The organism is Streptomyces sp. NPDC001373 (assembly GCF_042895815.1).
GTDB lineage: Bacteria > Actinomycetota > Actinomycetes > Streptomycetales > Streptomycetaceae > Streptomyces.
In genome coordinates this window covers 158,163-213,627 of record NZ_JBIAWQ010000012.1, presented here as the reverse complement: position 1 = coordinate 213,627, position 55,465 = coordinate 158,163, and the positions used below count along the sequence as shown (strand labels likewise).

Genomic DNA, 55,465 nt, shown 5'->3' with positions numbered 1-55,465 from the left:
CGCACCCGCGGCGATGGCGATACCGACGATCATGGCGACCTCCAGGTCCCGTTCCGTACGCGCGTCCGTCGCGGTACGGGAATAAGAGGCACGGGCCGACCGAAAGGATTCAGCACCGGTCGGCCGAGTCTGGACAGGATCGACAACCCGCCGGTAACTTAGCCATGAGCAAGCGCTTAGACATAAGCGGCGGACCGCCGCGACGAAGGGAGCCGGCCGTGCGCCGTACGGTGTTCAACGAGGACCACGAGGCGTTCCGCGAGACCCTCCGCGCCTTCATCGAGGCCGAGGTCGTCCCCGTCTACGACGAGTGGTTCCAGGCCGGCCAGGCGCCGCGCGACTTCTACTACAAGCTCGGCGAGCTGGGCATCTTCGGCATCAACGTCCCCGAGGAGTTCGGCGGCGCGGGCCTGGACACCCACAAGTTCGAGGCCGTCCTGTACGAGGAGACCTCCCGCGCGGGCGTCAACTTCGGCGGCTCCGGCGTGCACGTGCTGCTCGCCCTGCCCTACATCAAGATGCTCGCCACCGACGAGCAGAAGAAGCGCTTCCTGCCGAAGTTCGTCTCCGGTGAGGAGATGTGGGCCCTCGCGATGACCGAGCCGGGCACCGGCTCCGACGTCGCGGGCATGAAGACCACCGCCAAGCTCTCCGAGGACGGCACGCACTACGTCCTCAACGGCTCCAAGACCTTCATCACCGGTGGCGTCCACGCCGACCGCGTGATCGTCTGCGCCCGCACCTCCGCCCCGAGCGAGGACGACCGCCGCTTCGGCATCTCCCTGTTCGCCGTGGACACCACGTCCGAGGGCTACTCGATCGGCCGCAAGCTCGACAAGCTGGGCCTGAAGACCTCCGACACCGCCGAGCTGGCCTTCGTCGACGTCAAGGTGCCGGTCGAGGACCTGCTCGGCGAGGAGGGCAAGGGCTTCTACTACCTCGGCCACAACCTGGCCTCCGAGCGCTGGGGCATCGCCTTCGGCGCCTACGCCCAGGCCGCCGCGGCCGTCCGGTTCGCCCAGCAGTACGTCACCGACCGCACGGTCTTCGGCAAGCCGGTCGCGCACTTCCAGAACACCAAGTTCGAGCTGGCCGCCTGCCAGGCCGAGGTGGACGCCGCCCAGGCCGTCGCCGACCGCGCGCTGGAGGCCCTGGACGCGGGCGAGCTGACGCCGGCCGAGGCCGCTTCCGCGAAGCTCTTCTGCACCGAGGTCGCGCACCGCGTCATCGACCGCTGCCTCCAGCTGCACGGCGGCTACGGCTACATGAACGAGTACCCGATCGCCCGCCTGTACGCGGACAACCGCGTCAACCGCATCTACGGCGGCACCAGCGAGATCATGAAGTCGATCATCGCCAAGTCGATGGGTCTGTAAGTCCCCTTGAACGAAGCGCTCTCCGTTCTCCTCGACCTGCTCGACCTGGAGCAGATCGAGGAGAACATCTTCCGCGGGACCAGCCGCCCGTCACTGATCCCGCGCGTCTTCGGCGGACAGGTCGCGGCCCAGGCGCTGGTCGCGGCCGGCCGCACGGTGCCCGGGGACCGCACGGCGCACTCGCTGCACTCGTACTTCCTGCGCACGGGTGACCCGGGCGCGCCCATCGTCTACACGGTCGACCGGATCCGCGACGGGCGCTCCTTCACCACGCGGCGGGTCGTCGCCGTGCAGCACGGGCAGCCGATCTTCCACCTGTCGGCCTCCTTCCAGGTGTACGAGGAGGGGCTGGACCACCAGGTCACGATGCCCTCCGCGCCCGACCCGGAGACCCTGCCGACGGCCGCCGAGGCCCTGCCCGCCTACCGGGACCTGTTCCGGGACCCGGGCACGGTGGAGCGGCTGCTGGAGGCGCGCGGCGCGGTGGACCTGCGGTACGCGACGACGCCGCCGTGGGGGTCGATCGGCGAACCGGTGGAGCCCCGCTCGCAGGTGTGGTTCCGCACGGCCGGCAAGCTGGACAGCGCCGACCCGCTGCTGCACACGTGCCTGGCCACGTACGTCTCGGACATGACCCTGCTGGACTCGGTGCTGCTCGCCCACGGGCGCGGCGGCTGGGCGGTGGGGGACGTGGTCGGGGCCTCGCTGGACCACGCGATGTGGTTCCACCGGCCGCTGCGGGCGGACGAGTGGCTCCTGTACGACCAGGACTCGCCGACGTCGCACGGCGGGCGGGGCCTGGGCCAGGCCCGCATCTGGACGCAGGACGGCCGGCTGGCCGTCACCGTCATCCAGGAGGGCGTGGTCCGCGTGCCGCGCACCTGAGCCGTGTCCTGCCCGAAGGCCCCCGGATCCCGTCCGGGGGCCTTCGGCGTTCCCTACTCCTCGCCCTTGGGGCGGGCCTTGAGCTTGGCCCAGACCGTCTCCAGCGCGGCGATGTCCCCGTCGTCCAGCAGGTCGTCGAAGACCTCGGCGAGGGCCTCGCGGCGGGTGGCGTCGGCCTCCGCGAAGAGGCGGCGGCCCGCCCCGGTGAGGGCGATGCCGACCGAGCGGGCGTCGGTCGGGGAGGGTATCCGCTCGACGAGCCCGCGGGCCCGGAGCGAGTCGGCGACACGGGAGACCTGGCTGCGGCTGAGCAGGGTCCTGGCGCCCAGCTCGGAGGGGGCGACCGGCTCCCGCTGCATGCTCAGCCACAGCATCACCTCGAACCACGACAGCGGCAGGTCGTGGTGGCGGGTGAGCGCCTGGTCGACCCGGGCGGTGAGGGTGGTGCCGGCCCAGACCAGGCCGTAGAAGGCGTGGTCACGGGGGGTGAGCCCGTCCAGGTGGAGGTTCGCGTGCGCCATGGGGAAAGGGTACCGGGTTGCGTGCACGCGCACACATCATTAATGTGCGTGTGCACGCACAAACCTAGGGAGCCTTTTCCATGAGCAACGAGACCACCGCCAAGACCGTCCTCATCACCGGCACCTCCTCCGGCATCGGCCTCGCCGCCGCGGTCGCCGCCGCACGGGCCGGCTGGCACACCGTCGCCACGATGCGCGACACCACCCGCTCCGACGCCCTGGTCAAGGCCGCCGCCGAGGCCGGCGTCAGCGACCTCATCCAGGTCAAGCGGCTGGACGTGACCGACGCGGACTCCGTGGCCTCCTGCGTGGCCGAGGTGGTCGCCGAGCACGGCCACCTGGACGCCGTCGTGAACAACGCGGGCGCCGGCTTCGTCGGGACCGTCGAGCAGCACGGCATGGAGCAGGTGCGCTCCGTGATGGAGGTCAACTTCTTCGGCGTCGTCGAGCTCACCCGGGCCGCGCTCCCCCACCTGCGCGCCTCGGGCGGCCGGGTGATCACCGTGACGAGCGTCGGCGGCGTGGTCGGCCAGCCGTTCAACGAGTCCTACTGCGCGGCCAAGTTCGCCGTCGAGGGGTTCATGGAGTCCCTGGCTCCGGTGGCCGCGGCCGCGGGGGTCCAGGTCTCCGTCGTCGAACCGGGCGCCGTCTCCAGCGAGTTCGTGAACAACGTCGGGCTCGACATCCCGGCACTGCTCGCCCAGGCGGGCCCCTACGCCCCGCAGCTCCGGGGCTACATCGATCACGCGATGCAGTCCTTCGGCAGCAACACCGCGCAGACCCCGGAGCAGGCGGCGGCGCCGGTCGTCGAGGCCCTGACCGCCGAGAAGATGCCGTTCCGGATCCAGACCTCCGACTGGGCGCGCACCTTCGTGGGCATGAAGCTCGCGGACCTCGACGGCTCCGCCGTCCAGACGGAGATGAGCTCCTGGCTCCGCTAGCCGGACGGGCTACCGCAGGCCCGCCGCGGTGAGGAGGTACGCGACCATCGGGTCGTAGAAGCGCGGGTCGCGGACGTGGTCGTCCAGGGGGACGGCCACCTGGAGGGTGCCCTCCGCCTCCCCGAGGAACAGCGCCGGGTCGTTGCAGTCCGCGTAGCCCACCGCGTCCAGCCCCCGCTGCGCCGCGCAGCCCGCCCAGCCGTGGTCGGCGACGACCAGGTCCGGCTGGGGGCGGCCGTCGTTGGCGAGGGCGTCGAGGATGGCGGCCATCGGGTTCGGCGAGTGGGTGTGCCACAGGGTCGCGCCCCGCTCCAGGACCGCCACGTCGGCGAACTGCCACACGGAGCCCTCGTCCGCGACGAGCCCGGCGGGGATACGGACGATCTCGCAGCCCGCGGCGCGCAGCGCGTCGGCCGTGGCCCGGTGGACGTCCAGGAGGCCGCCCGGGTGCCCGGTGGCGAACAGCACGCTCTGCCGGTCGAGGGCGGCCTTGCGCAGGCGGGCCGCCATCCGGTCGAGGCCCGCGACCGTCAGCTCGGGGTCGATGGTGTCCTGCCCGGTCCGGTGTGCCGGGTCGTCGACGACGCCGACGCGCTCCGCCATCACGGCCAGGACGTCCTGCTCGTCCGCCCAGCGGTCGCCGAGCTCCAGACCGAGCCAGTAGTGCCGGTCGCCGTTGGCGAGCTTGCGGTAGTGGGAGAGGTTGTTCTCGCGCGGGGTGGCCACCTGCCCGGCGATGCGGGTGCTCACCAGGTGGTCGACGAGTTCCTCTCGGCTGGGGGCGGCAGGGGTCTGTATGGGCTCTGTCGGCATCGGCATGCGGTCCATTCTGCCGCCGCCCGCCCGTTCCGCCGAGCCGCCCTCGAGCCCGCGCCCCCGCCCGGCTTCAGCCCGACAGCGCCCCGAAGGCCCCGTGCGCGAGCCGGCGCAGCAGCGACTCCGTCGCCTCCCGGCCGAGCGCGCCCAGGTGCGGGGTGGAGTTCAGCAGGCCGAACACCGCGTGGACGGCGACGCGCACCTCCGCCTCCCCGACCTCCGGATGCAGCTCCCGCACGACGGTCACCCACAGCTCCACGTACTGGCGCTGGAGCTGCCGCACGAGCTTGCGGTCCTCGTCCCGGAGCCGGTCGAGCTCCCGGTCGTGCAGGGTGATCAGCGCCCGGTCGTCCAGCGCGAAGTCGATGTGCCCCTCGACCAGGGAGGCGAGCAGCGCCCGCGGGTCGCCCGCGGCCTCCTCGACCCGGCGCCGCCCGCCGGTCAGCAGGCGCTCGCTGATCCCGACGAGCAGTTCGGCGAGCATCGCGTCCTTGCCGGCGAAGTGGCGGTAGAGACCCGGGCCGCTGATGCCGACCGCGGCCCCTATCTCGTCCACGCCCACGCCGTGGAAGCCGCGCTCCGCGAAAAGACGAGCGGCCTCTCGGAGGATCTGCTCGCGGCGGGTCGGGGTGGCAGCTCTGGTGCTCATGGGAATCCATTCTAGACAGGGCGGTTAGCGCTCGTTAACCTGTGACCCACACGCGTTAACGGTCATTAACACAGCAGGTACCGAGCAAGGGAGCTCGACCGATGCAGCAGGCACCAGTGCTGACGAGCGCCGCGGACCCGGCGTCCGAGGCCTGGCGGACCAATGAGGCCGCCCACCGCGAGCTCGCCGAGGGCCTGCGCGCCCGGCTGGACGCGGCCCGCCTCGGCGGCGGTGAGAAGGCCCGCGCCCGCCACACGGCGCGCGGCAAGCTCCTGCCCCGCGACCGCGTGGACACCCTCCTCGACCCCGGGTCCCCCTTCCTGGAGCTGGCCCCGCTGGCCGCCGAGGGGATGTACGGGGGCGCGGCTCCGGCGGCAGGCGTGATCGCGGGCATCGGCCGGGTCAGCGGCCGGGAGTGCGTGATCGTCGCCAACGACGCCACCGTCAAGGGCGGCACGTACTACCCGATGACGGTGAAGAAGCACCTGCGGGCGCAGGAGGTGGCGCTGGAGAACCGGCTCCCCTGCCTGTACCTGGTCGACTCCGGCGGCGCCTTCCTGCCCATGCAGGACGAGGTCTTCCCCGACCGGGAGCACTTCGGCCGGATCTTCTACAACCAGGCCCGCATGTCCGGCGCCGGCATCCCGCAGATCGCGGCCGTCCTCGGCTCCTGCACGGCGGGCGGGGCGTACGTCCCGGCGATGAGCGACGAGGCCGTCATCGTCCGCGGCCAGGGCACGATCTTCCTCGGCGGCCCGCCGCTGGTGAAGGCCGCCACCGGCGAGGTGGTCACGGCCGAGGAGCTCGGCGGCGGCGAGGTGCACTCGCGTACCTCCGGCGTGACCGACCACCTCGCGGAGGACGACGCGCACGCGCTGCGGATCGTCCGCAACATCGTGGCGACCCTGCCCGAGCGCGGGGCCCTGCCCTGGTCGGTCGAGGCGCCCGAGGAGCCCAAGGTCGACCCGTACGGCCTCTACGGCGCGGTCCCCGTCGACTCCCGCACCCCCTACGACGCCCGCGAGATCATCGCCCGGGTCGTGGACGGCTCCCGCTTCCAGGAGTTCAAGGCGGAGTTCGGGCAGACCCTGGTCACCGGCTTCGCCCGGATCCACGGCCACCCGGTCGGCATCATCGCCAACAACGGCATCCTCTTCTCCGAGTCCGCCCAGAAGGGTGCCCACTTCATCGAGCTGTGCGACCAGCGCGGCATCCCGCTCCTCTTCCTCCAGAACATCTCCGGCTTCATGGTCGGCCGCGACTACGAGGCCGGCGGCATCGCCAAGCACGGCGCGAAGATGGTCACGGCCGTGGCCTGCGCCCGGGTCCCGAAGCTGACGGTGGTGGTCGGCGGCTCGTACGGCGCGGGCAACTACTCGATGTGCGGCCGGGCGTACTCGCCGCGCTTCCTGTGGATGTGGCCCAACGCCAAGATCTCCGTGATGGGCGGCGAGCAGGCCGCCTCCGTCCTGGCCACGGTCAAGCGCGACCAGATCGAGGGAGCGGGCCAGGAGTGGCCCGCCGAGGACGAGGAAGCCTTCAAGGCCCCGGTCCGCGCGCAGTACGAGGAGCAGGGCAACGCCTACTACGCCACCGCGCGCCTGTGGGACGACGGGGTCATCGACCCCCTGGAGACCCGGCAGGTGCTGGGGCTGGCCCTGACCGCGTGCGCGAACGCCCCGCTCGGCGAGCGCGGCTACGGCATCTTCCGCATGTGATCCGTGACTTGTGACGTGAGGACCTCACTGATGTTCAGCACTGTTCTGGTGGCGAACCGGGGCGAGATCGCCGTACGGGTCATCCGCACCCTGCGGGAGCTCGGGATCCGCTCCGTGGCCGTCTTCAGCGACGCCGACGCGGACGCGCGGCACGTACGGGAGGCCGACACGGCCGTCCGGATCGGCCCGGCGGCGGCCGCCGAGAGCTACCTGTCGGTCGAGAAGCTGCTCGACGCCGCCCGGCGCACGGGGGCCGAGGCGGTCCACCCCGGGTACGGCTTCCTCGCGGAGAACGCCGCCTTCGCGCAGGCCTGCGCGGAGGCCGGGCTGGCCTTCATCGGGCCGCCCGCCTCGGCGATCTCCCTGATGGGCGACAAGATCCGGGCCAAGGAGACCGTGAAGGCCGCCGGGGTGCCGGTCGTGCCCGGTTCCTCGGGCAGCGGGCTGTCCGACGCCGAACTGGTCGAGGCCGCCGAGAAGATCGGCATGCCGGTGCTGCTGAAGCCCTCCGCGGGCGGCGGCGGCAAGGGCATGCGGCTGGTCCGGGACGGGGCCCTGCTCGCGGACGAGATCGCGGCGGCCCGGCGCGAGGCGCGCTCCTCCTTCGGCGACGACACCCTCCTGGTGGAGCGCTGGGTGGACCGGCCGCGGCACATCGAGATCCAGGTGATGGCCGACGCACACGGCAACGTGGTGCACCTGGGCGAGCGCGAGTGCTCGCTCCAGCGGCGCCACCAGAAGGTCATCGAGGAGGCCCCGTCGGTCCTGCTGACGCCGGAGATCCGGGCCGCGATGGGCGCGGCGGCGGTCGAGGCGGCGCGGGCCTGCGGGTACGTCGGCGCGGGCACGGTGGAGTTCATCGTGCCGGGCGGGGACCCGTCCTCGTACTACTTCATGGAGATGAACACCCGCCTCCAGGTGGAGCACCCGGTGACCGAGCTGATCACCGGCCTGGACCTGGTGGAGCTCCAGCTGCGGGTGGCCGCGGGTGCGGAGCTGGGCTTCGGGCAGGACGACGTCACCCTGACCGGGCACGCGATCGAGGCCCGCGTCTGCGCGGAGGACCCGGCGCGCGGGTTCCTGCCCTCCGGGGGGACGGTGCTGGCGCTGTCCGAGCCCTCGGGCGGTGCGGTGCGGACGGACTCCGGGCTGGCGGCCGGGGTGGACACGGGGTCCACCTACGACCCGATGCTCTCGAAGGTCATCGTCCACGGCCCCGACCGCCCGACGGCCCTGCGCATGCTGCGGGCCGCCCTCGCGGACACCGTGATCCTGGGCGTCCAGACCAACGCGGGCTTCCTGCGGAGGCTGCTGGCCCACGAGGACGTGGTGTCCGGGAACCTGGACACGGGGCTCGTGGAGCGGGACCTGCCGTCCCTCCTGCCGGAGGGGGTCCCGGCCGGGGTGTACGCCGCCGCGGCGCTCCTGGCCCAGGCCGCTCTCCCCCACCCCGCCCCTTCCCGCGACCAGGGGCTCCTCCCCCGGACCCCCGCGCCGCAGTCGCCGGCGGGTCTGGATGTGGCCGGCCCCGGTGCGGACAGCGCCAGCGCGTGGGCGGACCCGTTCTCCGCTGCCGACGGCTGGCGCCTGGGCGGCACCCCGGCCTGGACCGTCCACCACTTCCGCCTCCCGGGCCAGGACCCGGTCACCGTCCGCACCCGGCAGCGGGGCACGGAGCAGGAGATCCTGCTCGACGGTCCGACAGGCGACGGCGGCGCCGCACCGGACTCAGCCTGGCCGGCGATCGAGGCGCGGGGTCCGGGGCAGAGCCACAGGACGCCGGCCCGCGGCCGCATCATCAAGCTCAGCCACGACCGCCTCACGGTCGAACTCGACGGCGTCACCCACCACTTCGCCCACGCCAGCTCCCCGGAGGGGACCTGGCTGGGCCGCGACGGCGACTCCTGGCACCTCCAGCGGCACGACCCCGTCACCGCGGCCCTCAGCGGCCGCGGCCATGCCGGGGCCGACACGCTCGCCGCCCCGATGCCCGGCACCGTCACCGTGGTCAAGGTGGCCGTCGGCGACAAGGTGGCGGCCGGGCAGAGCCTGCTGGTGGTCGAGGCGATGAAGATGGAGCACGTCATCTCCGCCCCGCACGCCGGCACCGTCACGGAACTCGACGTCACCCCCGGTACGACGGTGACCATGGACCAGGTCCTGGCCGTCATCACCCCCGACGAGGACGCGGAGGTCGACGCGTGAACGGGCTGCCCATGACCGTCCCGGCGCCCGCCGGGCTCCCGCCTCGGGTGCGGATCCACGAGGTCGGCGCCCGCGACGGGCTCCAGAACGAGAAGACGGCCGTCCCCACCGAGGTGAAGGCCGAGTTCATCCACCGGCTGGCCGCCGCAGGCCTGACCACGATCGAGGCCACCAGCTTCGTCCACCCCAAGTGGGTGCCGCAGCTGGCGGACGCCGAGCAGCTCTTCCCCCTGCTCTCCGACGTCCCGGCGGACCTGCCCGTCCTGGTGCCCAACGAGCGCGGCCTCGACCGCGCCCTGGCCCTCGGGGCCACCCGCATCGCGGTGTTCGGCTCGGCCACCGAGACCTTCGCCGCGCGCAACCTGAACCGTACGGTCGCCGAGTCCCTCGCCATGTTCGAGCCCGTCGTGGCCCGGGCCAAGGACGCCGGGGCACATGTGCGCGGCTATCTGTCGATGTGCTTCGGCGACCCCTGGGAGGGCGCGGTCCCGGTCCACCAGGTGGTCCGCGTCGCCAAGGCCCTGCTGGACCTGGGCTGTGACGAGCTGAGCCTCGGCGACACGATCGGCGTCGCCACCCCCGGCCACGTCCAGGCGCTGCTGGGCGAGCTGAACACGGCCGGCGTGGGCACCGACCGGATCGGCGTGCACTTCCACGACACCTACGGCCAGGCCCTCTCCAACACCCTCGCCGCGCTCCAGCACGGCGTGACCACGGTCGACGCCTCCGCCGGCGGCCTCGGCGGCTGCCCGTACGCGAAGAGCGCCACCGGCAACCTGGCCACCGAGGACCTGGTGTGGATGCTCGACGGCCTCGGCATCGAGACCGGGGTCGACCTGGCCGCCCTCACCGCCACGAGCGTGTGGATGGCCGAACGGCTGGGCCGTCCCAGCCCCTCCCGTACCGTCCGCGCCCTCTCCCACAAGGAGTAACGAAGCCATGCCCCTCGACCACCGGCTCACCCCCGAGCACGAGGAACTCCGCCGCACCGTCGAGGCGTTCGCGCACGACGTGGTGGCACCCAAGATCGGCGACCTGTACGAGCGCCACGAGTTCCCGTACGAGATCGTCCGCGAGATGGGCCGCATGGGCCTGTTCGGCCTGCCCTTCCCCGAGGAGTACGGCGGCATGGGCGGCGACTACCTCGCGCTCGGCATCGCCCTGGAGGAGCTGGCCCGCGTCGACTCCTCGGTGGCCATCACCCTGGAGGCGGGCGTCTCCCTGGGCGCCATGCCGCTCTACCTCTTCGGCACGGAGGAGCAGAAGCGGGAGTGGCTGCCGAAGCTGTGCTCCGGCGAGGTGCTCGGCGCGTTCGGCCTGACCGAGCCCGGCGCCGGCAGCGACGCGGGCGGCACCCGCACCACCGCCGTCCGCGACGGCGACGAGTGGGTGATCAACGGCTCCAAGTGCTTCATCACCAACTCCGGTACGGACATCACCGGTCTGGTCACGGTCACCGCGGTCACCGGCCGCAAGGCGGACGGCCGTCCGGAGATCTCCTCGATCATCGTCCCGTCGGGCACCCCCGGCTTCACGGTCGCGGCCCCGTACTCCAAGGTCGGCTGGAACTCCTCGGACACCCGCGAGCTGTCCTTCGACGAGGTCCGGGTGCCGGTCGCCAACCTCGTGGGCCAGGAGGGCCGCGGCTACGCCCAGTTCCTGCGGATCCTCGACGAGGGACGCATCGCCATCGCGGCGCTGGCCACCGGCCTGGCGCAGGGCTGTGTGGACGAGTCGGTGAAGTACGCCAAGGAGCGGCAGGCCTTCGGCAAGGCGATCGGCGACAACCAGGCCATCCAGTTCAAGCTGGCCGACATGGAGACGCGCGCGCACATGGCCCGCCTCGGCTGGCGCGACGCGGCCTCGCGGCTGGTGGCGGGCGAGCCGTTCAAGAAGGAGGCGGCGATCGCCAAGCTGTACTCCTCCACGGTCGCCGTCGACAACGCGCGGGACGCCACGCAGATCCACGGCGGCTACGGGTTCATGAACGAGTACCCCGTGGCCCGCATGTGGCGGGACTCCAAGATCCTGGAGATCGGCGAGGGCACGAGCGAGGTCCAGCGCATGCTCATCGCCCGTGAACTGGGCTTCGCCGGCTGATTCCGACCCCGCCCCCGCACCACCCCGACGAACGGCCCGCGCCCCCGGCGCGGGCCGTTCCGCGTCCGTGCGTCCGTGCGCCCCCGGAGAAAGTTAGGGCCGCCTTACCGCTTCCGGCAAAGGTTAGGCTAACCTTCCTCCCGAACGCCCCACCCTCGCAGCCGCCCTGCACGCACGAAAGCGGACACCGACATGCCCAAGCCCAACTCCCCCTTCCTCTCCCGCCGCGGCCTCGTCGCGGCCGGCGGTGCCCTCGGCCTCGTCGCGGCGCTCACCGCGTGCGGCGGCACCGACAGGGCGAAGGACGGTGCGGGCGACAAGGGCACCACCGCCGCGTCAGGCCCCTGGAGCTTCAAGGACGACCTGGGCAAGGAGGCCACCGCCAGGTCCACGCCCAGGAACATCGTGGCCTACACCGGCACCGCCGCCGCGCTCTCCGACTACGGCGTGCAGGTCAAGGGCGTTTTCGGCCCGACCAGGCTGGCGGACGGCAAGCCCGACCCGATGGCCGGCACGATGGACATCTCCAAGGTCGAGGTCCTCGGCAACGTCTACGACGAGTTCAACGTCGAGAAGTACGCGGCCCTCAAGCCGGACCTCCTCGCCACCAACACCTGGGACGGCACGTACTGGTACGTCCCCGAGGCCTCCAAGGACAAGATCCTGAAGCTGGCCCCGGCCGCGGCGATCGGCGTCGGCGACAAGGTCTCCATGGACAAGGCCCTGGAGCGCACCGCCGACCTCGCCAAGTCCCTCGGCGCCGACCTCGGCACCAGGAGGAGCGCCGACGCGAAGGCCCGTTTCGACGCCGCCTCCGCCAAGGTCCGCGAGGCCGTCAAGGCCAACCCGGGCGTCAAGGTACTCGTCGGTTCCGGCTCCGACCAGATGTTCTACGTCTCCACCCCGAAGACCTCCGCGGACCTCAAGTACTTCGAGTCCCTCGGCGTCGAGTTCATCACCCCCGAACAGGACAAGCTGGACCCGCAGGGCTTCTTCGAGAGCCTCAGCTGGGAGAACGCCGGCAAGTACAAGGCCGACGTCATCCTCCTCGACAACCGCACCCAGGCCCTCCAGCCCGAGGCCCTGAAGGCCAAGCCGACCTGGAACGAGCTCCCCGCGGCCAAGGCCGGCCAGGTCGCCCCGCGCGTGACCGAGCCGATCTACTCGTACGAGAAGTGCGCGCAGATCCTCGAGGACCTCGCGAAGACCATCCAGAACGCCAAGAAGCTCGGCTGACCCGGTAAGCCCAGGGGGACCTCCGCATGACCGCCACCACCGCTTCCGACTCCGCCGCTCCCGCCGGCGACGCGGCTCCGGCCGCCGCGCACTTCCGTTTCTTCACCCTCGAAGTCCTGCGCACCCGCCGCCTCGGCCACTCCTTCCTGCGCGTGACCTTCGGCGGCGAGTCCCTCGCGGACTTCCGCTCGGGCGGCTACGACCAGAGCCTCTCGCTGTTCCTGCCGTGCGGGGACCAGGAGCACACCGAACTCCCCTCCACCGAAGAGGACACCTGGTTCGGGGCCTGGCGCGCGATGCCGGACGAGGAGCGTCCGGTGATGCGCTCGTACACCGTGCGCGAGCAGCGGCGCACGGACGGCGGGGCACACGAGGTGGACATCGACTTCGTCCTCCACGGGGACTCCTCCCCGGCCTCCCGCTGGGCGGGGCGGGCCGTCACCGGCCGCCGGATCATGGCGATCGGGCCGGCCGTGGCGGAGAACAAGTCGGTCCGCTTCCAGCGGCCGGCCGGCGCCGGCGCGGTGCTGATGTACGCGGACGAGACGGCCCTGCCGGCGGCCGCGGCGATCCTGGACCGACTGCCCGCCGGGACCCGGGTGAAGGCCTGGTTCGAGGTCCCGCACGCGGACGACCGGCTCGGCCTGCACACCCTCGCGGACACGGACATCACCTGGATCGTGCGCGAGAAGGGCGCGGGTGCCGCGGAGCGCGTGGAAAGGGTCCTGTCCGCGCTGCGCACGGCGGAACTCCCCGCCTCCGAGGCCCCCTACGTCTGGCTCGCGGGCGAGGCGGGGACGGTCAGGGCGGTACGGCGCCATCTGGTGCAGGAACGTTCCGTCGACCGGCGGGCGGTGCGCTTCACCGGCTACTGGCGGCTCGGCGCGAGCGAGGAGCAGCTGCTCGCCGAGGCGTACGCGGGACAGGCCCCGAGCGAGGACCCCACGTCCGAGCTGTAGTCGACTCGCGCCGCCCGCAAGGCATTTGGGGAAGGGCCCCGGCACCTGCCGGGGCCCTTCCCCGTTTGTGATCTTATTTAGGTTAGGCTAACCTAAGTTCTGCACGCCACCCCCCGCATCCCTGCCCGGAGGAAAGTTGATGCGCTCGCATCTGCTGAACGAGACGACCGCGGACCTGTACCGGCGCACCGTCACCGAGGGCGTCGACCGCGTCGCCGCCAAACTCGCGACGACGCAGCGCCCCCACACCGGCATCTCCGTGGACGAACTCGCCCCGGTCATCGCGGGCATCGACCTCGACCGCCCGCTGGGCGACGCCGCCGCCGCCCTCGACGAGCTGGAGGACGTCTACCTGCGGGACGCCGTCTACTTCCACCACCCGCGCTACCTGGGCCACCTCAACTGCCCGGTCGTCATCCCGGCGGTGGTCGGCGAGGCCGTCCTGTCGGCCGTCAACTCCTCCCTCGACACCTGGGACCAGTCCATCGGCGGCACGCTCATCGAGCGCCGCCTCATCGACTGGACCGCCCGCCGCATCGGCCTCGGCGAGGGCGCGGACGGCATCTTCACCTCCGGCGGCAGCCAGTCGAACTTCCACGCGCTGCTCCTGGCCCGCGACGAGGCCTGCCGGATCGTCATGAAGCGGGCCCTGGACCGGGGAACCGAGCTCACCAAGGCAGAACTCCTGCCGAAACTGCGGATCTTCACCTCCGAGGCCAGCCACTTCAGCGTGCAGAAGTCGGCCGCCATGCTCGGCCTCGGCTACGAGGCGGTCGTCGCGGTCCCCGTCGACCGGGGCCGCCGCATGGACACCTCCCTGCTCGCCCTGGAGCTGGAGAACTGCGCCGCCGAGGGCCTCTTCCCGATGGCCGTCGTCGCCACCGCCGGCACCACCGACTTCGGGTCCATCGACCCGCTCCCCGAGATCGCCCGCCTGGCCTCCGAGCACTCCGCGTGGATGCACGTGGACGCCGCCTACGGCTGCGGACTGCTGGTCTCCCCCACCCGCCGGCACCTCCTCGACGGCATCGAGCACGCCGACTCGGTGACCGTGGACTACCACAAGTCCTTCTTCCAGCCCGTGAGTTCCAGCGCGATGCTGGTCCGCGACCGCGACACCCTCAAGCACGCCACCTACCACGCGGACTACCTCAACCCGCGCCGGATGGCGGAGGAGCGCATCCCGAACCAGGTCGACAAGTCCATCCAGACCACGCGCCGCTTCGACGCCCTCAAGCTCTGGATGACCCTGCGCGTCATGGGTGCCGACGGGGTCGGTTCTCTCTTCGACGAGGTCGTCGGCCTTGCCGCCGCCGGCTGGGAGATCCTCGACGCCGACCCCCGCTTCGAGGTGGTCGTCAAGCCGCAGATCTCCACCCTGGTCTTCCGCTACGTCCCCGCCGCCGACGGCGACGGCGACGGCCCGCGCCCCGAGCTCCTCGACGAGGCCCAGCTGCACGCCCGCAAGGCCCTGTTCGCCTCCGGCGAGGCCGTCGTCGCCGGAACCAGGGTCGACGGGAAGCAATACCTGAAGTTCACCCTCCTCAACCCGCAGACCACGACGGCCGACATCACCGCCGTCCTCGACCTCGTCGCCGCACACGCCGAGCAGTTCCTGGGAGAGTCCCTTGCCGTCCACCACTGAGCCCTACGACTTCATCGGCATCGGCCTGGGCCCCTTCAACCTGGGACTCGCCTGCCTCACCGCGCCGATCGGCGAACTGAACGGCCTGTTCATCGAGTCGAAACCGCACTTCGAGTGGCACGCCGGGATGTTCCTCGACGGCGCGCACCTGCAGACGCCGTTCATGTCGGACCTGGTCACCCTCGCCGACCCGACCTCGCCCTTCTCCTTCCTGAACTACCTGAAGGACAAGGACCGGCTGTACTCCTTCTACATCCGCGAGAACTTCTACCCGCTGCGCGCCGAGTACAACGACTACTGCCGCTGGGCCGCCGACCGGCTCGACAACGTCCGGTACTCCACCTCCGTCACCGAGGTGGCCCACGACGAGGCGGCCGGCCTCTACGCGGTGCACACGGACGGCGGCGAAACGTTCCTGGCCCGCCGCCTGGTCCTCGGCACCGGCACCCCGCCGCACGTCCCCGCGTCCTGCGAGGGACTCGGCGGCGACTTCCTCCACAACTCCTCCTACATGGAGCACAAGGAAGCCCTGCAGAAGAAGAAGTCGATCACCCTGATCGGCTCGGGCCAGAGCGCGGCCGAGATCTACCACGACCTGCTCGCCGAGATCGACGTCCACGGCTACCAGCTCAACTGGGTGACCCGCTCCCCGCGCTTCTTCCCGCTGGAATACACCAAGCTCACCCTGGAAATGACCTCCCCGGAGTACGTGGACTACTTCCACGCCCTCCCCGAGGAGACCCGATACCGGCTGGAGACCCAGCAGAAGAACCTCTTCAAGGGAATCGACGGCGAGCTGATCAACGCCATCTTCGACCTGCTCTACCAGAAGAAGATCACCATGCCGGGCCCGGTCCCCACGACCCTGCTCACCAACACCTCCCTGAACAGCACGGCGTACGACACCACCACCGGCACGTACACCCTCGGTCTGCGCCAGGAGGAGCAGGAGCGGGACTTCTCCCTCGCCACCGAGGGCCTGGTCCTCGCCACGGGCTACAAGTACCGCGTCCCGGAGTTCCTGGCCCCCGTCCGCGACCGCCTGAACTTCGACGGCCACGGCCGCCTCGACGCCGGCCGCAACTACGCCGTCGACGTCACGGGCCGCGGGATCTACCTCCAGAACGGCACCACCCACAACCACTCGATCACCTCGCCCGACCTGGGCATGGCCGCGTACCGCAACGCGTACCTCGTCGGAGAGCTGCTCGGCCGCGAGTACTACAAGGTCGAGAAGTCCATCGCGTTCCAGCAGTTCGCGGCCCCGGAAGGCATGCACGCATGAGCACCACCGAGACCCTCTTCACCCGCACCGACCCCGCCCTCGGCACCTTCTCGATCCGGCCGCTGGACCCGTTCAGGGACGCCGAGCTGCTGCACGGCTGGGTCACGCACCCGAAGGCCTCGTTCTGGATGATGCAGGACGCCACCCTCCCGGACGTCGAGCGCGAGTACGTGCGCATCACCACGCACGCGCACCACCACGCCTTCCTCGGCTTCCACGAGAGCCGCCCGGCCTTCCTGATGGAGAGCTACGACCCGGCGCGGCTGGAACTCGTCGGCCTCTACGACGCGCAGCCGGGCGACGTGGGCATGCACTTCCTCGTCGCCCCCACCGACACCCCGCTCCCCGGATTCACCCGCGCGGTCATCACCACGGTCATGGCCGCCCTCTTCGCGGACCCGGCCACCGAGCGCGTCGTCGTCGAACCGGACGTCCGCAACACGGCGGTCCACGCCCTCAACGAGGCGGTCGGCTTCGTCGCCGAAGGCCCCGTCACCAAACCGGAGAAGGAAGCCCTCCTCAGCTTCTGCACCCGCGCCCGCTTCGAGGCGGCCACCGCCCTCGCCACCGGGGGCTCGATATGAACCTCTCCGCCGACACCGCCCACCTCACCCCGGAGCTGTGGACCCGCGCCAACCGCGCCCTGGTCCGCAAGGCCCTGGCGGAGTTCTCCCACGAACGCCTGCTGACCCCCGAGGCCCTGGGCGGGGACCGCTACGCGGTCCGCAGCGACGACGGCACGGTCGAGTACCGCTTCCGTGCCGTCCGCCACGCACTGGACCACTGGTCGGTGGACGAGGCCTCCGTCACCCGCCACCGCGGCGGCGAAGAGGCCGAGCTCGACGCCCTGGACTTCCACATCGAGCTCCGGGAGACCCTGGGCCTGAGCGCGGAGGTCCTCCCGGTCTACCTGGAGGAGATCTCCTCCACCCTGGCCGGTACGGGCTACAAGTACACCAAGCCCCAGGTCTCCTCCGCCGTCCTCGCGAAGTCCTCCTTCCAGGACATCGAGACGGGCATGACGGAGGGCCACCCCTGCTTCGTGGCCAACAACGGCCGCCTGGGCTTCGGGGTGCACGAGTACCGCGCGTACGCCCCCGAGACCGCGAACCCGGTCCACCTGGTCTGGGTCGCCGCCCGCAAGGACGTCTCCACCTTCACGGCGGGCGCGGGCCTGGACCACGACACGTTCCTGCGCGAGGAACTGGGCGAAGCCGCCGTCGCCGGCTTCTCGGCGAAGCTCACGGCCCTCGGCCTCGACCCGGCGGACTACCACTTCCTGCCCGTCCACCCCTGGCAGTGGTGGAACAAGACCACGGTCACCTTCGCCGCCGAGATCGCCAACCGCCGCCTGGTCCTCCTGGGCGAGGGCGAGGACGCCTACCTCGCCCAGCAGTCCATCCGCACCTTCTTCAACACCACCACGCCCACGAAGCACTACGTGAAGACGGCCATCTCGGTCCTCAACATGGGCTTCATGCGTGGGCTGTCGGCCGCCTACATGGAGGCCACCCCCGCCATCAACGACTGGCTCCACGAGCTGATCGAAGGGGACGAGGTCCTCCGGTCGGTCGACTTCTCGATCATCCGCGAGCGCGCGGCGATCGGCTACCACCACCGCCAGTACGAGCGCGCGACGGACCGCTGGTCCCCGTACCGCAAGATGCTGGCCGCCCTGTGGCGCGAGTCCCCCGTGAACTCCCTGCGCGACGGGGAGCGCCTGGCCACGATGGCCTCCCTCCTCCACGTGGACGAGGACGGGAAATCCCTGGTCGGCGCCCTGATCGCGGAGTCGGGCCGCACCCCCGCCGAGTGGCTGAAGCCCTACCTGCGCGCGTACCTCCTGCCCCTGCTGCACTGCTTCTACCAGTACGGCCTCGCCTACATGCCGCACGGCGAGAACACGATCCTGGTGATCAAGGACGGCGTGGTCCAGCGGGCGATCTTCAAGGACATCGCCGAGGAGATCGTCGTCATGGACCCGGACGCGGTCCTCCCGCCGGCGGTCGAACGCATCCGGGCCGACGTCCCGGAGGACATGAAGCTCCTGTCGATCTTCACGGACGTCTTCGACTGCTTCTTCCGCTTCCTGAACGCGATCCTGGTGACGGAGGGCATCTGCACCGAGGAGGTCTTCTGGCGCGCGGTGGCGGACTGCGCCCACGACTACCAGGACTCCGTCCCCGCCCTGGCGGACCGCTTCGCCCGCTACGACCTCTTCGCACCCGAGTTCCAGCTCTCCTGCCTGAACCGCCTCCAGTTGCGCAACAACAAGCAGATGGTCGACCTGACCGACCCGTCGGCGGCCCTCCAGCTGATCGGCACCCTCGAGAACCCCGTCGCGCCCTTCGCCGCGCGACGGTGACCAAGGGAGGGGCGCGGCTTCGACACGGTCCCTCGAAGCCGCGCCCCTTCGGCGCGCCCGGCCCCCGTGGGGACGAGCCCGCCGGCTACGGCCACGGCACCTCCGGCGCGCGGTAGTAGGCGATGTCCTGGGCGTCCAGGCGGGGACCCTGGGCGGCCAGGCGCAGGCGGTGGGCGCTCCAGTCGTGCGCGGAGGCCGGGGACCAGGCGATCTCCGCCAGGCTGAGGAGGCGGGGGAAGGCCATCAGCTCCCAGTCGGAGCGGGTGGAGATGGTCTCCGTCCAGAGCGGGGCCTCCACCCCCAGGACCGCGGATTCGGGGACGCCGGGGAGGTGGGTGCCCGGGTTCCAGGCGTAGGCGCGCGGGGCGGGGACGTAGCCGGCCCAGGCCAAACCCGGCTTGGTCTGCTTGTCGTACTTCATGTCGAGGTAGGCGTGGTCCGCCGGGGAGAGGACCACGGGGTGGCCGGACTTCGCCGCCGCGGCGACCGCGGACTTCTCCGCCGCGGACGTCCTGTCGTGGCCCCAGTACTGGAGGACCGCGCCCGGGGCCGGGCGGGCGGAGGCCAGCTGGTGCCAGGCCATCACCCTCTTGCCGTGCCTGGCCACCACCGCCTGGGCCCGGTCCATGAAGGCCGCGTAGTCCGCCGCCGGGGTGGAGTGGGCCTCGTCGCCGCCGATGTGGAGGTAGGGGCCGGGGGTGAGGGCGGCGAGTTCGCCGAGGACGTCGTCGATGAACTCGTAGGTGCGCTCCTTGCCCACGCACAGGGAGCTGAAGCCGACCTTGACGCCGGTGTAGCGCTCGGGCGCCCTGCCGTCGCAGGTCAGCTCGCCGTACGAGGCCTGGGCGGCGTTGACGTGGCCCGGCATGTCGATCTCCGGGACGACGGTGACGTAGCGGTCCGCCGCGTAGCCGACCAGGTCCCGGTAGTCGGCCTTGGACCAGGAGCCGCCGGGGCCCCCGCCGACCTCGCTCGCGCCGCCGTACTCGGCGAGGCGGGGCCAGGAGTCGACGGCGATCCGCCAGCCCTGGTCGTCGGTGAGGTGCACGTGCAGGGTGTTCATCTTGTACTGGGCGAGCTGGTCGACGTAGCGCTTGGCCTGCTCCACGGGGAAGTGGTGGCGCGCGACGTCGATCATCGCCCCCCGGTAGGCGAAGCGGGGGGTGTCCGTCACCGTCCCGCCCGGGACCGTCCCCGCACCCCGCGCCGGCAGCAGCTGGCGCAGCGTCTGGCCCGCGTGGAAGAGGCCCGCCGGGGTGCGGGCGGTGAGGGTCACGCCGGTGGGGGTGGTCCGGAGCCGGTAGCCCTCCTCGCCCAGCTCCCCGGCCCCGCCGTCGAGCCGCAGCCGGACCCCGTCGCCGCCCTCGCCGCCCTCGCCGTCCACCACCGGCAGCGGCAGCCCGGTCGGCCCGCGCAGTTGCTCCGCGAGGAGCTCGCCGACCCGCCGGACCTCCTCCGGTGCGCCCGGGCCGCCGGTGCGGACGACGGTGCCCGCCCCGAAGGCGTACCCGGGGCCCTCGGGCCGCACGGAGGCCGGGGCCGGCAGGAGCCGCTCGAACGGGGAGAGGGGGGCGGAGGCGGCGGCCGGTTTGGCGTCGTCGCCGTGCGCCGCGGTGCAGGAGACGGGGGCGGTGAGGAGCAGGAGGGCGCAGAGGGCGCCGGGCGTGCGGCGCGGTACTCGCAGGACTCTCATGCGCCCAGGTATAGGCCCAACGGCCGCCCCGCGGGGCTCACATACCGGTGGGAGAATCCACGGATGGCGGAAATCATCCAGAAGGACGGTACGTGGACCTTCGACGGGGACGCGGTGCGCATCGTGCCGGGCCGCGACAAGGGGGTGGGGCTGCTGCGGCAGCAGCTCGGTGAGGTGGTCGTGCCGCTGCGCGCGATCGGGGGGATCAGTTACGAGCCCGGGCGCAAGGCGGGCCGGCTGCGGCTGCGGCTGCGCGACGGCGCGGACCCGCTGCTCCAGGTGACGGGCGGGCGGCTGCCGGAGCAGTCCGACCCGTACCGGCTGACCGTGGAGCCGGACCGGACGGGGGTGGCGGAGTACTTCGTGGACGAGGTGCGCAACGCGCTGCTGCTGGACGGGGTGGACCCGGGCCCGTCGGACACGTACCTGCTGCCGGGACCGTCGGTACCGGTCTCGGTCGCGGCGGGCGGCGGGAGCGCGGCCTTCGACGGCGACCGGGTGGTGCTGGACTGGAACTGGACCACCGAGGAGGCGAAGGCGTCCGGGGGGCCGCGCGAGTTCCGGGTCGGGGACGTGCGGACCGTGGAGTGGGCCCCGTCGAAGGGGCTGGAGAACGGCTGGCTGCGCTTCACCCTGGCGGGCGCCCCGCCGGCCCCGGCGCCCAAGTACGACCCGTGCACCGTGGAGCTCTTCGGGTTCAAGAAGGACCCCCTGATGGCGTTGGTCGCGGCGGCGGTGGCGGTACGGATGCCCCACCCCGCGGCCCCGGTCCCCGCTCCGGAGGCCCCCGCCGCCCTCCCCCTCGCGGAGGCGGCCCCGGCCCTGGCGGGCGAGCCGGCGGACCACGACACCCTGCTGCGGCGCCTGCGCGAGCTGGGGGAACTGCACCGGAACGGGATCCTCACGGCCGAGGAGTTCTCGGCGGCGAAGGCCGCCATTTTGGGTGGTTTCTAACCAAACGAGACCGGAATCACCCATTCCTTGGTCCAGACCAGCATGATCCTGCCCGATTCCGGGCAGGATCTTTGCGTTTCTGCCCCTGGGCCGTCAATATCTACTGGTGCTCGACCGCCGACCGTCGCATGACGAACTCGTCGACCACCTGGTTCGCACCACCGCGCTGCAGCGCGGCGAGGCCGCCCGGGTGGTGCTCGACGTGCTCGCGTACTTCGACGAGACGACCGAGGAGTTCGTCCGTCGCCGCCACCGCGAACTGCAGTCCGGTGGAGCGGTCAACGCGGAGATCTTCGAGCGGATCGCGGCGGAACTGCCGCACCGCGCCGTGGCGCCCCCGGAGCTCTCGCTCCGGCAGCTGCGCCGCATCGTCTACGGCTGAGACGCCGCATCGTCTCCAGCCGGGACGGGGCCCCACACGGGGCCGGTACGCGTCCGGGCACGGACACCGAACTTCAGGAGGGGCAACACCGTATGTGCGGAATCGTCGGTTACATCGGCAAGCGTGACGTGGCACCACTGCTGCTGGAAGGCCTCCAGCGGCTCGAGTACCGCGGCTACGACTCGGCGGGCATCGTCGTCAACAGCCCCAAGTCGGCGGCCCTGAAGGTCGTCAAGGCCAAGGGCCGGGTCCGCGACCTGGAGTCCCGCGTCCCCAAGCGCTTCGCCGGCACCACCGGCATCGCCCACACCCGCTGGGCCACCCACGGCGCGCCGAGCGACATCAACTCGCACCCGCACCTCGACGCCGAGAACAAGGTCGCGGTCGTCCACAACGGCATCGTCGACAACGCCGCCGAGCTCCGTGCCAAGCTGGAGGCCGACGGCGTGGTCTTCCTCTCCGAGACCGACACCGAGGTGCTCGTCCACCTGATCGCCCGCTCCCAGGCCGTCACCCTGGAGGAGAAGGTCCGCGAGGCGCTCAAGGTCGTCGAGGGCACCTACGGCATCGCCGTCATGCACGCCGACTTCGCCGACCGCATCGTCGTCGCCCGCAACGGCTCCCCCGTGGTCCTCGGCATCGGCGAGAAGGAGATGTTCGTCGCCTCGGACGTCGCCGCGCTCGTCGCCCACACCCGCCAGGTCGTCACCCTCGACGACGGCGAGATGGCCACCCTGAAGGCCGACGACTTCCGCACCTACACCACCGGCGGTACGACGACCACCGCCACGCCCGAGACCGTGGAGTGGGAGGCCGCCTCCTACGACATGGGCGGCCACGACACGTACATGCACAAGGAGATCTCCGAGCAGCCCGACGCGGTCGACCGCGTGCTGCGCGGCCGGATCGACGACCGCTTCTCCACCGTGCACCTGGGCGGCCTGAACCTGGACCCGCGCGAGGCGCGCGGCATCCGCCGGGTCAAGATCCTCGGCTGCGGCACCTCGTACCACGCGGGCATGATCGGCGCGGGCCTCATCGAGAGCCTGGCCCGGATCCCCGCCGACGCCGAGCCGGCCTCCGAGTTCCGCTACCGCAACCCGGTCGTGGACCCCGACACCCTGTACATCGCCGTCTCCCAGTCCGGTGAGACCTACGACGTGCTCGCGGCGGTCCAGGAGCTCAAGCGCAAGGGCGCCCGCGTCCTCGGCGTGGTCAACGTCGTCGGCTCCGCCATCGCCCGCGAGGCCGACGGCGGCGTGTACGTGCACGCCGGCCCCGAGGTCTGCGTCGTGTCCACCAAGTGCTTCACGAACACCGTCACCGCCTTCGCCCTGCTCGCCCTGCACCTGGGCCGCATCCGCGACCTGTCCGTCGCCGACGGCAAGCGGATCATCGAGGGCCTGCGCAGGCTCCCCGGCCAGATCCAGGAGATCCTGGAGGGCGAGGAGGACATCAGGAAGCTGGCGGCCGAGTACGCCGAGGCCAAGTCGATGATGTTCATCGGCCGGGTGCGCGGCTACCCGGTGGCCCTGGAGGCCTCCCTCAAGCTGAAGGAGATCTCCTACATCCACGCCGAGGCCTACCCGGCCTCCGAGCTCAAGCACGGCCCGCTCGCGCTCATCGAGCCGGCGATGCCGACGGTCGCGATCGTCCCGGACGACGACCTGCTGGAGAAGAACCGCGCGGCGCTGGAGGAGATCAAGGCCCGCAGCGGCCGGATCCTGGCGGTCGCCCACCGGGTGCAGGAGAAGGCCGACCACACGATCCTCGTCCCCAAGAACGAGGACGAGCTCGACCCGATCCTGATGGGCATCCCGCTCCAGCTGCTGGCGTACCACACCGCCCTGGCCCTGGGCCGGGACATCGACAAGCCGCGCAACCTGGCCAAGTCGGTCACGGTCGAGTAGCAGCCGCACCCTCGCGCCGCGCCCACGGCACACGACAGGGGCGCCACCGGAACTCCGGTGGCGCCCCTGCCCGTTGTGCCCGCGGTCCGGGCGGCCGCTCAGCCCGCCGCGACCGCTCCGCGGCCGGCCGGCCTGCCGAAGGCCATCGGCCAGTGGGCCAGCGCGGCGGTGGCCCCGTACCAGGCCAGGAGCCCGGAGACGGCCGCGACCCAGCCGCCCGCCTTGGCCAGGCCCGCGCTGTCCGCGAATGAGGCTATGGCCAGCAGGACGAGGGAGAGGGTGAGCAGACCGTGGACGCCCTGGCCGAACAGGCCGCCGGTGGCGGCGAGGGTGAGGGTCAGCGCGAGCATCGCGAAGAGGACCAGAAACGTTCCGGCCGCCTCGTCGGACACCGCGGCGCCCGCGCCCCTGGCCCAGGTGAACCAGAAGACGCCCAGGCCCGCGAAGGCGGTGCCGTTGAACCCGTTGCCGCCCCGGTACTCCAGGAGGCCGAGGAGGAAGAGGGCCGCGCCGCCGACGTAGGTCGCGAGCGACACGGAGTCGGCGGCGGTGACACCGGAGAGGACGCCGGTGTGGCCGATACCGAACGCGAGAAGGGTGAGTCCCAGGGCGATGTTCCCCAGGGTCGAAGTCGAGGCCGTGCTTCCCGCAGAGACACCGTTGTCCACGGCGGGCTCCCTTCGATCTGCAGTTGTTGCTGCGTCCCAGCAGCACTTATCTACCCTTTACACGGGTTCACAACCGCACAACCGGAATGCAGGGGATCACGGAATGACAACGACCGGTCGCTGTGCGCGCTTGGCCAGACGCCCCGCGACCGAGCCGAAGATCCGGCCGACGATGCCGTGGGTGGAGCCCACCACGATGGCGTCCGCCGAGTACTCCCGGCCGACCTCCTCCAGTTCGTGGCAGATGTCCCCGCCCCGCTCGACCAGGATCCACGGCACCTCGGACAGGTAGTCCGCGCAGGCCAGCTCCAGCCCCAGCACCTCGGTGCGGTGGTCCGGCACGTCCACGAAGACCGGCGGCTCGCAGCCCGCCCACACCGTGGTCGGGAGCCGGTTCGCCACGTGCACGAGGATCAGGCCGGAGCCGGAGCGCCGGGCCATGCCGATCGCGTAGGCGAGGGCGCGCTCACTGGACGTGGAGCCGTCGAAGCCGACCACCACTCCGTGCCGGAAGGCCGGGTCGCAGGGCAGGCGTGTCTGTTCCACCGCGCGCAGGTCGCTCGATACGGAATCGGCGAGGTGCTTGCGCTTGCGGTCCGCGGGTTCGAAGAATTCGTGACCGGCCATGGATGTCTCGGCGAAAAGTCCTCGGGGGAAGCGACAGGGGCGGTTGCGGCGGCTCGGGCTTTCTGACGGCGACGCGGGCGTTTCGACGACGCTGCGTGACGGAGTTCTGTCCTGGAAGCATCTTTCCAAGCCCTTACCCACCAGGGTACGGCGACACTCCCGTCCTGCACAGGGCATGCCGCCCTTGGAGAGCGTCCAAGGGAGCATGCCGGAGAGGAGCCCCCTTGGCAATGGCCGCTGTCCCCTACAGCCAGTGACGGAAGACCCGCGCGCCACCCGTGCGCGCAGTGACCGGCGCCTGTGCGCGGGCGTTGGACAGGCGTCCGACCGTCCAGGAAGAGCCCGCAGGGAGTACGCCGTGCCCGGCCATCCGGTTCACCCCGTCCAGCCCGTCCAGCCCGCTCCGCCGACGCAGTACACCCCGTCCGCCCGGTCCCCCCGCCTCTCGCCGGGCCGCTCCCGGCTTCACCCGTCCGGGGGGTCCGCCGCGGCACGTCCGCATGACGACCCCGCGGGTGACGTGGTGCGCTGGGCGGCCTTCAGCTGCCTGCTCGTGCCCGTGGTCCTGGTGGTCTACGGGACCTCGTACGGCGGGGCCGCGGTGGCGACCCTGGGGCTGGCGGCCGTCACGGCGGCCTGCCGGGTGCTGCTGCGACACTCGGAGAAGGCCGGGCGGGCCGCCGCCCGGGTGCGGCCGGAGGAGCCGCCTCCGCACGGGCACCGGGGCCGGCACTCCCGCAGCGGGTCCGGAGCGCACCGCGGCTGCCACGGCTCCCCGGGCCTCTCCCCTCACGACTGACCGATTCGCACGTACACACCCGGTTGTTTTCAGCCAACTTCCGGACTGGGCGCTTCCCTTGCCGGAATGTCCCCTCAACTTCCCCACCACCAGCGACGACAGAGCGAAGGGGGCGAAAACACCCCATGGGGACTGGCCACGACCGGATCGCGAGGTTCCCGTACGGGTAGCGGAGTGGAACGCTTCCTGATCGAATGCTTTTCGCCAAGTTGCCAAGTCGACATAGCGGTGCGTGCTGAACTTGTCACGCCGACACCACGGGACGCAGTAGATTCGATCATGTATTTACGGCGGGGGATCCACGTGCAAGGCCGAGGGGAAACGTGCAGGTGCGACCAGACCAAGGAGTCGCGACACCCAAGGGGGGCTTAGCGCCATGAGCCAGGATTCCACCGCAGTCATCGCCGACGCGGGCAGGAAGCTCGCGGGGCGTCGCCGCAGAGAGATCGTCGCCGTGCTGCTGTTCAGCGGCGGGCCGATCTTCGAAAGTTCCATTCCGCTGTCCGTGTTCGGCATCGACCGCCAGGACGCCGGAGTTCCGCGCTACCGACTGCTCGTGTGCGCCGGGGAGGACGGTCCGCTGCGGACCACCGGCGGACTCGAACTGACCGCGCCCTACGGGCTGGAGGCCATCGCCCGGGCGGGCACGGTCGTGGTCCCCGCCTGGCGCTCCATCACCTCCCCGCCGCCGCCGGAGGCGCTCGACGCCCTGCGGCTGGCGCACGAGGAGGGCGCCCGGATCGTCGGCCTGTGCACGGGAGCGTTCGTGCTCGCCGCCGCCGGGCTGCTGGACGGCCGGCCCGCGACGACGCACTGGATGTACGCGCCGACGCTGGCCAAGCGCTACCCGTCCGTCCACGTCGACCCGCGCGAGCTCTTCGTCGACGACGGCGACGTGCTGACGTCCGCCGGCACCGCGGCCGGAATCGACCTGTGCCTGCACATCGTGCGAACGGACCACGGCAGCGAGGCGGCCGGGGCACTGGCCCGCCGGCTCGTCGTCCCGCCGCGCCGCACCGGCGGCCAGGAGCGCTACCTCGACCGGTCGCTGCCCGAGGAGATCGGCGCCGACCCGCTCGCCGAGGTCGTGGCATGGGCCCTGGAGCACCTCCACGAGCAGTTCGACGTGGAGACACTGGCCGCCCGCGCCTACATGAGCCGGCGCACCTTCGACCGGCGGTTCCGCTCGCTCACCGGCAGCGCGCCGCTCCAGTGGCTGATCACCCAGCGGGTGCTCCAGGCGCAGCGGCTGCTGGAGACCTCCGACTACTCGGTCGACGAGGTCGCCGGACGCTGCGGCTTCCGCTCCCCGGTCGCCCTGCGCGGCCACTTCCGGCGGCAGCTGGGGTCCTCCCCGGCCGCCTACCGCTCCGCCTACCGGGCGCGCCGGCCGCAGGCCGACGGGGCCCCCGTGTCGGAGATCTCGGGGACCCCGCTGCCGCACCAGCGCACCCCGCAGCCCCAGCGGGCCGCGGCGGCCCTGGCCGCCTCCGGTCCGAGCGTGACGGAGCTGTACGCCCCGGGCCGGGTGCTGCGCGAGCACGCGTAGCCGCCGCCCGGACGTCCGCGAGACGCACGACGAAGGCCCCCCGCAAGGGCAGGACACCACGGCGGGGGGCCTTCGGCATAAGGTGGGACGCATGAACGATCGCATGGTGTGGATCGACTGCGAGATGACCGGGCTCTCGTTGACGGACGACGCACTTATCGAGGTGGCCGCGCTGGTCACCGACTCGGAGCTCAACGTGCTCGGCGAAGGCGTGGACATCGTGATCCGCCCGCCGGACGCGGCCCTGGAGAACATGCCGGACGTGGTGCGCGAGATGCACACCGCCTCCGGCCTGCTCGACGAGCTGGCCGCCGGCACGACCCTGGCCGACGCGGAGGCGCAGGTCCTGGCGTACGTGCGCGAGCACGTCAAGGAGCCTCGCAAGGCCCCGCTGTGCGGGAACTCCGTCGGCACCGACCGCGGCTTCCTGTCGCGCGACATGCCGGCGCTGGAGGCCCACCTGCACTACCGGATCGTGGACGTGTCCTCGGTCAAGGAGCTGGCGCGCCGCTGGTACCCGCGGGCCTACTTCAACAGCCCGCCCAAGAACGGCAACCACCGGGCGCTCGCGGACATCAAGGAGTCCATCGCCGAGCTGCGGTACTACCGCGAGGCGGTCTTCGTGCCGCAGCCGGGACCCGACTCGGACACGGCCCGGGCCATCGCCGCCAAGCACGTGGTCGCCGGCGAGTAGGACCGCCGCGGGAGCCGCCGGATGGGTACGGGGAAAGGGGGGAGCGAGCACCCTCCCGGACCCTGTACCCTTTTCTTCGGCCGGTCGTTCCACGACCGGGCATGGTGGGTGTAGCTCAGTTGGTAGAGCACCTGGTTGTGGTCCAGGTGGCCGCGGGTTCGAGTCCCGTCACTCACCCTGTGGGAAGGCCCCGGTTCGCGTGAGCGAGCCGGGGCCTTCCGCGTTCTCCGGGGCCGGGTCGATCCCGATCTCGGCGTGGGGCCGGCTGCGCGCCCCGTCCGGGCGGGGTCAGGAGGAGGGGCGGGCCGTCTGGACGTGGAAGTTGAACTCCGCGTGCCCCAGGGAGCCCATCAGGCGCAGCCACAGCGGCAGGAGCATCTCCGTGCCCCGTGCGGTCTCGATGCCGCCGAGGTCGATGATCGACGCGTCGGGCCAGCCGAAGGAGCTCAGCAGGCCGTGGACGGCCTTCTTCGCGTCGGCGTCGTCGCCGGAGAGGAAGACGGAGTGCTCGCCGGGGACCCGGGCGGGATCGACCATGATCTGGCAGTTCATGGTGTTGAGCGTCTTGACCACCCGCAGTTGCGGGAAGGTGCGCTGGATCAGCTCGCCGAGGCTGTCGTCGTCGACCGGGTCCAGGCGGGGCGGGAAGCCGTGGGAGAAGTCCAGCGGGTTGGCGATGTCGATGAGGATCTTGCCGTCGAGGTGGGCGGCGTCCGCCTCCCTCAGGGCCTCGACGCTGACCCGCCCGCCGGTGGCGTTGACCAGTGTCTCGCCGCGCCGCGCGGCCTCCGGGAAGGGGGCCAGGCCGATCGAGGGGTGGGCCTCCTGCCATTCGGCGTACTCCGCCCGGTCGAGGGTGGCCCGCGGGTCGCGGGTGCCGATGACCACCTCGTGGCCCAGCGAGGCCAGGCGGTCGGCCACGGTGCGGCCGACGATGCCGGTGCCGAGAACTGCGTAACGCATGCGGATGTCCAATCGGGAGGGATGTGGCACGTGCCGTGCGCGGGGTGCCGCCGGGCGGGTCGGCCGGTGCCCGACGGCCCCCGACCGGCGCGGACCGTACGCTATTCCACGAGCGCGGCTTCCGGCTCGCTCCCTCACCCGGTCGGGTCGTTGCGCTCTCCCCGGCGCCTGCTGCGGGTGCGGCGGGCGCGGCGGCGGCCCGGGCCGCGCCCGCCGCGCCGGCCCCGGCCGTCCAGGGCGAGCCACACCCGTACCTCGCTGCCCCCGAGCACCGAACGCCCCAGGCGTACGTCGCCGCCCGTCGACTCCGCGACCCGGCGCACGATGTCCAGGCCGAGCCCCGTGGAGCCGTCGCGGGCGCCGTCGTTGCCGCGCCTGAGGGCCGCGTCCGGGTCGGCGATGCCGGGGCCCGCGTCCGAGACGAGGACGATGACGGCGTCCCCCGCGTCGTGCACGTCGACCGCGAAGGGAGTGCCCTCGGGGGTGTGCCGGAAGACGTTGCCGAGCAGGGCGTCGAGGGCGGCCGCCAGCTCGGGCCGGGCCACCGGGACCCGTACGGTGCGGTCCACGCCCGCGAGCCTGACCTCACGGCCCTCGTCCTCCGCGAGCGCCGACCAGAAGGCCATCCGGTCGCGGATCACCTCGGAGGCGTCGCAGCCGGCGGTGGCCGCGACGGCGGGCGGGCGCTGCTCGCGGGCCGTACGGATGATCGTGTCGACCTCCCGCTCCAGCTGCTCCACCGCCGCCCGGGTGTGCTCGGCGGCCGGGCCGTCGCCGAGCGAGGCCGCGTTGAGCCGCAGCACGGTCAGCGGGGTGCGCAGCCGGTGCGAGAGGTCGGCGGCGAGCTCCCGCTCGTTGGCGAGGAGTTCGACCACCTGGTCGGCCATCGAGTTGAACGCGACGGCCGCCGAGCGGAGTTCCTTCGGCCCGTCCTCGGGCACCCGCGCCCCGAGCCGGCCCTCGCCCAGCTGGTGCGCGGCGTCCGCGAGCCGTTCGGCCGGTCGCACCAGCCGGGCCCCGAGCCGGTCGGCGACCGCGACGGAGCCGACGACCAGGGCGAGGCCGACGCCGGCGAGGATCAGCCAGGCGGTGGCGACCCCGTTGCTGACCTCGCTCTCCGGCACGTAGATCTCGATGACGGCGATGTCCCCGGAGCCGAGGGCGATGGGCTGGAGCAGGGCGGAGCCCCCTCCGGCGGCCTTCGCGGTGGTGGCCCGTCCCATGGAGCGGGTCTCCGCCACCGCGTGCGCGCCCGCCCAGCCGTCGCCGATGTCCACGGGGGCGGCGCCGGCGATCGAGGGGACGTGGACGGCCATCCGCCGGGCGGCGCCCATCTCGGTGGACTCGACGGCCTTGCGCAGCTGCACCGGGTCGGTGGTGATGGACAGGGTGGGCCCCATGGTGGCGGCCTGCCGCTCGGCGTTGGAGAAGGCCCGGTCGCTGGCCATCTCCTGGACCACCAGCCCCAGCGGCACCGCGAAGGCCACGACCACCATGGTGGTGACGGCAAGACAGACCTTGACCAGCGCCCACCTCACAGCGGCGGTTCCAGCTTCACCCCGACCCCCCGCAGCGTGTGCAGGTACCGGGGCCGGGCGGCGGTCTCGCCGAGTTTGCGGCGGAGCCAGGAGAGGTGCACGTCGATGGTCTGGTCGTCCCCGTACGACTGCTGCCAGACCTCGGCGAGCAGCTCGCGCCGGGCCACGACCACGCCCGGCCGGCCGGCGAGGAAGGCCAGCAGGTCGAACTCGCGCCGGGTGAGGTCGAGTACGGCCCCGTCCAGCTCGGCCTGGCGGCGCAGCGGGTCGATGGCGAGCCCGCCGACGCGCAGGACGCGCGGGGGCGGTTCGGCCGCCGCGGCCTGGGAGCGGCGCAGGACGGCGGCCATCCGGGCGGAGAGGTGCTCGACGGAGAAGGGCTTGGTGAGGTAGTCGTCGGCGCCGTCGTTGAGCAGCCGGACGATCTCCGCCTCGTCGTCGCGGGCGGTGGCGATGATGACCGGCACGTCGGTGATGCCGCGCAGCATCTTCAGCGCCTCGGAGCCGTCGAGGTCGGGCAGTCCGAGGTCGAGGATGACCACGTCGAACCGGTGGTGGGCGACCTCGCGCAGGGCCTCCAGGGCCGTGCCCACGCTCCGTACGGTGTGGGCGGCCTCGGTCAGGTGCCGGATCAGGGCGGAACGTACGAACTGGTCGTCCTCGACCACGAGCACACTAGCCATGGGCGCACGGTAGTCCATCCGGGCGACCCCGGGAGGTGCCGGTACTGCTCTGTGACGTGTGGTGCAGTATGTGCCCTGATGCGACGAGGACTTGTACATGCCATGGCCTGGGTGGTGGCGACCGCGGCCGCCGTGACCCTGTCGTGGTGGGGTGTGCACACCGTCATGTCCGGGACGGCCTACGATCCTCCCCTCGCGGTGCCGCTGACCACCCGGCCGCCGGCCTCCGCGACGCGGGGTGCGGAGCCGCCGCCGGCCGGCCCCCCGGGCTCCGCGTCGCCCTCGCCGGCCGCGTCGGGGTCGCCGTCGCCCTCCGCACCGGCCGCCGCCCCCTCCCCGTCCGCGAAGCCGAAGCCCCCGCCGCCGGCCGGGCAGCAGCGCCCGTACCCGGACGGCGGCGGGCAGGGTTCCGGCAACGTGAAGGGGTACTCGGTCTCGGGCGGCCGGGTGGTCTTCGACCTCGGGGCCTCCTCGGCGGCCCTGGTCTCGGCGACGCCGGAGGCGGGGTGGCGGGTGCAGGTGTGGAAGCAGGACTTCTGGATCCGGGTCACCTTCACCCGGGACAACCGCGAGGTGTCGGTGTTCTGCACCTGGCACGACCACCCGCCGGCGGTGGAGACCGTCGACCCGTAGCCCGGGCCCCGGCCTACCGGAACACCGAGGCCGGCGGCTCCGGCGAGGCCACCGCCGAGGCGTCGCGGACCGGGACGGCGCCGCCCGTGAAGTCCGCCAGGGCCCGGCCGTGCTCCACCCGTCCCGGGTGCGGGTCGCTCGCCACGCGGCGGGTGAACTCCGCGACCGGCAGCTCCCGGTCGGAGGCCACGAGCACCGCATTGCCGAAACGTTTCCCCCGCCAGACGACGGGATCCGCGGCCAGCGCCAGCCGCTCGAACCGGGAGGCCGCGGTGGCGACCTGGGCCCGCAGGTGCGCCAGCGGCGGCCCGTCCGCGAGGTTGGCGACGTACCACCCGGTGGGCGACAGCGTCCGGCGCACGTCGTCCAGGAACTCGGCGCTGGTCAGGTGCGCCGGGGTGCGCGCCCCGCTGAACACGTCCGCGATGACCAGGTCCGCCCAGCCGTCCGGCACCTTCGCCAGGCCCGCCCGCGCGTCCACCGCCCGGACCCGCACCCGCGCCTGCGGGTCCAGCGGCAGGTGCTGCCGTACGAAGGCCACCAGGGCCTCGTCGATCTCCACCACCTGCTGCGCCGAGCGGGGGCGCGCGGCGGCCGTGTAGCGGGCCAGGGTGAAGGCCCCGCCGCCCAGGTGCACCACGTTCATGGGCTGCCGGGCGGGCGCGGCGAGGTCGATCAGGTGGCCGATGCGGCGCTGGTAGGCGAAGTCCAGGTATCCGGGGTCGTCCAGGTCGACGTGGGACTGCGGGGCCCCGTTGATCAGCAGGGTCCAGGCGCGGGTGCGCTCGCGGTCCGGGGACAGCTCCGCCAGGCCGCCGCCCACCTCACCGGTGACCGGCTCGGCGGCGCTCCGCCGGCCCCCGTCGCGGTTCCTGCCCTTGTCCCTGCCCGTGCCTCTGCCTGCCACCCCACCATTATCGCTGGCCAGAAATTCACCGACAGTTGTCGGCCGCCTCGATGAGCCGGGCCGCCTCACCCAGCGCCGCGCGCAGGACGTCCGGATCGGTGACCGGTCCCACGGACTCGGGCGGCAGCAGCCAGCCCGTACCGCCCGCGGTGGGCGCGGCGAGGTCCCCGAAGCGCATGCCGCGCCCGTTGGTCTGCGTACAGGCGCTACCGGGGAGGTCCCAGGCGTCGGCGGTGCCCGGCGGGACGAGGAACCCGAGCGTGTCGCCGGAACCGTCGTGCAGCACGGGGCCGACCGCGGGGGCGGTCCGGCCGGCGCCGCGGCGGATGATGTCCACCGCCTCCAGCCCCTGCCGGACGGAGACGGTCACCAGGTCCGGGGCCGGAACCGGGGCGGGGAGCCCGGCCGCGGCCAGGGCGGCGGTGAACGGGTGTGCGCCGGCGTCGGGCGCGGTGTTCGTACCAATGCTGTCCATGCCGGCCTCCACCAAGGGGAACCCCTCCTCGATCCGTATCCGCATGGGTTCAACGCGGCGAAGCGTCAACAGGTGCGGCGGCAAGACGCTGCAAAGGATGGCAGTTCATGGCGGATCGCGGGTGAGATATCCGTTTTGTAGCCAAACACCGCATGGGACCCCCCTCACCGGCGGTACGTTCGTGCGCGCCGGAGCACCCGACTCCGGGGCGAGCGTGTCCAGAGAGGCAGCGTCCATGGCGGCGTCACCCCACTCACCCAACTCCTGCTTCCGGCGGCTGCGCGGAGCACACTCCCCGGCCGAGTTCGCCGCCATGGTGCGACGGGCCGCACGGGAGATCGGCGAAACGGTTTCCTGCGACGCCCGCTACATCGGCCGCGTCGAGTCGGGCGAGATCCGCTGCCCCAACTACGCCTACGAACGGGTCTTCCTCCACATGTTCCCCGGCCGCACCCTGGCCGACCTGGGCTTCTCCCCCCGCGAGGCGGTCCGCGGGCGGGCCGCGCAGCGCGCCCTGCCCACCCCGCCCGTCTTCACCCACCTCATCCACCGTTCCAAGGAGAGCGACGTGCTGCGCCGCGCCTTCATGGCGGGCGGCTCCGCGACCGTGGCGGCCGCGACGCTCAGCCTCACCCTGCTCGGCGACAACCGCCGGATCCCCTCCCGCGCCGGCGAGGCCGAGGCCGCCGCCGTCGAGGACGCCGTGCGCCAGATCCGGCTGCTGGACGACCGGCACGGCGCCGACGCCCTCTACCGGCGGGCCGCGCAACCCCTGCGGACCGCCTACGCCCTGCTCGACGCGGGAGCCACCCGCCAGTCCACCGAGGACCGGCTGCACGCGGGGGCCGGGGAGCTGGCCGTCTCCGTGGGCTGGCTGGCCCACGACTCGGGCCGCTTCGAGGACGCCCGCTCGCACTACGCCGAGGCCCTGGCCACCGCCCGGGTGGCGGGGGACGCGGGCCTGGAGGCGCACGCCTTCAGCAACATGGCCTTCCTGGCGCGGGACTGCGGGCGCCCCCGCGAGTCGGTGCGGGCGGCCCAGGCCGGCCGGCGCGCGGCCCGCTCACTCGGCTCGCCCCGCCTGCTGGCTCTGCTCGCGCTGCGGGAGGCGGGCGGCTGGTCCGGGCTCGGGGACCGCCGGGCCTGCGAGGAGGCGCTGACCCGGGCGCACACCGAGTTCGCGCGGGGGGCGAGCGCCGCCGACCCGGAGTGGATGTCCTTCTTCGGCGAGGCCGAACTGGAGTCCCTGGAGTCCCGCTGCTGGGCGGCGCTCGGGGAACATGCCCGCGCGGCCCGGCACGCACGCCGCGCGGCCGACCTCCAGGACCCGCACTTCGCGCGGAACGTGGCCCTCTACACCGCCGAGCTCGCCGACGACCTGGCCCGCGCCGGGGCGCCCGACGAGGCCGCCTGGGCCGGCGGCCGGGTGCTGGACCTGCTGACGGAGGTCCAGTCGACCCGGATCCGCTCCATGCTGGCCGGTACCGCCCGCACCCTGGTCCCGCACCAGCGCTCCCCCCGCGTCGGCGCGTTCCTCGCCCGGCACGCCCAGGCGTAGACCGCCGGCGGGGCGGGTCCTACCCCTCCAGGTGCCCCGTGTCGTTCCAGCGCTCCAGCGCAGGCGCCCCGTACGCCCAGCCCAGGACCGACAGCGAGGTCGGGTCCAGGCGGATGCGGGCGCCGAAGGAGGCCTCGAAGCCCAGCCAGCGGGCGGCGAGGGTGCGCAGGACGTGCCCGTGCGCGAAGACCAGGACGTCCCGCTCCGCCGAGCGGGCCCAGGCGACCACCTCGTCCGCGCGGGCCGCCACGTCGGCGACGGACTCGCCGCCGGGGACCCCGTCGCGCCAGATCAGCCAGCCGGGCCGGACCGCCTGGATCTCGGCCGGCGTCATCCCCTCGTAGGCGCCGTAGTCCCACTCCATGAGGGTGTCCCAGGGCTCCGCCTGCGCCCCGAAGCCCGCCAGGTCGCAGCTCTCGCTCGCCCGGACCAGGGGACTGGTGCGCACCTCCAGGCCGCGCAGGGAGACCCAGGGCTCGCCGGCGAGCCGCTCGCCCAGCCGCTTCGCCCCCTGCCTGCCCTCCTCCAGCAGGGGCACGTCCGTGCGCCCGGTGTGCTTGCCGAGCAGGGACCATGCCGTCTGGCCGTGGCGGGCCAGCAGGATGCGGGGGGCCATCTGTGTTTCTCCCGGTCCGTGGTGGTTCGCCCTGTGGCGCGCGAATCCGTCGTCCGTCCATCATCGCCGACGTGAACGCAGGGCAACTCCGTCCGGCCGGCGCCGTGCCCCTGACCGTCGTGGTGGTCATGGACGCGGGCGGAGACGGGCCCGGACGGCGGGAACCGGTCCGTTTCCGCCGTAAGTCCACGATTGTCAGTGGCGGATGGGACACTTCCGCCCGTGAGCTCCTACCCGCCCGGCGGCCCGCCCCAGACGACGACACTGCGGCAGCGGCTCGCTGACCTGCGCGGCCCCGCCGTACCGCCCCGTCCGCTCGACGCACGGGCGCTCGCCGCGCTCGCCGCGAACCCGGGCTGCGGCAGACGGGCGATCCTCGACGGCGCCGGGGTGGACAAGACCGCCCTGGCCGCGGCCCTCGGCACACCGGCGGCTTTCGGCCAGTCGCAGTTCGCGATCGTCCGCGGGAACTCCTTCGAGGCCAAGGTCAAGGGCGACGGCGGCGCCGAGCTGCTGCGCCTGGTCCACGCCCGGCTGGGCGCCGGCGCCGAGCCCCCCGGGCCGGACGCCCGGGTGCCCGACCTCACCGCCGCCGGACCGGAGGGCCGGGCCGCCCGGACAGCGCTGGCCCTGCGGGAGGCCACCGCCGCGCGGACCTGGACCCTGCTGGACCATCCGATGCTGGCCCTGGAGGTGGCGGGCACCCCCGCCTACCTGGAGCCCGACGCCGTCGTGGTGCACCCCGACGGCCGCTGGACCGTCGTGGAGATCAAGTCGTTCCCGATGATCGACGGGGCCGCCGACGCCGCCAAGGTGGGGGCCGCCGCCCGGCAGGCCGCCGTGTACGTCCTGGCACTGGAGCAGACCGCCGCGAAACTGTCCGGCGCGGAGGTCGACCACCGGGTGCTGCTGGTCTGCCCGAAGGACTTCTCCAACCTGCCCACCGCCGAACCCGTCGACGTCCGCCGCGAGCGCTCGGTCACCCGCCGCCAGCTGGAGCGGCTGACCCGGATCGAGGACCTGGCCGCCGGCCTGCCGGAGGGGATCTGCTTCGACCCCGCCCGGCCCGCCGAGGAGCTGACCCGGGCCGTCTCCGCCGTCTCCGCCGCCTACGCCCCCGAGTGCCTGGCCGCCTGCGAGCTGGCCTTCCACTGCCGCGAGCGCTCCCGCGCCGCCGGGGACCCGGCCGCGCTCGGCCGGTCCGTCCGCGGCGAGCTGGGCGGGCTGGGCAGCGTCGAGGAGGCCCTCGCGGCCGCCGCCGGCGCGGGCCCCGAGGGCGATCCCACCGCCGACGCACTGCGCCGGGCGGCCCGGCTGCGCGCCGAAGCCCTGGAAGCGGCCGCCGTCCGACCCCCGCACCAGGCCCCGGAGACCCCCGCATGCCCCTGCTGACCACCCTCGCCCGGCTGGAGGCGGTCCGCGCGGGCCGCGCCCGGCCGCTGGCGACCGTACGCCACCGCCACCTGGGCGCGCAGCCGCTGGTCTTCGTGCCGCTGACCACCGCCGGTGAGGCCGGGGCCCCGCTCGGCGCGATGCTGGGCACCGACCGGAACGATCCGCGGATCCTCGTCATACCGCAGCCCCGCGACCGGGACCTGCGCTGGGAGTTCCTCGGTGAACTGGCGCGGCAGCTGATGCCGTACATCGAGTCCTACGCGGACGTGGTCGAGCCCGCCGAGCGGACCGAGACCGACCCGGAGACCGGGAAGAGGACCAAGGTCGAGGCCGAACTGTGCGTGGACGCGCCGCAGATCGTCGTGCCGAGCCGGGCCGGCATCGAGTACGTACGGCTGCTGGGCCGGTCGATGCGGTTCCGCCGGACCGCCGAGGAGGACCCGGAGAACCCCTACCCGGCGCCCACCCGGGTCCCGCTGCTGGGCCGCTGGTTCACGCACCTCGCCGAGCGCTCCCGGGTGCCCGGGTCCTCGATGCTGCTGTCCGCCACCGACCTGCTCTCCCGGCACTGGGCGACGGGCCAGAGCAACCTGGAGGACCAGCACCTGGGCTCCCTGCTGGGCTGGATCGCCCCGCCGGAGGGCGTCTCGGGCGCCGAGTGGGCGCTCAGGGTGGAGCTGGGCCGGGACGAGGACGGGCGGCTGCTGTTCCCCCCGGCCGGCCCGGCCACCGACCCCGCCTTCGACAACGGACTGCTGGCGCCGGCGATCGCGAGGTTCGACGCCGCCCGCTCGGCGGACGGGCCCCGCGACGCGGACGCCGTGCGCCGTGCCGAGGAGGAGGTCCGGCGGCTGGTCGTGGAGCAGATGGAGCCCGCCTGGCGGCAGACCTGGGAGGCGATCGACCTGGTGCGCGCCCTGCCGCCGGGCGAGCGGACCGAGGAGCGCTGGACCCGCGACCGCTGGTCCTTCACCGGCCACCGCGACCGGGTCCGGGCGGGCGAGCCGCCGCAGCCGCGCCGCGACGACGCGGTGACGGCGGCCCAGAAGCTGGCCACGCGGGAGACCGAGCAGGTGCGGCTGGACGCGCAGGAGGCCCTGGACGACCCGCTGGTGATGGCGGGCCGGCGGTTCGCGGGCGAGGCCTTCGCCGGAGAGGTCACCGAGGTGGCCATGGAGTGGACGGAGGGCAGCCGGCCCCGCCCGCGCCCCCTGCTGACGGTGGCCACCGATGACCGGCCGCAGCTGGCGGACGAGGGCGGCGGGAAGGTCTTCCGCTCGCTGGACGGCCGCCAGCAGGCCTTCGCGTTCGTGCGCCGCGAGGAGGACGGCCGGCTGGTGCTGCGCGTCCTCGACAAGATGGGCGCCGGACGGGAGCCGGTGGCGGGATCGGTGCCGGAGAAGGGCGACCGGGTGTGCTGGACCCTGTTCGAGCACGACCCGCGCGGCGGCCCGAAGCTGCCCGACCCGGAGAACACCCCCTGGACGCACGGCGGCCCGCCGGGATCCGCCGCCGCCCCCGCCCTGGACGCCGTGACCGACGAGGACATCCTGTGAGCACCGCCTTCGACCCGGGCGCGGCCGCCGACCGGGCGACCGCCGCCATCCTCCACGACACCCTGCACGGCAGCGAGCGGGGCGTGGTCGTCGACTCCCCGCCCGGGGCCGGGAAGTCGACGCTGGTGGTGCGCGCGGCCCGGGAACTGGCCGCCGCCGGGCGCCGGCTGATGGTGGTCGCGCAGACCAACGCGCAGGTCGACGACCTGGTGCTGCGGCTCGCCGAGAAGGACCCGGAGCTGAAGGTGGGCCGGCTGCACAGCAGCGACGCCGACGCCTACGACCCGGCGCTGCGCGACCTGCCCTCCGTCACCCTCTCCGCGAAGCCGGCCGACCTGGCCGAACTGCCCGTCACCATCTCCACGGCCGCGAAGTGGGCGTACGTGAAGGCGGAGCCCTGGGAGCACGCGATCGTCGACGAGGCGTACCAGATGCGCTCCGACGCGCTGCTGGCCGTGGCGGGGCTGTTCGAGCGGGCGCTGTTCGTGGGCGACCCGGGGCAGCTGGACCCGTTCAGTGTGGTCGGCGCGGAGCAGTGGGCCGGGCTGTCCTACGACCCCTCCGCCTCCGCGGTCTCCACCCTGCTGGCCCACAACCCCCGGCTGCCGCAGCACCGGCTGCCGGTGTCGTGGCGGCTGCCGGCGACGGCCGCCCCGCTGGTCTCGCGCGCCTTCTACCCGTACTCGATGTTCCGCAGCGGGACGGGTCCGGGCGAGCGGCGGCTGGCGTACGGGGTCGCGTCGGACGGTTCCGGTCCCGACCGGGTGCTGGACGAGGCGGCCGAGGCGGGCTGGGGCCTGCTGGAACTCCCCGCCCGGCACACCCCGCGCACGGACCCGGAGGCGGTCGGGGCGGTGGCCCTCGTGGTCCGCCGCGCCCTGGACCGCGGCGCGGTGACCTCCGACGAGCGCTCCCCGGTCCCGTCCCCGCTCACCCCGGCGCGCATCGCGGTGGGCACCGCGCACCGCGACCAGGCGGCGGCCGTCCGCACCGCCCTGGCCTCCCTGGGCGTCACAGGCGTCACGGTGGACACCGCGAACCGCCTCCAGGGCCGCGAGTACGACCTCACGGTGGTCCTCCACCCCCTGTCGGGCCGCCCCGACGCGACGGCCTTCCACCTGGAGACGGGCCGCCTGTGCGTCCTGGCCTCGCGGCACCGGCACGCCTGCGTGGTGGTGGCCCGGGCCGGCATAGCGGAACTCCTGGACGACCACCCGTCCACGGAACCGGTGCAGCTGGGGGCGACGATCAAGTTCCCGGACGGGTGGGAGGCGAACCACTCGGTCCTCTCCCACCTCGCCGAACACCGCGTCGCCTGGCGGCCGTAGCCGACGCCTCAGCCCCCACCCGCCGGACGGAGTCCGGCACGCCGCCGCAGGCGGCCGACGAACACAGCCCGGACGGGTGGGAGGCGAACCACTCGGTCCTCTCCCACCTCGCCGAACACCGCGTCGCCTGGCGGCCGTAGCCGACGCCCCAGCCCCCATCCGCCGGACGGAGTCCGGCACGCCGCCGCAGGCGGCCGATGAACACAGCCCGGACGGGTGGGAGGCGAACCACTCGGTCCTCTCCCACCTCGCCGAACACCGCGTCGCCTGGCGGCCGTAGGACCTGCCGCGGCGCGGTCCGGGCGCAGGCCGCTCCTACTTGCGGGTGGCGCCGAAGGTGTGGCGGAGGGTTTCGCCGATCTCGGCGAGGGTGTGGAGCTGATCCGGGGTCAGGACGTCGATCAGGTGGCGGCGTACGGATTCCACGTGGTGCGGGGCGGCCCCGGTGATCGCGGCCACGCCGTCGGCGGTGAGCACCACCTCCGCCCCGCGGCCGTCGGCGGCGACCTCCTCGCGCCGTACCAGGCCGCGCTGTTCCATGCGGGTGAGCTGGTGGGACAGCCGGCTGCGGGACCAGCTCATCAGTCCGGCGAGCGCGGTGACGCGCATGCGGTGGCCGTCGGTCGAGCCGAGGACGGAGAGCACGTCGTAGTCGGCCTCGGACAGGCCGCTGTCCTGCTGGAGGTCGCGGGCGATCTCCGCGTTGACGAGCGGGAACATACGGCGCCAGGCGTACCAGGCGTCCTGCTCGGACTCGGTGAGCCAGCGGGGGCGGGCGGGCTCCGGCACTTCGGTCATGGGGGCAGCCTAGCGAGTTTGGTGATACGTCACTTACCTAGTTGACATATCACGCACCTCCGACTTTCCTGGGTGACACGTCAACAACGAGGCTGTCCCCGCACATCACGCCAGCGCCCCAAGGGAGTTCACGTCATGACCCGCCTGCTCGTCGTCTCCGCCGCCAACCGCCCCACCTCCGCCGGCCGCCCCCTCGCCCGCTGGGTGGCCGACCTCGCCCGCGAGCACGGCACCTTCGAGGTCACCCCGGTGGACCTCGCGGAGATCGCGCTGCCGTTCCTGGACGAGCCGGAGTTCCCCTCCAGCGGCAACTACGCCCACCAGCACACCCGCGACTGGAGCGCGGTCGTCGACTCCGCCGACGCGTTCGTGTTCGTCCTGCCGATGTACAACGGCGGCTTCACCGCCCCGTTCAAGAACGCCGTCGACTTCCTCTACGCCGAGTGGCGGGGCAAGCCGGTCGGCCTGGTCAGCTACAGCGCGGGCGGCAGCGGCGGCGCCCCGGCCGCCGCGATGCTGCTGCCGGTGCTCACCCAGGTCGGCCTGGTGCCGGCCGCGCGCTCGGTGGCGGTGCCCGGCGTCCTCGGCCTGGTCGGCGCCGAGGGCTTCGAGGCTCCCGAGGGCCTGGCGGCCGAGGTGTCGGGCGTCCTCGACGACATCGCGGCCCTGGTGAAGGAGCCCGCGTCGGCGTGACGCCCGGCACCCTTGCGCGACGCTGGACAATGGAGGGTGGCCCGGAGGAATTCGCAAGCGCAGGAGGACACGCATGGCAGAGCCCGAGCGGACCGAGCGGAGGCAGCGGCCCGCACCGCTGCTCTTCGAGCCCTCGGAGGCCGTCGCGGACCCGGAGCACTTCTTCGACCTGGAGTCGATCGAGGACCCGCGGGAGCTGCTGGCGCGCGCGACCGAGCTGACGCTGGCGTTCCGGGCCGCACAGAACCGGGCCGAGGAGTTCCAGGCGCTGGCGGCGGCCCAGCTGGCCGACCCCCGCCGCTTCGACCGCCTCCCGCCGTCCGCGATCGCCGAGGCGGCGGAGTGGACCGAGGACTACGCGCGCCGCATGATCGAGTTCGGCGAGGACCTCCAGCGCGGGACGCCCCCGGAGGCCTGAGCCGGCGGGGGCGGGCCGGGCCCCGCCCCCGCCGGTCACCACCGGCACGTGCGGCGCGCAAGATAGCGCAACCGACCCGCCCCCGTCCCGGTTTCCGGTAACTCGTGGGAACCGACACACTACGGGCGGTAGACATTGGCATATGACGATCCTGACGACGGCCGCCAACCGCCCCGCCTTCGACGGCATCGACGCGCGCACCGCGCCCGCCACCCAGGTCACCCCGCAGGGAGCCGCCTGGCTGGCCTCCGCCTCCGCGCATCCGGGGAGCACCCTCGCCGCCTGGGAGGCGCGGCCCGACGCGCACGCCGTGCTGCCCTGCGGGACCGCCTTCGACGTCGTCAACGTTCCGCTCGTCCTCGGCCGGCGCATGCTCGACCTGCTCTGGGAGCAGGGCCCCGGCTCCGGGCCCGCCGCCGTGCACCGGGGGCGGATGCTGCTCTTCGCCTCCCCCGGCACCGCCCAGCGGCTCCCCGCGCTGCTCGCCTGGGAGGAGTGGGGTCCCGGCGCCCCGGCCCCGGCGCCCCTCTGCCACGGCCACGGCGACGCCGTCACCGTGCCCCCGCTGCGGCCCGGCCCCGGCCCCTCCCGGTGGCTGGTCGCGCCGGACGCCCGGCTCCCCTGGCTGCCCGGTCCGGACTGCCTCCTGTGGGCGTTCCTGCACGCCGCGAGGGGTCCGGCCCCGGTATCGATTTTTGGTTCGGCCGATTCGGATGCTAGTGTCTACCTCGTCAGCAAGCGCCGCTAGCTCAGTTGGTTAGAGCAGCTGACTCTTAATCAGCGGGTCCGGGGTTCGAGTCCCTGGCGGCGCACAGACGGAAGAAGGCCCCCACTCATCAGAGTGGGGGCCTTCTTCGTGCCGTCACGCCGGATCCGCCGTCACGTCGTGATCTTCACCGTGTAGGCGCCCGACAGCGTCCGGTCCGCGACCTCGACGGTGATCCGCTCTCCCGGGACGGTGAACGTCTCCCCGACCTCCAGCGGGGCGTCGGCGAGCGGCGGGTACACCGAGCGGTCCCAGCAGGCCTCGGTGCGCGGATGGCCGTCCAGGACCTCGATCGGACCGCCGCCCGACGCCGCCTCGTTGCGGACCCGGTAGACCAGGACCCCCTCCGTGCAGGTGTCCCCGTCGTTGCCGACGGAGCTCCGCGCCTCGACCACGATCGCGCTGCCGGGGCCCGTACGGATCACGGCGAGCCGCGTTCCGCCCGTGGCGCCGGGCTTCAGGGGCTGCGAGAGCGGCTGGAGGGTGTGCAGGGAGGTACCGGAGCGCACGCAGTCGACCTGGGAGGCGTCCAGCCAGCCCAGCTTCCACTTCTGCCAGCCGAACAGGTCCGGGGCCATTCCGAACTGGCTGCCCATGACGTCCCAGTCGCCGACGTACGTGTCCCAGTCGCCCTTGCCGTCCGTCGGGCGGTGGTAGAGGTCGGGCAGGTCGAAGACGTGCCCGGTCTCGTGCGCCAGCACGTTGCGGTCCGGCGGGTGCCGCTCGAAGACGGTGACGATCCGCCGCAGGTCGGTGCCGTCGGCCCGCAGGGGGCGGTCGAAGTTGACGACCTTGGTGGCGTCGGAGTCCACCCCGGGGGCGTTGGGGTCGGCGACGAAGTACACGATGTCGTACGCGCTGAAGTCCACCAGCGGGTCGGCGGCGGCGACCGCGTCCCGCAGGTAGGCGGCCCGGGCGTCCGGGGCCCAGTCGCGCTGTATCCCGTACGCGGTCGACGGCCGGGGCATCGGGATCCACTGCCGCTGCGGGTGCGGGACCAGCCGGAAGCGGCCGTAGGAGGCCCGTTCGAAGAAGTCGCTGGTGGCCGGGAAGTAGTCGGCGGCCAGGTCCTCGGGGGTGACGGCGGTCCGGTGGTCGGGGAAGGAGAGGAAGACCATCACCGCGTGGAGCGTGCGCTCCGGCTTGGGGTAGGCCCGGTTCCAGGTGTCCAGGCCGAGGGAGTGGTGCGCGGCCGTGCGGGTCAGCGCGCAGGGCCCGCCGGTGACGGGTCCGGCGGCCACGGCGGGTCCCGTGACGAGCGACATGGCGGCGAGCGCCGTCATCGAGGTGAGGATGGCCGCCGTACTTCGCATGCGGGAGCGGTCCACTCCCCCGGGTGTCAGCTGTCGCGGCACATCGACCTCCGGTAGTGGATTCGCCTTGTTCCATCCACCTTGAGGTGATTGTCCTATTTATGCATGGTTCCTCTGCCCCACACGAGTGAGCACTACGGCAAGTCGGTGACCCCCGGGCCGAACACCCTCGCCTACGGAACGTCACTATCGATCACCCGGGATCAGACCAGGGCACGGTGCGCTCACGGCCGTGCGGAATCCGTCACGCGCCGGCGGCCGACACGGCATCGGGGAGCGGCCGACGGGGCGTCAGCACGGCGACAACCCGTGCCCCACACGGCGACGCCGCTGGATAGGGCCTCCGTCAGCCTCTATGATCGGCACACTTTCCTGCACCGACACTCACGAACACTGCGGGAGCCAACGGTGAACGGAAGCTCAGAGGGAACCGGTTCGGCGGCCGACAGCATCCGACCGGCCCTTACGGAGCGTCACCAAGCAGTGCCGGGCATGTCGGCGCCGCCGCCGAGGCCGAGGCCCACCCCCGGGACCGCCGACCCCGACGGGACCGACGCCAGGGCCGCCGCGGTGATCGGCGGCGCCGCCGGAGCGGGCGAACCCCGCGACTACCGCGCCGCCTTCGACGCGGCCCACCTCGCCATGGCCGTCGTCGACCGCGACGGCGACGTCATCGCCGCCAACCGGGCCCTCGCCTCCCTGCTGGGCGGCGAGCCCCGCGAACTCGCCGGGCAGTGCGCCGCCGACCTCGTGGACCTCGCGGCGGAGGCCCGGACCTGGCAGGCCTACCAGGAGGTGCTCCGCGGCCGTCAGGCCCGGCTGCGCTGCACCCGCCGCCTCAAGCACCCCGACGGCCACTCGCTGTGGACCGAGGTCACCCTGGGCCCGATCCCGGGCACCCCGGACGTCCTGCTGTCGGTCGCCGACATCAGCGACCGGCGCGACCTCCAGGCCCGGCTGCGCCACCTCCAGATGCACGACCCGGTAACCCGGCTGCCCAACCGGGCGCTGTTCTTCGAGCGGCTCTCGGCGGCCCTGGAGGGCTCCGCGTACGGCAGCGGCGGAACCGGCCGGATCGGCCTGTGCTACCTGGACCTCGACGGGTTCAAGGCCGTCAACGACACCCTGGGCCACCGGGTCGGCGACCGGCTGCTGACCGCCGTGGCGGCCCGGCTGACCCACTGCGCCGACCAGTCGGGGTACGGGCGCTCGGGCGGGCACCTCGTCGCCCGGCTCGGAGGGGACGAGTTCGCGCTGCTGGTCGAGGACTCCACCGGCACCGAGCAGCTCGCGGACCTGGCGCGCAGCGTGCTGGCCGCCGTGCAGGAGCCCTTCGACCTGGCCGGGCAGCGGCTGTCGGTGTCCGCGTCGATCGGCGTGGTCGAACGGGACGCGGCCGGTACCTCGGCGACGGGCCTGATGCAGGCGGCGGACACGACCCTGTACTGGGCGAAGGCGGACGGCAAGGCCCGCTGGACCCTCTTCGACCCCGAGCGCAACGCGCACCGGATGACCCGCCAGGCCCTGTCGAGCTCGCTTCGCCCGGCGGTGGAGCGCGGGGAGTTCGAGCTGGAGTACCAGCCGCTGGTGGACCTGGAGAGCGGCGTGGTGCGCGGCGTCGAGGCGCTGGTGCGCTGGAACCACCCGCAGTTCGGCACACTGACGCCGAATCGGTTCATCGGCATCGCCGAAGAGGACGGCTCGATCGTGCAGTTGGGCCAGTGGGTGCTGCGCACGGCCTGCCGGCAGGCGCGGCGCTGGCAGATCGAGCAGCCCAGTGACTCGCCGGTGTTCGTGTCGGTGAACGTGGCGGTGCGCCAGGTGTGGGACTCGGACCTGGTGGGCAACGTCGCGGAGATCCTCGCCGAGACCGGGCTGGCCCCGCAGCTGCTCCAGCTGGAGCTGACGGAGTCGGCGGTGATGGGTTCGGCGGGACGGCCGCTCCAGGCCCTCCAGGCGCTCAGCGACATGGGGGTGCGGATCGCCATCGACGACTTCGGCACCGGGTACTCCAACCTGGCCTACCTGTCGCGGCTGCCGGTGTCGGTGCTGAAGCTGGACGGCTCCTTCGTGCGCGGTTTCCGCTACGACGACGGCGTGCATCCGAACCCGGCCGACGAGACCATCGTGGAGGCCCTGGTCCAGCTCGCGCACCGGCTGGGGCTGACGGTGACCGCCGAGTGCGTGGAGACCGCCGGGCAGGCGGCCCGGCTGCGGCGGGTCGGGTGCGACACCGGTCAGGGCTGGCTGTACTCGCGCGCGGTGGCCCCGGAGCGGATCGCGGAGATGATCAGCGCCCGCCCGGAAATGCGCCGGCGCTGAGGTCCGCGTGCGCCGGGGTCCGGGACGGGGCTCCGGACACACCGCCGCCCCCGGCCTCGCGGGAGGCACGGGGGCGGCCGGCGCTCGGCGCCGGGTGGGGGGAGATCAGCAGGCGCCGAGGTCCTTCCAGACGCCCCATTCACCGGTGGTGCCGGGCACCTCGTTCTGGGTCCACCACTGGGCCTTCCACTTCCGGCCGTTGTACGCGACCTCGTTGCCGGCGGTGTAGACCTGGCCCGCGACGTACGCCGGGGTGCTGCCGCAGCCGGTGCTCGGCGGAGTGGTCGGGGGCGTGGTGGGCGGGGTGGTGGGCGGCGTCGTCGGCGGGGTGGTGGGGGGCGTCGTGGTGCCGCCGAGGGCGTCGTTGATCTGGTTCAGCAGGGTGGTCTTGTCGTCCAGGCCGAGCAGGGAGTACATCATCGCGCCGGCCAGGCCGCGGCTCCTGCCGTAGTCGACCCGGGCCTGGATGGACTTCTGGTTCAGGCCGGTGAAGAACTCGCCGTCCTTGTAGAAGTACGAGGCCTTGGCCTGGTCGTCCCAGAAGGTGGTTGCCGGGTTGTCGACGATGCCGCCGAGTTCCTTGTAGTTGGCGATGCCGGCCTGCTGGGAGGTGGGACGGGCGCCGGAGGGGCCGGTGGCGGTCTGGGCGAGGCCGTTGGCGGTGCCGGCGGGCACGCCCTTCCAGCCGCGGTAGTAGAACTCGTAGCCCAGGGTCAGCTTGTCGGCGGGGAAGCCGCCCGCGATGCCGTAGGCCGGGTTGCCGTCGAGCCAGGAGTCGATGGCGTTCTTGATGCCGTACTTCTGGGTGCCCGGGGCGATCGGGTCGGTCGGGTCGGCGGCCGAGTTCAGCAGCGGGGACTGGTGGTACGTCGGCCCGTCGCCGTCCCAGGCGCCGTGCATGTCGTACGTCATGATGTTCGCGTAGTCGAGGTACGAGCCGATCTTGTCGGTCTCGATGTACTTGATCTTGTCCTGGCCGGCCGGGAGGGCCGCGGTCAGCAGGTACTTCTTGCCGCCGTTGGCCTGGCCGTAGGCGTCGAGCTGGTCGCGGAACTCCTTGAGCAGCAGCGTGAAGTTCTGCTTGTCCTCGGGCGCGTAGTGGTTGCCGAGGTGGCCGCCGGAGGAGCCCGGGTACTCCCAGTCGATGTCGATGCCGTCGAAGATCCCGGCCGCCGTGCCGGGGCCGCCGTAGCCGTCGGCCTTGGGAAGGTTGCCCTTGATGTACTGGTCGATGCAGGAGGACACGAACTTCTTGCGGGAGGCATCGGTCTTCGCCGCGTCGCTGAAGTACTTCGAGTACGTCCAGCCGCCGATCGATATGTTGATCTTCAGGTTGGGGTACTTCGCCTTCAGCTGCTTGAACTGGTTGAAGACGCCCACGATCGGCTGGTCCCACTTGTCGGCGACCCCGCTGACGCTGTCGGCCGCGCTGAAGGACTTGCTGTAGTCCGCGTACGAGTCGCCCGCCCCGTCACCGGCGTTGGGGTTGTTGTCGTCGCCCGCCGCCTTGTTCGCCTCGAAACAGGTGAGGTCGGTGGGGTGGATGTTGCCGAAGGAGTAGTTGATGACGTCGAGCTTGCCCGCGATGCCCCGGGTGTCCAGGTGCTTGGGGTAGAACGCGTTGCCGTACACGCTCCACTGGTCGTAGTAGGCGATCCGCACACCGCCGGCGGCGGTGCCCGCGGAGGCGGTGGCGCCGGCGGCCTGGGCGGTGCCGATTCCCGCGAAGGCGGCCAGTGCCCCGGCTGCCAGCGCGGCCGTGGCGGCGGCCGCGACGAGGGGTTTACGGATGTGCATGAACTGCCTCCGGGGGGTGGGAGGGGGAGGGCATCAGCTTCGGGTGAGAGAAGTGATAGCGATCACGGCACACCCCAGTCAATGGTTTGGACCAAAGAAGGACTAGACCACTGAGCGGGTAAATGCCCTCGTCAGAGCCCTGGAGGCCCAATGGAAACCGCCCGCCACCCCGGATGACGAGCGGTTTAAGGATCCCTTAGGGTCATGCCCCGGCAAGGTTTCGGCAACAAACCAGCCAAACCCCGTTCTCCCGGGTCCTGTCGGGAATCGAGGCCGGAACTAGGGAGCCGCGGGCAGGCCGTACGCGTCTGCGACGAGCCCGTACGACCGCAGCCGGGCGTCCCCGCCGTGCGCGTTGGCGGTCAGCATCAGCTCGTCCGCACCCGTCCGCGCCACCAGCGCGTCGAGTCCGGACCGCACCTCGTCGGGGGTGCCGTGGACGACGTTCGCGAGCCAGCCGTCCACGAACTCCCGCTCCAGCGGCGAGAAGGCGTACGCGGCCGCCTCCCGCGGCGTCGGCACCAGCCCGGGCCGGCCGCTGCGCAGCCGGAGCATCGACAGTGCGCCGGTGAGTACCTGCGCCCGGGCCTGCACCGCGGTGTCGGCGGCGAGCGCCGAGACGCCGATGAGGGCGTACGGGGCGTCCAGCACGGCCGAGGGGCGGAAGCTCTGACGGTAGAGGTCGAGGGCGGGCAGAGTGCCCGCGGCGGAGAAGTGGTGGGCGTACGCGAACGGCAGCCCCAGCTCCCCCGCGAGGCGGGCGCTGAAGCCGGAGGAGCCGAGGAGCCAGATCGGGGGCCGGGCGGCGGGGCCCTGCACGGGGCCGGGCACGGCGTGCACGCGGGTGTACGGATGCCCGTCGGGGAAGTCGTCGTCGAGGAAGCGGGTCAGCTCCGCGAGCCGCCGGGGGAACTCGTCCGCCGCCTCGTCCAGCCGTCCGGGCCCGCGCAGCGCGGCGGCCGTCCGGGGGTCGGTGCCCGGCGCCCGGCCGAGCCCGAGGTCGACCCGCCCGGGGGCGAGGGCTTCCAGGGTGCCGAACTGCTCCGCCACGGCCAGCGGGGCGTGGTTGGGCAGCATGACCCCGCCCGAGCCCAGGCGGATGCGGGAGGTGTGCGCGGCCAGGTGGGCCAGGATCACCGCCGGGGAGGAGCTGGCGACCCCGGGCATGGAGTGGTGTTCGGCGACCCAGTGGCGGTGGTAGCCGCGGGACTCCGCGAGCCGGGATATCTCCACGCTGGTGCGCAGGGACGCGCCGGCGGTGCTGCCGGCGCCGACGGTGACCAGGTCGAGGACGGACAGCGGGACCGGCGCCGTGCCCCGGGCGTGCCCGCGGACGGGGTCGGCTCCGGCGGCCTCCGGCGCTTCGTCTCCGCGCGCGCCGTCTCCGCGCGCGCCGGCGCGGCGCGCGCCGGCGCGCGCCGCGCCCGGAAGTGAGGCTCCGCTTCCGGTCGTATCGGCTTCCGCGCCCCCGGAACCCGCGCTCCCGGCGCCCCTGGCCTCCGCGTCGCTCATCGTCGTCACTCCCGTTCCGTCCGCCTCGCGCGCCCCAGGGGGCGCCCGTACGGAGAAGGGGAACGGCGACCGCCCGCAGGGCATTCCCGGCAGACCAGGGCAGGTTCGTGCCACTGGCATATGCCAGACGGATAGGCCCAGCCAGACGGGTCTTATTAAGCCATCAATCTCCTCAACGGACGCTCCACATGGGCCTCTTGATGGCTATCGTGGTAGAGCAAGCGGTAACAACCTGGTAGGGGGAAACCGTGGCGCTGAAGCCCGAGCCGACCGCGCCGTTCCACTCGGTGCAGTACGCCCTGCGCGTACTCGAAACGATCTCGCGGCACACCGGCGGTGTGACCGACGCGCAGATCGCGCGTGAGACCGGCCTGCCCGCGGTCCATCTCACCCCGATGCTGCTCATGCTGCGCCGGGAGGGTTACGTCCTCCAGGTCTCCGACGGCGCCTACGCCATAGGGGACTCCCTCGTCCTGCTCGGGTCCGGCAACGACCGGCAGCAGGCCCTCCGGGAGAAGCTCCAGGACACCCTCGACCGGCTGCGCGACTCGGTCGGCGCGGCCGTCTACATCAGCCGCTACGTGGACGGCGAGGTCCGGATCACCCAGTTCGCGGACAGCCCGCGTACGCCCAAGGTGCACGAGTGGGTCGACTTCCGGTCCGCGGCGCACGCCAGCGCGGTCGGCAAGTGCCTGCTCACCCAGCTCGACCAGAACGGGCGACGCGACCACCTGTCCCGGCACAAGATCGCCCGGCTGACGTCGAAGACGATCGTGAACGAGCGGATCCTGTTCTCGAAGCTGGACAGCCAGCCGGCCACCGTGCCCGTGCTGGACCTCCAGGAGTACGCCGTGGGCACCGTCTGCGCGGCGGTCCCGATCACGGCCGGGGCGGCCGTGGGCTGCCTGGCCCTGTCCATGCCCGTCGAGCACGCGCACCGGCTGCGCGCCGCCGCCGACGCGCTGAACCGGAGGGCCGCCCCGCTGCTGCTGTCGCTCACGCTCTGAGCGAGGGGCGGATCGCAGGGGGTGGGCCCTACGGGCAGGGCCCGGAAAGCACTTCGGGCGGTTACCGGTGAACCGGTAACCGCCCGAAGATCAGGTGCGCCGCCAGGGACTCGAACCCCGGACCCGCTGATTAAGAGTCAGCTGCTCTAACCAACTGAGCTAGCGGCGCTTGCTGACAGAGAAAATACTACCTGGTCCCGAGGGGTGCTCCAAACCACGTCCCCGCGGTCACCAGGAGAGGTCCGCGGCCCCGTTCCCGTCGGCGCCCCGGACCCGGACCGTGCCGGTGTCCCCGTACACCTCGTGGCGCCAGTCCGCGAAGACCCGGGCGACCCGGCGGGCGTCCTCGCCGAGTCCCTTTCCGACGGAGCCGGTGGTGAAGGCGACCCGGGCCTCCGAGGTCCCCCCGGCCTTGCGGACCCTCGCCTCCCTGACGCTGCCGGGCGGCATCAGGCTGTCCTCGGCGGTGCGGTGACGGGCGTAGTAGGCCTCGAACTCGCCGGTCATGTCGTACCAGCCGTCCACGACCGGGCAGGGGCGCGCTGCACCGGCGGCGCCATCGGTGGGCGGGCCGGAGGTGCCGGGGTCCTCGTCCGTCGGCGGCTGCGGGGTCCCCGGGTCCTCGTCCGTCGGCGGCTGGGGGGCGGTGGCGGCCTGGTCCTCGGTCGGGGGTTCGGGAGCGCTGCCGGTCCGCTCCTCCGTGGGGAGGTCCGCGGCGCCCGGGCCGCAGGGGGAGGAGGCCGGGAGGGGAGAGGGCGGGGCCGCCCGGCCCGCCACGTGCGCGCCGCACGCCGCCAGGGCGAGGCTCAGGAGCAGGGCCGCCGCTGCCGCCCAGGCCTTCGCGGGCGACGGCGCGGCGGGTGGTGTGGTCGTCATGGGAACCCCCCTCCCCGGTGAAGAGGGCTCCGCGCCCGCTCCGGTTCCGCTCAGCGCTCCAGCAGATCCCGGCGGCCGTGGGTCGCGTACGCCGACAGCAGCGCGTCCAGGGCCGGCCCGTCGAGCGGGCGGTAGGCCCCGCCGACGCGGTGCCAGACGGTTCCGGCGGCCGGGGCGCCGCCCGGCGGCGGGTGCGGGAGGAAGCCGGTCCGGCGCAGGGCGGCCCGGTGGACCTTGTTCGTGGCCGTGACGGGCAGGGCGTCGAGGATCCGGACGTAGCGCGGGGCCATCTTCGTCCCCAGGTCCGGCTGCGCGGCGAGGAAGGCGGCGAAGGCCTCCGGGTCGAAGGACGCGCCCTCGCGCAGGGCCAGGGCGGCCATCACCTGGTCCCCCGCCGCCTCGTCCGGGACGGCGTACACGGCGACGGCGGCCGCGGCCTCCCAGCGGGCCAGGATGTTCTCGATCATCGCGGCGGCCAGGTTCTCGCTGTCGACGCGCAGCCGGTCGTCCGTGCGGCCCGCGAAGTAGAGGAAGCCGTCCGGGTCGCGGAAGAACAGGTCGCCGGTCCAGTACCAGCCCTCCCCGGCCCCCGTCCCGCAGGAGCCCCGGCGGGTGCGGGCGGCTTCGGCCCCGGGGTTGCGCCAGTAGCCCTCGAAGCGGCTGCGGCCCCGGTTGACCAGCTCCCCTATGGCCTCGTCGCCGTTGCGCAGGCGGCCCCGCGCGTCGAGGAGGGCCGGGGGGCATTCGCGGCCCGTCTCCGGGTCGACGACGGCCAGGTCGTCGTCCGCGCCCGCCCGGCCGAGGGCGCCCGGCGGGGTGTCGGGGGTGCGCTGGACGGAGGCGCCGCCCTCGGTGGCCCCGTACCCCTCGACCAGCCGGACGCCGAACCTCTCCTCGAAGCGGGCCGCGTCCACGGCCCCGGCCTCGGTGCCGAAGCCGAGGCGCAGGGGGTGCTCGCGGTCGTCGGGGCGGGGGTCGGTGGCGAGGAGGTACTGGACGGCCCGGCCGACGTAGGTGAAGTAGGTGGCGCCGTAGCTCCGTACGTCGTCCAGGAACGCGGAGGCGGAGAAGCGGCGGCGCAGGGCGACGGGGGCGCCGGCGGCGAGGGCGGGCAGCCAGCAGGCCATGACGGCGTTGCCGTGGAAGAGCGGCATGCAGATGTAGTGGACGTCGTCGGGGGTGACGCGGAAGTGCCGGGCGAGGGAGTGGCCGGCGGCGGCGAGGCGGCCCTGGCTGCAGATGGCCGCCTTGGGGGCGCCGGTGGAGCCGGAGGTGAAGTAGAGGAGCAGCCGGGTGTCCGGGCCGGGTCCGCCCGGCCGCAGGCGGGCCTCGCCGGGCTCGGCTGCGGCGTAGGGGGCGAGCAGGGCCTCGTACTCCTCGGTGCCGGTCACCAGGATCCGCACGCCGGGCAGGTCGAGGCCGCGCAGGAGCGGGAGGTGGGCGGGCTCGGTGACCAGGAGGCGGCAGTCGGTGTGCAGGATGTCGCGGGCCAGCTCGGGGCCGCGCCGGGTGGGGTTGATCCCGGCGACGGCGGCCCCGGCGAGGGCCGCCGCGCCGAGCCAGAAGGGGAACTCGGGGGTGTTGTCGAGCAGCACCCCCACGTGCGGCTCCGCCCCCGGTGGCAGGAGGTCGACGAGGAGCGCGGCGCGGGCGGCGGACTGCCGGGCGGTCCGGTGGCGGCTGAGGACGGCGGCCGGTGTCCGGGCGGCGCCGGGGCCGCCCTCCGCGCCGTGCTTCAGCCCGGGCCGGTGGTCGCCCCACTGGCGTGCGATGAGCTCCGCGACGGTTCCCGCCCCGGACTCCGGAGCGGGACCGGTCTCGGTCGTGGTCGTCGTCGGCATGCCGCCGGAGGGTAGCTGACGTCGCGTCAGAACTGAACGTCGGAGCAGGCGTAGAACGCCATGGGGGTGTCGTTGACGGTCCAGACGGCGAGGATCATGTGCCGGCCGGCCTTGCCGGCGGGCATGGAGCCGCGGTGGATGGTGGTCATGTCCGGGCGCCCGCCGTTGTAGGGGACGACGAGGAAGGGCTGGGGGTCGAGGGAGGCCCGGGTGAGCGGTTTCGTGGGGTCCCAGCCGTTCTTGGTGACGTAGTACTTGAAGTCGGTGGTGGAGTGGTTCGCGGTGAACTGCCAGCGGAAGTCGAAGGGCTGGCCGGAGTTCACCCGGGTCGCGGGCCAGGTGCCGCCGCGGGGGTCGTCGAGCTGGGCGAACTCGCTGTGGCCGCCGGAGCAGATCTGGCCGTCGGCCGGGCCGGCCGCCGGGAAGCCCTTGTAGCCCTCCACGCTCTGCGGCTCCCACTGGATCGGGCCGCAGTCGGGGACGGTCTTGTTGGCGCAGAGCTTCTGGCGGCTGATGGGGGTGTCGGTGTAGCCGTGGCCGCTGGCGGTGGGGGCGGCGAAGAGGGTCGCGCCGGCGAGCAGGGCGGCGCCGAGCGCGGTGGCGCCGGCGGCGCGTCCGGGTATGCGGAAGGGACGCATGATGCTCCTTGGGTGTGGGGGGAGAGCCTGGCGGGGCGTGCGCGCGTGGGGGGCGCGCCGAGGAGGGCGCGGGGGCCCTTGACGGGGCCGGGAGCCGATGGGGGGCGCTAGGTCTAGACCAAGTCCCACAGTATTGACGGGAGTTGGTCATGTCTATACCAGTGCGAAAACGGGTGGCCGGTCGTCACCGGCCACCCGTTTCGGGTGTTGTGCGGCTGTTGTCCGGCTGTTACTGGTCGGACCTGCCGGTGTAGAAGGCGACAGTGAGGTCCTTCACCAGGGCCTTGCGCTCGTAGTCGTCGAGCTCGACGATTCCGCGCGAGGTGAGCCGGTGGACGGTGTCGTCCACGGCGTCGACGACGGCGGTGAGGACGGTGTCCCGGTGCTTGGCGTCGATCGCCGCCACCCGGCGGCGGCGCATCGCCTCGGCGACCTCCGGGGCGTACTCGATACGGGTGGGCTGGGCGGAGAACACCTCGATGCCGACGGCCTCGGTGTCGGCGGCGAGGGTCCGCGTCAGCGCCTCGCCGACGGCCTCGGCGTCGCGCAGGGTCGGGGCGTCGTCGTGGAAGGCGTCGGCCGGGAGCCGGGACAGGACCCGGGCCGTGGCCGACTCGACCTGCTCGGCGAGGTACTCGATGTGGTCCTCGACGGCGAGGGTGGCGCGGGCGGTGTCCCGGACCTGCCAGACGACCTGGACGACCACCTGGAGGGCGAGGCCGCCCGAGTCCACGGCGGGCATGGGCGCACTGCGCCAGTGCCGCAGCCGGACGTCCACGCGGCGGCGCAGCAGGAGCGGGCTGATCCAGGTCAGGCCGGTACGGCGGACGGTGCCGCGGTAGCTGCCGAAGAGGGTGAGCACCCAGGCGTGGCCGGCCTTGGCCCGGCCGAGGCCGCCGAGCGAGAGCAGGGTGACCACGCCGAGGAAGGCGAGCGGCGGCCAGTGCGTGGCGCGGAGCCCGTGGTAGGGGCGGGGATGCGCCCCGAACGCGGCCACCAGAGGGGCGGGGACCACCCCGGCCCGCCACAGCACGGCCGCGCAGCCGGCGAGGGCGAGCGCGCCGACGGCCACCGCGATCCACCCGGGCAGGACCGGACCCCGGTGCTCCCGGAGCTGCTCGTCCGCCCGGGGCACCCGCCGCCCGGGCTGCGCCGTGCGCTCCGCGGTGCGGCGGGAGGGAGCGGGGGCGGGGGCGGGGGCCCCGGGCCGGGGGCGGAACGGCAGGTGCACCGGAACCTCCGTCACGGCGGCCCCCTTCACGGGCCCGCGGCGGGCGAGCGAGCCGACGGCGTCGGCGTCCCCGCGCACCCCGTCCCTGCCGTCGATCCCCCGGGCGACGGCCTGGGCGACGATCTCGGCCGCCCCGGGCCCGGGAACGCCGGACCCCTGCGGATGCGGAATCCCCACGGCGGCGGCCTCCCGCGCGGCGGGCACCTCCCCCCGGGAACCACCGGCACGCCCCGGCTCCGCCCGGGCGGTGTGGTCACGCTCGTACGGCCCAGCGTGCGCGAGGGGCGCGACCGGCGGCTCGTGCGGGGCGGTACGGGGGGCGGGGGCGGCCGGAGCGGCCGGGTGCGGCGGCCGTGCACCGGGGGCGGAGGGGGGCTTCCCTTCGGTCCGGGCCGTCCGCGGCCTCAGCGCGGCGGGGGTTTCGGGCTGTGCGCCGGAGGCGGAGGGGTGGGATTCCCGGCAGGTGACCCGGGGCCACGACTCGGTGCGGGCCGAGGGGGCGGATGGAGCGGCTGGGTGCGGCGGCGCTGCGCCGGGTGCGGAGGGGTGGGGCCCCCGGCGGGCGTCCGGGTGCGGCGGCTCCGCGGAGGCCATGTCGCCCTGCGGTCCGGTGCGGCCGGTGGG

The 55,465-nt window shown here is 73.1% G+C and carries 49 protein-coding genes and 3 tRNA genes; 31 read left to right on the top strand and 21 right to left on the bottom strand.

The features are described 5' to 3' along the window. Positions 1–218: 218 nt before the first annotated feature. Together ACFY15_RS26070 and ACFY15_RS26065 are read left to right on the top strand one after the other, a co-directional pair. The gene (locus ACFY15_RS26070) at positions 219–1,376 is read left to right on the top strand and encodes an acyl-CoA dehydrogenase family protein (protein ID WP_390687396.1); all 1,158 of its coding nucleotides are present in this window, start codon (positions 219–221) and stop codon (positions 1,374–1,376) included. A 6-nt stretch (positions 1,377–1,382) separates the two neighbouring features. Further along, positions 1,383–2,261 carry an acyl-CoA thioesterase gene (locus tag ACFY15_RS26065; protein WP_390687397.1) on the top strand — a complete coding sequence of 293 codons (879 nt, stop codon included), beginning with the start codon at positions 1,383–1,385 and terminating at the stop codon, positions 2,259–2,261. Between the two features lie 53 nt (positions 2,262–2,314). On the opposite strand, the gene ACFY15_RS26060 is transcribed toward ACFY15_RS26065, so the two are convergent. After that, entirely contained in the window at positions 2,315–2,782 is a 468-nt protein-coding gene (locus tag ACFY15_RS26060; RefSeq protein WP_390687398.1) for a MarR family winged helix-turn-helix transcriptional regulator, read from the bottom strand. An 80-nt stretch (positions 2,783–2,862) separates the two neighbouring features. Here ACFY15_RS26060 and ACFY15_RS26055 point away from each other — a divergent pair, with 80 nt between their 5' ends. Beyond that, on the top strand, positions 2,863–3,723 hold the full coding sequence (locus tag ACFY15_RS26055) for an SDR family oxidoreductase (RefSeq protein ID WP_390687399.1): 861 nt from the start codon (positions 2,863–2,865) through the stop codon (positions 3,721–3,723). Positions 3,724–3,732: 9 nt separating this feature from the next. On the opposite strand, the gene ACFY15_RS26050 is transcribed toward ACFY15_RS26055, so the two are convergent. Next, positions 3,733–4,551: a phosphatase gene (locus tag ACFY15_RS26050; protein WP_390687400.1), complete on the bottom strand. Its 819-nt coding sequence runs from the start codon at positions 4,549–4,551 to the stop codon at positions 3,733–3,735. A gap of 58 nt (positions 4,552–4,609) precedes the next feature. After that, positions 4,610–5,188 (bottom strand): TetR/AcrR family transcriptional regulator, encoded by a 579-nt coding sequence (locus ACFY15_RS26045; protein WP_390687401.1) that lies wholly within the window; start codon positions 5,186–5,188, stop codon positions 4,610–4,612. Positions 5,189–5,289: 101 nt separating this feature from the next. Here ACFY15_RS26045 and ACFY15_RS26040 point away from each other — a divergent pair, with 101 nt between their 5' ends. The 10 genes from ACFY15_RS26040 to ACFY15_RS25995 all read left to right on the top strand — a co-directional run bounded on the left by ACFY15_RS26040 (position 5,290) and on the right by ACFY15_RS25995 (position 18,701). Next, positions 5,290–6,906 (top strand): carboxyl transferase domain-containing protein, encoded by a 1,617-nt coding sequence (locus ACFY15_RS26040; protein ID WP_390687402.1) that lies wholly within the window; start codon positions 5,290–5,292, stop codon positions 6,904–6,906. A 30-nt stretch (positions 6,907–6,936) separates the two neighbouring features. Continuing rightward, on the top strand, positions 6,937–9,111 hold the full coding sequence (locus tag ACFY15_RS26035; protein ID WP_390826138.1) for an acetyl/propionyl/methylcrotonyl-CoA carboxylase subunit alpha: 2,175 nt from the start codon (positions 6,937–6,939) through the stop codon (positions 9,109–9,111). Between the two features lie 11 nt (positions 9,112–9,122). After that, entirely contained in the window at positions 9,123–10,043 is a 921-nt protein-coding gene (locus tag ACFY15_RS26030; protein ID WP_390687566.1) for a hydroxymethylglutaryl-CoA lyase, read from the top strand. Positions 10,044–10,050: 7 nt separating this feature from the next. Then, entirely contained in the window at positions 10,051–11,211 is a 1,161-nt protein-coding gene (locus tag ACFY15_RS26025; RefSeq protein ID WP_079427122.1) for an acyl-CoA dehydrogenase family protein, read from the top strand. Between the two features lie 192 nt (positions 11,212–11,403). After that, on the top strand, positions 11,404–12,447 hold the full coding sequence (locus ACFY15_RS26020; protein WP_390826137.1) for an ABC transporter substrate-binding protein: 1,044 nt from the start codon (positions 11,404–11,406) through the stop codon (positions 12,445–12,447). 26 nt (positions 12,448–12,473) lie between these two features. Next, positions 12,474–13,406: a siderophore-interacting protein gene (locus tag ACFY15_RS26015; protein WP_390687406.1), complete on the top strand. Its 933-nt coding sequence runs from the start codon at positions 12,474–12,476 to the stop codon at positions 13,404–13,406. Between the two features lie 139 nt (positions 13,407–13,545). Further along, positions 13,546–15,051, top strand: a complete 1,506-nt coding sequence (locus ACFY15_RS26010; RefSeq protein WP_390687407.1) for a pyridoxal phosphate-dependent decarboxylase family protein — start codon at positions 13,546–13,548, stop codon at positions 15,049–15,051. Further along, the gene (locus ACFY15_RS26005) at positions 15,035–16,336 is read left to right on the top strand and encodes a lysine N(6)-hydroxylase/L-ornithine N(5)-oxygenase family protein (RefSeq protein WP_390687408.1); all 1,302 of its coding nucleotides are present in this window, start codon (positions 15,035–15,037) and stop codon (positions 16,334–16,336) included. Before ACFY15_RS26010 ends, ACFY15_RS26005 begins: the two co-directional genes overlap by 17 nt. Next, the gene (locus ACFY15_RS26000) at positions 16,333–16,920 is read left to right on the top strand and encodes a GNAT family N-acetyltransferase (RefSeq protein ID WP_390687409.1); all 588 of its coding nucleotides are present in this window, start codon (positions 16,333–16,335) and stop codon (positions 16,918–16,920) included. The genes ACFY15_RS26005 and ACFY15_RS26000 overlap by 4 nt, the downstream gene beginning before the upstream one ends. Next, positions 16,917–18,701 (top strand): IucA/IucC family protein, encoded by a 1,785-nt coding sequence (locus ACFY15_RS25995; RefSeq protein WP_390687410.1) that lies wholly within the window; start codon positions 16,917–16,919, stop codon positions 18,699–18,701. Before ACFY15_RS26000 ends, ACFY15_RS25995 begins: the two co-directional genes overlap by 4 nt. A gap of 85 nt (positions 18,702–18,786) precedes the next feature. On the opposite strand, the gene ACFY15_RS25990 is transcribed toward ACFY15_RS25995, so the two are convergent. Further along, the gene (locus ACFY15_RS25990; RefSeq protein ID WP_390687411.1) at positions 18,787–20,394 is read right to left on the bottom strand and encodes a family 20 glycosylhydrolase; all 1,608 of its coding nucleotides are present in this window, start codon (positions 20,392–20,394) and stop codon (positions 18,787–18,789) included. Between the two features lie 63 nt (positions 20,395–20,457). Between ACFY15_RS25990 and ACFY15_RS25985 the strand changes: the two genes are divergently transcribed. From ACFY15_RS25985 to glmS, 3 genes are all read left to right on the top strand, one after another. Beyond that, positions 20,458–21,348, top strand: a complete 891-nt coding sequence (locus ACFY15_RS25985; RefSeq protein ID WP_390687412.1) for a DUF4429 domain-containing protein — start codon at positions 20,458–20,460, stop codon at positions 21,346–21,348. A gap of 106 nt (positions 21,349–21,454) precedes the next feature. Further along, positions 21,455–21,730: a hypothetical protein gene (locus tag ACFY15_RS25980; protein WP_079427144.1), complete on the top strand. Its 276-nt coding sequence runs from the start codon at positions 21,455–21,457 to the stop codon at positions 21,728–21,730. A 92-nt stretch (positions 21,731–21,822) separates the two neighbouring features. Next, positions 21,823–23,640 carry a glutamine--fructose-6-phosphate transaminase (isomerizing) gene (gene glmS, locus ACFY15_RS25975; RefSeq protein WP_390687413.1) on the top strand — a complete coding sequence of 606 codons (1,818 nt, stop codon included), beginning with the start codon at positions 21,823–21,825 and terminating at the stop codon, positions 23,638–23,640. Between the two features lie 98 nt (positions 23,641–23,738). On the opposite strand, the gene ACFY15_RS25970 is transcribed toward glmS, so the two are convergent. Then, positions 23,739–24,308 (bottom strand): GPR1/FUN34/YaaH family transporter, encoded by a 570-nt coding sequence (locus ACFY15_RS25970; protein WP_390687414.1) that lies wholly within the window; start codon positions 24,306–24,308, stop codon positions 23,739–23,741. 96 nt (positions 24,309–24,404) lie between these two features. After that, positions 24,405–24,935 (bottom strand): universal stress protein, encoded by a 531-nt coding sequence (locus ACFY15_RS25965; protein WP_390687415.1) that lies wholly within the window; start codon positions 24,933–24,935, stop codon positions 24,405–24,407. Positions 24,936–25,455: 520 nt separating this feature from the next. Here ACFY15_RS25965 and ACFY15_RS25960 point away from each other — a divergent pair. The 4 genes from ACFY15_RS25960 (at position 25,456) to ACFY15_RS25945 (ending at position 28,154) form a co-directional block, all read left to right on the top strand. Further along, positions 25,456–25,734, top strand: a complete 279-nt coding sequence (locus ACFY15_RS25960) for a hypothetical protein (protein ID WP_390687416.1) — start codon at positions 25,456–25,458, stop codon at positions 25,732–25,734. Between the two features lie 376 nt (positions 25,735–26,110). Further along, positions 26,111–27,283, top strand: a complete 1,173-nt coding sequence (locus ACFY15_RS25955) for a helix-turn-helix domain-containing protein (RefSeq protein ID WP_390687417.1) — start codon at positions 26,111–26,113, stop codon at positions 27,281–27,283. A 91-nt stretch (positions 27,284–27,374) separates the two neighbouring features. Beyond that, positions 27,375–27,977, top strand: a complete 603-nt coding sequence (gene orn, locus ACFY15_RS25950; RefSeq protein WP_042814799.1) for an oligoribonuclease — start codon at positions 27,375–27,377, stop codon at positions 27,975–27,977. 104 nt (positions 27,978–28,081) lie between these two features. Beyond that, a tRNA-His gene (locus ACFY15_RS25945) sits at positions 28,082–28,154 on the top strand. A gap of 111 nt (positions 28,155–28,265) precedes the next feature. Here ACFY15_RS25945 and ACFY15_RS25940 read toward each other — a convergent pair. The 3 genes from ACFY15_RS25940 to ACFY15_RS25930 all read right to left on the bottom strand — a co-directional run bounded on the left by ACFY15_RS25940 (position 28,266) and on the right by ACFY15_RS25930 (position 31,161). Continuing rightward, positions 28,266–28,940, bottom strand: a complete 675-nt coding sequence (locus ACFY15_RS25940) for an NADPH-dependent F420 reductase (RefSeq protein WP_390687418.1) — start codon at positions 28,938–28,940, stop codon at positions 28,266–28,268. Positions 28,941–29,074: 134 nt separating this feature from the next. Beyond that, positions 29,075–30,478, bottom strand: a complete 1,404-nt coding sequence (locus ACFY15_RS25935; protein ID WP_390687419.1) for a sensor histidine kinase — start codon at positions 30,476–30,478, stop codon at positions 29,075–29,077. Next, positions 30,475–31,161, bottom strand: coding sequence for a response regulator transcription factor (locus ACFY15_RS25930; protein ID WP_390687421.1), 687 nt, complete (start codon positions 31,159–31,161; stop codon positions 30,475–30,477). Before ACFY15_RS25930 ends, ACFY15_RS25935 begins: the two co-directional genes overlap by 4 nt. Positions 31,162–31,239: 78 nt before the next feature. Here ACFY15_RS25930 and ACFY15_RS25925 point away from each other — a divergent pair, with 78 nt between their 5' ends. Beyond that, positions 31,240–31,794 (top strand): hypothetical protein, encoded by a 555-nt coding sequence (locus ACFY15_RS25925; protein WP_390687422.1) that lies wholly within the window; start codon positions 31,240–31,242, stop codon positions 31,792–31,794. 13 nt (positions 31,795–31,807) lie between these two features. On the opposite strand, the gene ACFY15_RS25920 is transcribed toward ACFY15_RS25925, so the two are convergent. Together ACFY15_RS25920 and ACFY15_RS25915 are read right to left on the bottom strand one after the other, a co-directional pair. Next, a complete protein-coding gene (locus tag ACFY15_RS25920; protein ID WP_390687423.1) occupies positions 31,808–32,701 on the bottom strand; it encodes a spermidine synthase in 894 nt (297 codons plus the stop codon). Positions 32,702–32,726: 25 nt separating this feature from the next. Continuing rightward, positions 32,727–33,176 (bottom strand): hypothetical protein, encoded by a 450-nt coding sequence (locus ACFY15_RS25915; protein ID WP_390687424.1) that lies wholly within the window; start codon positions 33,174–33,176, stop codon positions 32,727–32,729. A gap of 235 nt (positions 33,177–33,411) precedes the next feature. Here ACFY15_RS25915 and ACFY15_RS25910 point away from each other — a divergent pair, with 235 nt between their 5' ends. Beyond that, entirely contained in the window at positions 33,412–34,734 is a 1,323-nt protein-coding gene (locus ACFY15_RS25910) for a tetratricopeptide repeat protein (RefSeq protein ID WP_390687425.1), read from the top strand. A 19-nt stretch (positions 34,735–34,753) separates the two neighbouring features. On the opposite strand, the gene ACFY15_RS25905 is transcribed toward ACFY15_RS25910, so the two are convergent. Then, entirely contained in the window at positions 34,754–35,350 is a 597-nt protein-coding gene (locus ACFY15_RS25905) for a histidine phosphatase family protein (RefSeq protein WP_366452134.1), read from the bottom strand. Positions 35,351–35,572: 222 nt separating this feature from the next. Between ACFY15_RS25905 and ACFY15_RS25900 the strand changes: the two genes are divergently transcribed. From ACFY15_RS25900 to ACFY15_RS25890, 3 genes are read left to right on the top strand one after another with little or no spacing between them, the layout of a single operon-like run. Then, entirely contained in the window at positions 35,573–36,742 is a 1,170-nt protein-coding gene (locus ACFY15_RS25900) for a hypothetical protein (RefSeq protein WP_390687426.1), read from the top strand. After that, complete coding sequence (locus ACFY15_RS25895; protein WP_390687427.1) at positions 36,730–38,301, top strand: hypothetical protein; 1,572 nt, start codon at positions 36,730–36,732, stop codon at positions 38,299–38,301. Before ACFY15_RS25900 ends, ACFY15_RS25895 begins: the two co-directional genes overlap by 13 nt. Continuing rightward, on the top strand, positions 38,298–39,629 hold the full coding sequence (locus tag ACFY15_RS25890; RefSeq protein ID WP_390687428.1) for an AAA domain-containing protein: 1,332 nt from the start codon (positions 38,298–38,300) through the stop codon (positions 39,627–39,629). Before ACFY15_RS25895 ends, ACFY15_RS25890 begins: the two co-directional genes overlap by 4 nt. A gap of 315 nt (positions 39,630–39,944) precedes the next feature. Here ACFY15_RS25890 and ACFY15_RS25885 read toward each other — a convergent pair whose 3' ends face one another. Continuing rightward, positions 39,945–40,427 (bottom strand): MarR family winged helix-turn-helix transcriptional regulator, encoded by a 483-nt coding sequence (locus ACFY15_RS25885; protein ID WP_390687429.1) that lies wholly within the window; start codon positions 40,425–40,427, stop codon positions 39,945–39,947. A 135-nt stretch (positions 40,428–40,562) separates the two neighbouring features. Between ACFY15_RS25885 and ACFY15_RS25880 the strand changes: the two genes are divergently transcribed. From ACFY15_RS25880 to ACFY15_RS25865, 4 genes are all read left to right on the top strand, one after another. After that, complete coding sequence (locus ACFY15_RS25880) at positions 40,563–41,120, top strand: NADPH-dependent FMN reductase (protein ID WP_390687430.1); 558 nt, start codon at positions 40,563–40,565, stop codon at positions 41,118–41,120. A 73-nt stretch (positions 41,121–41,193) separates the two neighbouring features. Beyond that, positions 41,194–41,538 (top strand): hypothetical protein, encoded by a 345-nt coding sequence (locus tag ACFY15_RS25875; RefSeq protein WP_390687431.1) that lies wholly within the window; start codon positions 41,194–41,196, stop codon positions 41,536–41,538. Positions 41,539–41,680: 142 nt separating this feature from the next. Continuing rightward, entirely contained in the window at positions 41,681–42,286 is a 606-nt protein-coding gene (locus ACFY15_RS25870; protein WP_390687432.1) for a bifunctional DNA primase/polymerase, read from the top strand. Beyond that, a tRNA-Lys gene (locus tag ACFY15_RS25865) sits at positions 42,277–42,350 on the top strand. The genes ACFY15_RS25870 and ACFY15_RS25865 overlap by 10 nt, the downstream gene beginning before the upstream one ends. A gap of 67 nt (positions 42,351–42,417) precedes the next feature. On the opposite strand, the gene ACFY15_RS25860 is transcribed toward ACFY15_RS25865, so the two are convergent. Further along, positions 42,418–43,617: a M6 family metalloprotease domain-containing protein gene (locus tag ACFY15_RS25860; RefSeq protein ID WP_390687433.1), complete on the bottom strand. Its 1,200-nt coding sequence runs from the start codon at positions 43,615–43,617 to the stop codon at positions 42,418–42,420. A 492-nt stretch (positions 43,618–44,109) separates the two neighbouring features. Here ACFY15_RS25860 and ACFY15_RS25855 point away from each other — a divergent pair, with 492 nt between their 5' ends. Beyond that, positions 44,110–45,939 carry a putative bifunctional diguanylate cyclase/phosphodiesterase gene (locus ACFY15_RS25855; RefSeq protein ID WP_390687434.1) on the top strand — a complete coding sequence of 610 codons (1,830 nt, stop codon included), beginning with the start codon at positions 44,110–44,112 and terminating at the stop codon, positions 45,937–45,939. Between the two features lie 105 nt (positions 45,940–46,044). Here ACFY15_RS25855 and ACFY15_RS25850 read toward each other — a convergent pair whose 3' ends face one another. Together ACFY15_RS25850 and ACFY15_RS25845 are read right to left on the bottom strand one after the other, a co-directional pair. Beyond that, positions 46,045–47,736 carry a glycosyl hydrolase family 18 protein gene (locus ACFY15_RS25850; protein WP_390687435.1) on the bottom strand — a complete coding sequence of 564 codons (1,692 nt, stop codon included), beginning with the start codon at positions 47,734–47,736 and terminating at the stop codon, positions 46,045–46,047. Positions 47,737–48,015: 279 nt separating this feature from the next. Further along, positions 48,016–49,248, bottom strand: coding sequence for an LLM class flavin-dependent oxidoreductase (locus ACFY15_RS25845; RefSeq protein ID WP_390687436.1), 1,233 nt, complete (start codon positions 49,246–49,248; stop codon positions 48,016–48,018). A 248-nt stretch (positions 49,249–49,496) separates the two neighbouring features. Here ACFY15_RS25845 and ACFY15_RS25840 point away from each other — a divergent pair, with 248 nt between their 5' ends. Continuing rightward, on the top strand, positions 49,497–50,255 hold the full coding sequence (locus ACFY15_RS25840; RefSeq protein ID WP_390687437.1) for an IclR family transcriptional regulator: 759 nt from the start codon (positions 49,497–49,499) through the stop codon (positions 50,253–50,255). Positions 50,256–50,350: 95 nt separating this feature from the next. Here ACFY15_RS25840 and ACFY15_RS25835 read toward each other — a convergent pair. From ACFY15_RS25835 to ACFY15_RS25815, 5 genes are all read right to left on the bottom strand, one after another. Continuing rightward, a tRNA-Lys gene (locus tag ACFY15_RS25835) sits at positions 50,351–50,424 on the bottom strand. Between the two features lie 59 nt (positions 50,425–50,483). Continuing rightward, the gene (locus ACFY15_RS25830; RefSeq protein WP_390826136.1) at positions 50,484–51,131 is read right to left on the bottom strand and encodes a hypothetical protein; all 648 of its coding nucleotides are present in this window, start codon (positions 51,129–51,131) and stop codon (positions 50,484–50,486) included. A gap of 50 nt (positions 51,132–51,181) precedes the next feature. Further along, positions 51,182–52,972, bottom strand: coding sequence for an AMP-binding protein (locus ACFY15_RS25825; protein ID WP_390826135.1), 1,791 nt, complete (start codon positions 52,970–52,972; stop codon positions 51,182–51,184). A gap of 26 nt (positions 52,973–52,998) precedes the next feature. Continuing rightward, positions 52,999–53,610, bottom strand: a complete 612-nt coding sequence (locus ACFY15_RS25820) for a lytic polysaccharide monooxygenase (RefSeq protein ID WP_390826134.1) — start codon at positions 53,608–53,610, stop codon at positions 52,999–53,001. 229 nt (positions 53,611–53,839) lie between these two features. After that, on the bottom strand, positions 53,840–55,018 hold the full coding sequence (locus tag ACFY15_RS25815) for an SPFH domain-containing protein (RefSeq protein WP_390826133.1): 1,179 nt from the start codon (positions 55,016–55,018) through the stop codon (positions 53,840–53,842). Positions 55,019–55,465: the final 447 nt, after the last annotated feature.

What these genes read in the sequence shown, in the direction of transcription:
- ACFY15_RS26060 (WP_390687398.1), bottom strand. Translation starts at nt 2,782, where the DNA reads ATGGCGCACGCGAACCTCCACCTGGACGGGCTCACCCCCCGTGACCAC.
- ACFY15_RS26055 (WP_390687399.1), top strand. Translation starts at nt 2,863, where the DNA reads ATGAGCAACGAGACCACCGCCAAGACCGTCCTCATCACCGGCACCTCC.
- ACFY15_RS26050 (WP_390687400.1), bottom strand. Translation starts at nt 4,551, where the DNA reads ATGGACCGCATGCCGATGCCGACAGAGCCCATACAGACCCCTGCCGCC.
- ACFY15_RS26045 (WP_390687401.1), bottom strand. Translation starts at nt 5,188, where the DNA reads ATGAGCACCAGAGCTGCCACCCCGACCCGCCGCGAGCAGATCCTCCGA.
- ACFY15_RS26040 (WP_390687402.1), top strand. Translation starts at nt 5,290, where the DNA reads ATGCAGCAGGCACCAGTGCTGACGAGCGCCGCGGACCCGGCGTCCGAG.
- ACFY15_RS26035 (WP_390826138.1), top strand. Translation starts at nt 6,937, where the DNA reads ATGTTCAGCACTGTTCTGGTGGCGAACCGGGGCGAGATCGCCGTACGG.
- ACFY15_RS26030 (WP_390687566.1), top strand. Translation starts at nt 9,123, where the DNA reads ATGACCGTCCCGGCGCCCGCCGGGCTCCCGCCTCGGGTGCGGATCCAC.
- ACFY15_RS26025 (WP_079427122.1), top strand. Translation starts at nt 10,051, where the DNA reads ATGCCCCTCGACCACCGGCTCACCCCCGAGCACGAGGAACTCCGCCGC.
- ACFY15_RS26020 (WP_390826137.1), top strand. Translation starts at nt 11,404, where the DNA reads ATGCCCAAGCCCAACTCCCCCTTCCTCTCCCGCCGCGGCCTCGTCGCG.
- ACFY15_RS26015 (WP_390687406.1), top strand. Translation starts at nt 12,474, where the DNA reads ATGACCGCCACCACCGCTTCCGACTCCGCCGCTCCCGCCGGCGACGCG.
- ACFY15_RS26010 (WP_390687407.1), top strand. Translation starts at nt 13,546, where the DNA reads ATGCGCTCGCATCTGCTGAACGAGACGACCGCGGACCTGTACCGGCGC.
- ACFY15_RS26000 (WP_390687409.1), top strand. Translation starts at nt 16,333, where the DNA reads ATGAGCACCACCGAGACCCTCTTCACCCGCACCGACCCCGCCCTCGGC.
- ACFY15_RS25995 (WP_390687410.1), top strand. Translation starts at nt 16,917, where the DNA reads ATGAACCTCTCCGCCGACACCGCCCACCTCACCCCGGAGCTGTGGACC.
- ACFY15_RS25990 (WP_390687411.1), bottom strand. Translation starts at nt 20,394, where the DNA reads ATGAGAGTCCTGCGAGTACCGCGCCGCACGCCCGGCGCCCTCTGCGCC.
- ACFY15_RS25985 (WP_390687412.1), top strand. Translation starts at nt 20,458, where the DNA reads ATGGCGGAAATCATCCAGAAGGACGGTACGTGGACCTTCGACGGGGAC.
- glmS (WP_390687413.1), top strand. Translation starts at nt 21,823, where the DNA reads ATGTGCGGAATCGTCGGTTACATCGGCAAGCGTGACGTGGCACCACTG.
- ACFY15_RS25965 (WP_390687415.1), bottom strand. Translation starts at nt 24,935, where the DNA reads ATGGCCGGTCACGAATTCTTCGAACCCGCGGACCGCAAGCGCAAGCAC.
- ACFY15_RS25955 (WP_390687417.1), top strand. Translation starts at nt 26,111, where the DNA reads ATGAGCCAGGATTCCACCGCAGTCATCGCCGACGCGGGCAGGAAGCTC.
- orn (WP_042814799.1), top strand. Translation starts at nt 27,375, where the DNA reads ATGAACGATCGCATGGTGTGGATCGACTGCGAGATGACCGGGCTCTCG.
- ACFY15_RS25940 (WP_390687418.1), bottom strand. Translation starts at nt 28,940, where the DNA reads ATGCGTTACGCAGTTCTCGGCACCGGCATCGTCGGCCGCACCGTGGCC.
- ACFY15_RS25930 (WP_390687421.1), bottom strand. Translation starts at nt 31,161, where the DNA reads ATGGCTAGTGTGCTCGTGGTCGAGGACGACCAGTTCGTACGTTCCGCC.
- ACFY15_RS25925 (WP_390687422.1), top strand. Translation starts at nt 31,240, where the DNA reads ATGCGACGAGGACTTGTACATGCCATGGCCTGGGTGGTGGCGACCGCG.
- ACFY15_RS25915 (WP_390687424.1), bottom strand. Translation starts at nt 33,176, where the DNA reads ATGGACAGCATTGGTACGAACACCGCGCCCGACGCCGGCGCACACCCG.
- ACFY15_RS25910 (WP_390687425.1), top strand. Translation starts at nt 33,412, where the DNA reads ATGGCGGCGTCACCCCACTCACCCAACTCCTGCTTCCGGCGGCTGCGC.
- ACFY15_RS25905 (WP_366452134.1), bottom strand. Translation starts at nt 35,350, where the DNA reads ATGGCCCCCCGCATCCTGCTGGCCCGCCACGGCCAGACGGCATGGTCC.
- ACFY15_RS25895 (WP_390687427.1), top strand. Translation starts at nt 36,730, where the DNA reads ATGCCCCTGCTGACCACCCTCGCCCGGCTGGAGGCGGTCCGCGCGGGC.
- ACFY15_RS25885 (WP_390687429.1), bottom strand. Translation starts at nt 40,427, where the DNA reads ATGACCGAAGTGCCGGAGCCCGCCCGCCCCCGCTGGCTCACCGAGTCC.
- ACFY15_RS25880 (WP_390687430.1), top strand. Translation starts at nt 40,563, where the DNA reads ATGACCCGCCTGCTCGTCGTCTCCGCCGCCAACCGCCCCACCTCCGCC.
- ACFY15_RS25875 (WP_390687431.1), top strand. Translation starts at nt 41,194, where the DNA reads ATGGCAGAGCCCGAGCGGACCGAGCGGAGGCAGCGGCCCGCACCGCTG.
- ACFY15_RS25870 (WP_390687432.1), top strand. Translation starts at nt 41,681, where the DNA reads ATGACGATCCTGACGACGGCCGCCAACCGCCCCGCCTTCGACGGCATC.
- ACFY15_RS25860 (WP_390687433.1), bottom strand. Translation starts at nt 43,617, where the DNA reads ATGCGAAGTACGGCGGCCATCCTCACCTCGATGACGGCGCTCGCCGCC.
- ACFY15_RS25855 (WP_390687434.1), top strand. Translation starts at nt 44,110, where the DNA reads ATGTCGGCGCCGCCGCCGAGGCCGAGGCCCACCCCCGGGACCGCCGAC.
- ACFY15_RS25850 (WP_390687435.1), bottom strand. Translation starts at nt 47,736, where the DNA reads ATGCACATCCGTAAACCCCTCGTCGCGGCCGCCGCCACGGCCGCGCTG.
- ACFY15_RS25845 (WP_390687436.1), bottom strand. Translation starts at nt 49,248, where the DNA reads ATGAGCGACGCGGAGGCCAGGGGCGCCGGGAGCGCGGGTTCCGGGGGC.
- ACFY15_RS25830 (WP_390826136.1), bottom strand. Translation starts at nt 51,131, where the DNA reads ATGACGACCACACCACCCGCCGCGCCGTCGCCCGCGAAGGCCTGGGCG.
- ACFY15_RS25825 (WP_390826135.1), bottom strand. Translation starts at nt 52,972, where the DNA reads ATGCCGACGACGACCACGACCGAGACCGGTCCCGCTCCGGAGTCCGGG.
- ACFY15_RS25820 (WP_390826134.1), bottom strand. Translation starts at nt 53,610, where the DNA reads ATGCGTCCCTTCCGCATACCCGGACGCGCCGCCGGCGCCACCGCGCTC.